Genomic DNA, 57,671 nt, shown 5'->3' on the forward strand with positions numbered 1-57,671 from the left:
GGCTTTCCGTTCATCAGTTTACCAATGCCGAAGAATGTTTTAGCGCCTTGCGGCAGAAATATGACAGGATTTTAACTACTCACCTGAGCAGTGATGCCGTTAATTTATACGATATTGATTTTACCGGACCTATTGCCCTGGTATTTGGCAATGAACATGCTGGCGTCAGCGATGAGATCAGGGCCATGGCGGATGGCAATTTTATTATTCCGCAGGTGGGCATTATTAAGTCATTGAATATTTCTGTTGCCTGTGCGGTCACCTTGTATGAGGCACAACGGCAAAAGAAGCTGGCGGGCCATTATGATAGCTGCCGGTTGCCGGAGCCTCAATTGAATGAGTTGCTTAATAAATGGGGGTTTGAGGAAGAAACCAGTTCACAGGTATAAGTGCACAGTTCAAAGTTCAAAGTTCACGGTTTTAGTTATTCTGTTCAACCTTTTGATGGATCAATTTAAGAACTTATGAACTTAATAACTCAATTACTCATGAAGTGAATAACTCATGAACTCAACAAACATTTCGCATGAAAGGCATAATTCAGATAATAGGTCTGTTATTGTTTACCGCAACAGCGGTTTCGCAAACCATTAAAAAAGTGAAGATCACCGAGGTGGAAGCGTACATTAAGAACAGTGATCATCCGCTGGTGGTGAACTGCTGGGCAACCTGGTGCGCTCCCTGTGTGGAGGAAATTCCTTATTTCATGGAGACCGTAAAAAAGTACAGCGATGAAAAAGTAGAGCTGTTGCTCGTGAGCCTCGACTTTGCTACTTCTTATCCTAACAAGATCCAGGAACTGATCAGTAAGAAACATTTCGATGCCACCTTTTTCTGGCTCAACGAAACCAATGCCGATTATTTTTGTCCGAAGATAGATCCCAAATGGGATGGTACTTTACCCTCCACATTATTCGTAAATAATAAGACCGGTTATCGGCAGTTTTATGGACGGCCCATGACCGACAGGCAGATCGAGCTGGAAGTGAGTAAACTCACCGGCGTGAAGAAATAGGCTGACATTGATGCAGGGTATAGTTGATACAGTTGAAAAACTGGATAAAGGCTCGGCTAATAAGGTTGATCATTGATAAGGGCAGGAAAAACAGTCGATCAGGTTAGGTAATAAAAAAATGCACATTGAGGATCTTGTTTACGCGTTCTGCTTTCAGCGTTCCGTGTTCTGCATCACTCAATGTGCATGATTAGTACGAAAAATAAACCCTACTGTTTCAAACTTTTCTGAATAGCTTTTGCTGAGTCAAGGTGTTTCCTGAGTGTAGGCAGTTTTTGCGATGCAAATGTTTTTACATCAGGATCGGTACCGTTCTCGGCAATTTTTTCAAATGCGTTGATATCATCCTGGTGGTCATCAACCATCATTTTCATATACTCCCTGTCAAAGTCAGCACCTTTCTTTTTGCTCAGGTCTTCATAATGGTTTTTATGATCTCCTTCCAGATCTTTACGTAACGTTACATTCTTTTGCTGGGCGATCGATTGAAGCTGGGTGTTAGCTTCTGAATGGTCGCGCACCATCATTTCTGCAAAGTTCTTTACGCGTGGATTGGTTGCTTTTTCCTGTGCCATTTTACCTAACTGTACTTCAGCCATACCACCCATGGCGGCTTCATTGATGAACTTCATAGTGCGGTCATCCACTGCACCCTGTGTACCTGCGGTTCCCCGGTTAGCAGCCGCGGAATCAGCTGTCATATCACTGCCCGTACCACGATCAACTTCTGTATTGGCTGGCGCTGATCTTATGGCGCCTGTTGAATCTGTGTTTGTTCCATCGTTCTCTGATGGACTTCCACATGCAAACATCGTGGCCATGGCGCATACTGCAAACGAATAAAAAATTGTTGTTTTCATTTGAACTATTTTTTGGTGTTTTTAAAGTAGCGGCAACGGTTTGTAGAGGTTGATGTATATGAAGCATATTTTATGCCTTGCCCTATTAAAGCAGTATAATGATCATATTGTGAACGAGTAATGTAAACACATTGCCGGGTGTGGGGAGTAAATTCAACAGGGAAAGTGGTGTATGTTGAAGAACAACATTGATTGGTGAAGGCTTGATGTGCGAACCAGTTGAAGAGTTGGGGAGCTCACGTGTTGACGAGTGACCGGTTTCACAAGTTGATGCGTTGACGGTTAACGGGCGGGTGTTGACAAGTTAACTGGTAACAAGTTATGTTTGATGATAAAGGTGAAGAGGCATGGTCCGCGAAGCGGCCGGTTCAACCTGGCCACCAACATAACAAAAACATACGCTAACTTTAAAACGTTATTGCTGTCCACCCAGAGCCTTCTGTTCAACGTGTATCGTCCTCGCGTAAAGCTTTTCACTTCGCCATTAAAGCTTAAGGGTTTTAGCATTCGTGTTGAGCGTTTCGCCTTTAGCGTTTGAGGTTCAGCGTTCAACGTTCGTGTTCTGCGTGTATCATTCTTGCGTAAAGCATTTCACTTCGCCATTAAAGCTTAAGGGTTTTAGCATTCGTGTTCAGCGTTTTGCCTTTAGCGTTTGAGGTTCAGCGTTCAACGTTCGTGTTCTGCGTGTATCATTCTTGCTTAAAGCATTTCACTTCGCCATTAAAGCTTAATGGCTTTAGCATTCGTGTTCAGCGTTTTGCCTTTTCCGTTTCAGGTTCAGCGTTCGTGTTCCGCGTGTAGCGTTCCGCGGTATAAAAAAAATCCCCCGTACCCGGCAGAGCCGGAACAGGGGATTGTACAGATTTTAAAAACGGGACTTATTGGTGTTATGAAATCCTTTTAATACTACAACCAACCGACTTAGATTGTTTAACTGATACTTCCTTTCCGGCTAGCACTTCATTCATCGCTTCTTTTAAATGGACCCGGTTCACACCGGCTGCATCGGATGGACTATCATCAATAGCGCCATGATAAACCAGTTTTCCATTTTTATCGAACAGAAAGCACTCAGGCGTACGGGTGGCTCCAAATGCATCGGCTAACTCATTGTTCTTATCCTCTGCATAATACCAGCTGTACCCTTGTCCTTTCGCATACTCCTGCATGGCAGCCAGCGATTCAGTATTTTTCCGGTTAGCTTCATTAGAATTCAATAAGACCACACCAATGTTTTGTTTTGAGGCAAACTCACAGATTTCCTTGGTACGGGTCTGATTATTGATCACGACAGGGCAGGTATTACAACTAAACATTACCAGCAAACCGTTTTCTTTTTTAGCCTCCTTTAACGTTACTTCTTTGCCGGAAATATCTTTTAGCTTATTGTCTGCTTTGGGAACGGCTGACCCCAGTGGTAATGGGTCTTTCATAGTAAATGATAAAAACACCACTGCGGGTAACAGCAATAAACTGATCGACATTTTTTTCATCTGACATTTTTTTTTATGGTTATTAACAGGGCCGGAGGGAATTGCCGAAATAAGATCTTCATTCTGTAAACGCTCATGAAAATTTTAAATGGAGCTTTCAATGTAACAGATCACTTCAATAGCAGCTTTGCAAAGTTTACTAAAAAATGATGGTTTTACCTAGGCTTTTCTGGGCAGGCGGTGGTAAAATTTTATTAAAATGGAAAATATTTATAATGTGAACCGTTGGTATTTATTAAACCCGGTCATGAAAAATAAGGTCGTCACTCGTGGTACTGGGCACGGGCTTCTCCCGCTCGACCGCCATGGCTTTGATGGAATGTATGCTTACATTGAGCTCGTACCCAATGAGCAGTACCAGGGAATTGATGTAGATAATGATCATCAATACGATGATGGTACCAATGGAACCATACAGCGCATTGTATTTGCCGAAATTGTTTACAAAGATGGAAAAGCCGAGGGTGGTCAAGATACTTAAAAAAGTGGCCAGTATGGCCCCGGGCGATACCAGCTTCCATCGCTTTTGGATAGCCGGTGCATATTTATAAATAAAGGCGATGGCATAAAAGATCAGGGCGATGATGAAGAGCCACCGGAATACGCCAATAAATGCCAGTACTGCGGCGTTCCTGATACCTATCAGCTTCAATACAGCGCTTTGCGCTATCAACAACAGTACGCAGGCCAGGATCAATCCCATTTGCAGGATGGTAAGTTTGATGGCTACCATCCGTGCATTCAAACCGGTGCGTTTTTCAAAGCCGATATAGTTCTTATTGAAAGAACGCATTAAACCCATCATACCATTGGAAGCAAAAAAAATGAGTAACAGGAAACCGAACGATAGCAAGGCTATATGATCTTCCTTAAAGAAGCTGTCTACAAAACTGATGATACCCTTGTTATACGTATCGGCCGGAATAATATCGCGGATGATCGCATGCAATTGCCGTTTTACCTGTCCCCGCCGGACGAAAGGCAACTGCGGTATCAGGGTGAACAGGAACAAACAGGAGGGCGGAATGGACATGATGAAGTTATAGGAAATGGCCGATGCCCTTTCTGTTAATCCCACCCGGCGCACCTGTTCTTTAAAGAACATCATCACATCATACAGGGGCACACCGTCGAACCCGGGCAAGATGATCTTCTTGCTTTTTTCCGTGAAAAAGCGAATAGGAGGTGAGTTTAATATAATTCGTTCAACGTTCATTTAGGGGATTCTATACCGGCTTCCTGGGCGGCTGCTCTTTTCTGTTGTTCAACATCCAATGCCTGCTGAAACTCTTTGGCAACCTTCAGGTGTTGTTCATAGGTTTCGGTATACACATGCCGGCCTGAAAAATCACTTTTGGCTACAAAATAAAGATAATTTGTTTGTGGTGATTGTAAAACTGCATCCAGGGTTTGCAGCGAGGGCGTGCAAATGGGGCCCGGCGGCAAACCGGTATTCCTGTATGTATTGTACGGCGATTCTATCGAGAGGTATTTCAGGTAAATACGGCGCAGCGTAAAATCTTTCATCGCAAATTTGATAGTAGGGTCGGCCTGCAACCGCATGCCTTTGCGTAACCTGTTCAGGTAAACACTGGCAATGGTGTCTTTTTCTTCAAGGTTATTGGTCTCCTCTTCTACAATAGAGGCCAGCGTATACGCCATAGCGGGTGTAAGACCCAGTTTGCGCGCCTGATCACGCCTGGTATCGGTCCATACCTTTTTATATTCGTTATAGAATTTGTCAAAGATGGTATGAATGGAGGCGTTCCAGAAATAGTTGTAGGAATTGGGATAGATCATGGCCATCACCGTATTGCTATCGAACCCATAAGGCCGCAGGGAGTCGGGGTTCTTCATCCAGGCTATTACATCGGCTGAGTCTACTTCCATTTTACGGCCCAGGAAACCTGCCAACTGTTCCCTGGTGCGTAGTTTGGTAATACTGAGCCTTACCGGGGCCTGGGTGCCATTGCGCAGCAGCCGGGTTATATCCATCAGGCTCATGCCATTCTTTATTTCATACCGGCCTGCTTTCAGCCTTTCGGGCACATCCATACGGGTAGCCAGAAGGTCGAGTGCGGCCGGACTTTTTACCAGGTTGCTGTCGCGGAAAGTTTTTAATACTTCGGGCCAGGTCGCATGACCGGTACGTATATAGAGGTATTTCGATTTTTGCGGGAATGCAGTATTGGCTGTAAAGAATTGCCATCCGGCAAGGGCCGCTGCCAGCACTGCTATAATCAGAACGCTTGTGACCAGTTTTCTGAACATTGGATATAGATTAATTTTTTTTCATCTGTTACAACATTTCCAGCCTCAGGAGTGCAAGAACTATGCTAAGAGTGAATGGTCAATGGTGAATAGAACCCCATTGCGAGGCTAATAACGTAATTGGGCCAGTTGAAATTTTATGAGCCCATTGCCCATTGCCCATGCACCAAAATAAAAAAACCCTGCCCAAAATAGACAGGGTCGAGCTATTTTTTACAATATATTATTTCGCCGGAGGGGGTGTATTTTGTAAAGGTGAACCACTGGCAGGAGCGGGGGCTGATGTCGCCGGCCTTGCATTTACCGGTTCGCGGCTGCTGCTTTTACCCTCGGGGATAAAAAATGCCGAAAACAGGCATAACAGGGCAATTGCAATTGCCATAACCCAGGTACCTTTTTCCAGTACATCGGTTGTTTGTTTTACGCCCATGAACTGGCTATTGAAACCGGCAATATTACCGGCCAATCCGCCGCCTTTGGGGTTTTGGATCAGGATAAACAACCCGATGGCCACACTAGCTATAATTATAAGTACCAGGAACAAATAGATCATTTCACTGTGCTTTTAATTGTTCAATTCTGCCCGCAAAATAAGGGCTTTTGGCGGGATTAAGCAAACTTAATTTCTCGTACACCCGGATGGCTTTGGCGGCATTTCCCTGCTTGGCCCAAACTTCGGCCATGGCTTCGGTGACCACCTCTTTTTCTTCAACCGAATGTTCTGCAATGCGCTGAATACTCTGATTGGTCACTTCGTCGAGCGAAGTGGTGGATTCAATGGGGCCCCCGATGCGTTTCATACTGCGCAGCCAGTCGGTAAAACTTTTCATTTTTTTACCCAGCCGGTCTTTCATGTCATCCTGCATCAGTTTAACGCCCTGGGATGCAAAATAATCGATGGTATGATAGGATTCAAAGATCGGTTCGCCAAGGTCAACGGTGGTCTGATCAGGCCTTCCGCCAGCGCTTTCGGCTGCCGGTTGTTCCGGAACAGCAGCCGGCGGCCGCACGCCTGTATTGTCGATCACAGGCTCTGCTGTGGCAGGCTGCTCTGTTTCTGCTGTAATGGCGGCGGGTTCTTCTGTAACAGTTTCGTTAAGGGCAGCAACTGGTTGCTCTTCAGGGGCAATGCCCGATGCTGCGCTTTCATCGATGGCGATCTCCGCCGGCGGCATTTCGCTGTTTTCCGGCGAAACTTCCCCCAGCTTTTGCTCCGTTGCAGTATCGCCGATGGCGGCCATCTCCCCGGGGGCCAGCTCCACAGCCGGCACCACTTCATCCTGTTCCCTCGCTTTTTCTATGTCCAGGGGTGTGGCTTCTATAGCGGGGATGATCGCATCTTCGGTGCGCGCCTGCTCGAGTTCCAGCGGGGTCACTTCCACGGCGGGAACTATTTCATCCTGTTCCCTCGTCTTTTCTATTTCCAGCGGCGTTGCCTCTACGGCGGGAACAATTTCATCAAATTCCGGCGTATCGATACCTGCAGCAGGGGGCATCGCTTCTTCTGTGATGCTTACTGCATGCAGGGCTGCTTCGTTGATGTTTTCTTCTGCCAGCTCACTGTTCTCTGCAATGGCTACGGCGGAAGCGGTTGCTATGGTCGCTTCTTCGGTTTGCTCCAGGGCGCCCGGTTCGGTAGCTGTTTCTTCAGCCTGCGCCAACTGTTCCACCAGTGAGCCTTCTTCATTCACCTGCAAACTGGTAGCTGCTGCTGGTGATCCAGGAGCGCTCGCTGCGGCTGCTTCTTCCGGCTTTTCTTCGGTGGCAGGCGGGTCTGTATATACCGGCTGACCTGTTTTAGGCATTTGTACCACGATCCGGAACCCTGGCTGCTGCATCGGCTCTTCTGCCTTTGTAAGGGCAGGGGCCTCTTCTTTCTGCTCTAATTGCCAGCGCAGCCATAAGGTATTATGAAAGTATAATGAAGCGTTCTCGCATTGTTCATGATTATTGTAGGAACCACTGTCCTTAAGCTTTTTAGCATACAGGAATTGGCCTACGGCTGCATAGGGATATTCTTCAGTGAACTGCTTCAGTTCCTGCACGGTCACCTGCTCAAAGGAGTCTTTATCGAACAGGTGTTTTACCAGTGTTTGGATGTGATATTGCATTATACCAGCTTACCAGTTTGAAAAAATACGGTTGAAAATTTCGTCCACCACGTTTTTGACGATGGTCTCATTTAACTGGGCCTCTGCCTGCGTGATCGTCAGGTTGGCCGAATAGTCGAAGTTACGGGAAACATCGGCTTCAAAGTTCTTAGAGGGGTCTAAGTTGTTTTTAAAAACAACGTGCACCGTTACGGTAAGGCGTTGCCCGGCGGCCTGCTGGTTCGAGATGGCCGATGTAGTTACATTATAGCCGGTGATGGTGCCCCCGATATCGTAATGGGCATCATCGGTTTGCACGCCGGTTAAGCGGGTTTGGCCGGTGATCTTCTGCCTTAAGCGGTCGGTTATCTGCGGACTTAAGATGGGGTTCACATACCGGGCCCTGTTCTCAATTAATTGTACCCGGTAGGTCTTTACATCCTGGGGTATGGAACCAATGTCCTTGAAACTATAACAACCGGCAAACAGCAGGACAATCGGCAATAGACAATAGACAAGAGTTGCAGGTAATCTCCGCCGCGCCGGACGGGTTTCAGGGTTTTGGTCCCTGTAACCTGTAACTTGCAACCTGTTACCTGCCATTATTGATTTCAATTTCTTACTCTTTAATATCATACTCTTTTAGTTTGCGGTACAGTGTTCTTTCACTGATACCGAGATCCAGGGCGGCGTCCTTTCGTTTGCCTTTATGTTTTTTAAGTGCTTTCTCGATCAGTTCTTTTTCCTTGTCCATAATGTTCAGCGACTCATCTACTTCTTCATGGTGATGAATATCTTCATTATCATGGTGGATCATTACCGGTTGCTGTTGAACGGGACCCACCGGTTGCACGTAAGCAGCGGGCAGTAGTTCTTTAGTCTTCAGCTCATTGATCAACGATTGATTCTGCGCCGCAGTACCGGGGTTCTGCAAGATATCGACAAACATCTTCTTCAGCTCGGTCACATCTTTTTTCATATCGAAAAAGAGCTTGTACAGGATCTCACGTTCATTGGCAAATTCGTGGCCATTGGAGACCGGATTACCGGTGGCATGGGCCAGTACCGGCAGGCGGTTGAAATCGCGGTTGGGCAGGAACCGTTTCAGCTCATTCGCCGAGATCAGTTTGTCTGAGGCCAGTACCGAGATCTGCTCTGCAATATTCTTCAATTCGCGCACATTACCGGGCCAGGGATAATTAATTAACACATCTTTCGCCTCATCATCCAACTGAACCGGTGTGGTCTTATAACGTTCAGCAAAATCAACACTGAAGCGCCTGAACAGGAGCGGTATATCTTCAGGGCGGTCGCGCAGCGCGGGCACCCTGATAGGAACGGTGCTTAAGCGGTAGTACAGGTCTTCCCTGAACTTACCATTTTGCGTGAAGGTAAGCAGGTCTTTATTGGTAGCAGCAATTACCCGTACATCTGTTTTTTGCACTTTGGAAGAACCTACCCTGATAAACTCGCCGGTCTCCAGCACGCGCAGCAGGCGGGCCTGGGTACCGAGCGGCATTTCACCGATCTCGTCGAGGAAAATGGTACCGCCATTCACCGTTTCAAAATAACCCTTGCGCGCATCCACAGCGCCGGTGAATGAACCTTTTTCGTGGCCGAAGAGTTCCGAATCGATGGTGCCTTCGGGAATAGCGCCGCAGTTAACGGCAATAAAAGGATTGTGTTTGCGTGCCGATAGTGCATGAATGATCACTGAGAATGCTTCTTTACCTACGCCACTTTCACCGGTGATCAGCACGGTAAGGTCGGTATTGCTTACCTGTGCAGCTACCTGCAGGGCAAAGTTCAATGCCGGCGAATTACCGATAATGCTGAACCTGTTTTTGATACTTTGAATATCCACTTGACTACTAATTTTTTCAGATACCCCCTGCAGTTATCATCAATGATCTTGCATGAAGGTGATCCGGATTATTTTAATCAGGGCCATGCCCTGTATGTATTAATTATAAATGCCCTTTTGTAGTATAGGGCCGGTTGATCGCAGTTGGCCGTCTGGAGCTGGCAGTTTGCCGTTTATTATTGAACATTAGCAACAAGATTACGGATTGGCGGGTTGTTGCAAACAGCTAATTGCAAATTGCCAATTGCTAATTGTTTTTTAAGCTTCAATTTTCCCAATCAACGTAGCGCCAGTGCAATCATATACCTTAACCATTACATAGTTGCCTTTGTTCAACGCGTAATGTTCTTTAGGGAAAACAACTACTTTGTTCTGGCTGTTGCGTCCCATCCAATCCTGGTCGCTGCGTTTACTGTTACCTTCTATTAATACTTTAAATGTTTTACCAATATCCTGCTGGTTACTTTCACGGCTGAGCGCATTCTGCAGTTTCACGATCTCATCGAGCCGCCTCTTCTTTACTTCTTCGGGCACATCGTCTTTATAGCGGCGGGCGGCCAGGGTGCCGGGGCGCTCGCTGTAAAAGAACATATAGCTCATATCGTACCGGCTGTGCTGCATAATGCTCAGCGTATCCTGGTGGTCTTCTTCCGTTTCTGTACAAAAACCGGCAATGATATCGGAGCTGATGCCGCAATCGGGCATTATTTCCCTGATACGGTCTACTTTGGCCATATACCATTCGCGGGTATAGGTTCTGTTCATCAGCTGCAATACGCGGCTTGAACCGCTTTGCACCGGCAGATGAATGTATTTGCAGATATTCTCATACTTCGCCATCGTGAACAACACGTCATCGGTAATGTCTTTGGGATGCGAAGTAGAGAATCGTACACGTAAAGAGGGATCTATCAGGGCCACTTTTTCGAGCAGGTGGGCGAAAGTAACAGGTTGCATGTCCTGCGCATTATTTTCCGGCACCCAATAGTAGCTATCTACGTTCTGGCCCAGCAGGGTCACTTCTTTATAACCTGCTTCGAACAGATCGGTACATTCTTTCAGGATGGAATAGGGGTCGCGGCTGCGTTCCCGGCCGCGGGTAAAAGGCACCACGCAGAAGGAACACATATTATTACAGCCCCGCATGATGCTGACAAAACCCGATACGCCATTACTGTCGAGGCGAACAGGGGAGATGTCGGCATAGGTCTCTTCGCGGCTCAGCAGCACGTTCACGGCTTTCTGGCCGGTTTCGGCTTCTGTGATAAGGCCAGGCAAACTGCGGTAGGCATCGGGGCCCACCACTATATCTACCAGCTTTTCTTCTTCCAGGAATTTTGCCTTCAGACGCTCCGCCATACAGCCCAGTACGCCAATGAGGGCGCCAGGATTGTTCTTCTTGACAATGCGCAGGTCGCTGAGGCGTTTACGCACCGTTTGTTCGGCTTTTTCGCGAATCGAACAGGTATTGATCAGGATCAAATCGGCTTCCTCAAAATTGCGGGTGGCGCCAAAGCCGTTCTCATTTAAAATGGAAGCTACGATCTCGCTGTCGGAGAAATTCATTTGACAGCCATAGCTTTCTATATAAAATTTTTTGTTATATGCCGTAGGGTCGTTAACAAAGGGAGCATAAGCTTCACCCTGCCTGTTTTCTGCGTGCATCGTATGGTTCATCCGCTCTAACATCAACAATTCAGTTTTTGGGATGGCAAAGATAGCCAAAAAAGGGTAAAAATGACAGGTTGACACGCCGTCCTGCATGGGGAGGCCAGCCGGAGTTGACAAGTTGAAATTTGACAAGTTAAACCGGGTTGTTCCGGGGCCCTGCCTGAGTAAGCGCTTAGTTTCCAGCCCCTTTTAAAGCGGGTTATTTTCCGAACAGCACATAGCCATAGGTTCTGTTGCCTATTTCGCGGGCCTTTTTAGGGAAGAGTTTGATGAAGAAACTGAGCGGGAATTTGAATGGCGGCAATTTGCGGCCGATGCGGTCGCCTTCGTCGAGCAGATAAATATTTTCATGCACTTTCCAGCCATGGCTGGTAAAAAAGCCGATAGGGTCTTCCACGTCGAATTGCAGCGGTGCATTGGACAGGATCTTTTTAAGGTCGGTGGCCCGGCGGTGGCGGCGCAGGCCTCCGTGGTAATCCATGATCCAGTAATGAAAATTTGGTACGGCAAAAAGATCTTTTGATAACTGCGCGCCTTGTTCATTGGTTAAGTAACCTACTACTCCCTCGGTGATCAGCAGCGCTCTCCTGGTTTCGCTGCCCAGTTTGGCAAAGAGGGTCTTTCGTTCCTGGTCGTTTGAGAGGTCGGCTGCCATCCGTTGCAGGTGGCAGGCCGGTATATCATGCTGCAGCAGTTTGTTCTTGTATTCGATCATATGTGGGAAATCGACTTCCAGCCAGCGCAGGTTCACGGGCAGGGGCATCCGGTAAGGGCGGGTATCTAAACCGGCGCCCAGGTTAATAACGGAATCGATACCACGTTCAATGGCGATGTTGATGAGCCGGTCGATGCCGGTAGTACGGGTGACCATGGCAAAGGCCATATGGTCTTTTATGGGGGTGGCTTCTACCATTTGAAAGCCACGATCACCCGCGAGCTTTCGCGCCAGCGGGTCTTTAAAGACGGCATCTGGGCGTTCTGTTTCCAGGGCTCTGAATGCGGCGATCCAGAGCGCTGTATCGGAAACGTTATTAATAAGCTGGTCTTGCATAATGCACACCTCCGGGATTTGATAACGGATAGTGGTAGCTGTAATTAAAGCTTACCTAAATTTAATTAATTTCCGGGAGCTATGGGTGGCGGAGGCGCTGCGGCATGCGATAATTCAATTTTATTGTTAGGGGGAAAATGCGTATATTAAGTATTGTTGCAGCTTTGTTTTCGGAACCATTCCAACAGCTTTTTCTTACTATCGCCTTTCTAATTTCTTAATGTCATCTTATCAGGCAAGGAATTTCGGCCTGTTTCTATTCATCAATATTTTCTTAATTCTTCCTCGCATAACCCTTTAAAAATCGACACTATTTATTGAAAGATCATAGCTGATTGTTGAATAATTAGTTCCGGGAATGCAATAAACTGAACCAGGTTGTTGAAAAACGGGTGCGATTAATTCAACAAACAATGTCAGCTTGTTCAATAAACAATGTCAGTTTGTTCAATAAACAATACCTCTTTATTCAATAAACTGCACCTGATCGTTCAATAAACCATATGTGATCGTTCAATAAACCATACCTGATCGTTCAATAAACTGTATCTGATCGTTGAATAAACTGTACCTGTTTGTTCAATAAAATGTGTTTGTTTGTTCAATAAAAATAAGTGCAAGTAATTCATAATCACAGCTGGTTGCATGGAAAGTGCCTTCTTTCTGCCCTGTTTACTGCTGTTATTCAGCCCCCACTCATCGAATCATCAAAATACCACGACAAAAACGTCAAAAAGGGACTTAAGTTAGTCTATGTGAGCATAAGTGAGTCTAAGTGAGTCAACCGGAAATTGGTCATCTGCAGCCTTCGTATGTTTGTTTTGTCAACCGGAACAGGGGATATAACCGATCTGATGCGTACCGGCACAATGAGTTAGCGTGTAGTGAAGACGCACAATAATAAGAGCAGGCTACAATCAGTGATTTTTGTAATGCTCACCGGCGAACCGGAAACAGATGCGCTTCTTTTATTACAGGTTGCTATTGTAAACACGGTACAAGGATCCAACAGCAGGCAGGTTTATAGAGCTGTTTCAGTTTCCTGTCTTTTATTAGTCCGGAGAAACGGGTTTTACTGACAGGTATATTTATCACGCAAAAAACTTTTTTTATGGGTCTTATTACATTCAAACGCGAACGTGACATCGTATCACTTTGTCAACGCGTAATAGAAAAAATGGAAGAAAACAAGGATGTTTTCGCCAATCCTCCAGCGGCTTTGGCTGATATCGCCAGAAAGCTGCCTGCATTCCAGGCCTCGCTGGTAAAAGCCAAAAGCCGCGACATGGAAATGGTGGCTGTTAAAAACCAACTTAAAGCCGAAATAATGGCTTTGCTGGAAGAGGTGGCTGGCTATGTTGCCGTTGTCTGCGATGGCAACCGGGCTATGCTCCTTAGCAGCGGTTTTTATGTTACTGAAGAACAAACCGGCTCAAAAGCACCTTCTATTCAATCGATAGAAGTGGAGATTGGCGAACCAGGCGTAGCCACGATCCGGGTAAAGAAACAGTCAGGCGCAGTTGCTTATGTTCATCAGTATGCCATGGAACCTCCGGGTCCCAATACCGTGTGGCAGGGTGAGGGAAGCACTTTCAACAATCACACGTTTAACGGGTTGATCTCCGATAAACGGTATTGGTTCCGCATCGTTGCTATTGGCCGCAAAGGGCAAAAAGCATACTCGCCCATCGTTTCCAGAGCTATACAATAGTAGCTCATACATATCTTAATTGTGCGCCCCGGCGGTAGATCGCCGGGGTTGTTTTTTCAGGCCAGGCGCTAAAGCGGGTATCCACTTCAGCCATAAAAAAAGCCGAAACCCTTTTACAAAGATTTCAGCCTGAGCGGAAGACGGGGTTCGAACTCGCGACCCTCACCTTGGGAAGGTGATGCTCTACCAACTGAGCTACTTCCGCTTATAACGCTAAGTTAATTAAAAAAAGATAAAAATACCCGTTTACCACAAGGGTTTTCCCTGATAATAATCAAGGATCTTGGTGCGAAGCACAAAATCATAGCGGGCGATAATGAGGTTTACATTGGCCCGGTCGTAATTGTTCTTGGCAATGAGGAAATCGACTACGGTAGAAGCGCCGGCATAATAGCGGGCTTCAGCGGCGCGGGACGATTCTGCATAGGCCGTCACCTGGTCAACCAAAGCCTGGTATTTGTTCTTTGCTGCCGTCATATTCACAAAGTCCCTTTCTATGGCCTGCCTCAATTGTATCTGCCGGGTTTTGGCTACATACTCGGCGCTTTTGAGATCAATTTTGGCCAGGGTAATCTGGTTGCGAAAGCGGAGATTGTTAAATATAGGAATGTTGATGCCCAGTCCGACATAGGTGCGGTAATTGTTGCTGAGCTGGTCATAGTATTCAATTTTGTTGGCTGCTGAATCGCGGGCCGCGCTTGAATAAGGTGTATAAAAGCCGGCGCCCATGCCCAGGGAAGGGAAGAGGTTTCCCCGGGCCGCCTGTACCGCTTTTTCTGCACTTTTGGTACGCAGGTCGGCTGCTTTAATAATGGCCAGTTGCTGCAGCGCGATCTGGAAAATACTATCGGGGGTGGTGGCATAGTTCAGTTCCAGCTGGTCGGCCCGCAGGCTTTCCACCTGCAGATCGCGGTTATAGGGTACATTCATCAGCTGTGACAGCGACAGCCGGGCTGCTTCCAGGTTGTTCTGGTTCGTGATCACGCTTAGTTTGTTGTCGGCCAATTGTCCCCGCATATCTGTAAGGTCAGAGGGTTTTATGGCGCCTTCCTGGTTCAGGGTTTCCAGTCTTTCTACCTGTTTCTGCGTGAGATCGGTTTGCGTTTGAGCCTGTTTCAGCAGATCGGCACTGGTGAGTATTTGCAAATAGGCCAGCATTACATTCAGCATCAACTGGTCTTTGAGCTGTTGCAGTTCCATTTTACTGGCTTCATATGCATATTGCGTGCTCTTTAAGGTATTCAGTAAACGCAAGCCATTGAAGAGGGTCACGTTGCCTGAGAGTGAATAGCTGCCCGAGGTTTGCTGCTGGTTCACATAGCTGTTGGTACTGAGGTCAATGCTGCGGCCCTGGTTAAGGGTATGATCGATCTGACCGCTGATATTGGGTAACATGTTGGCTTTTGACTGGCGCCAGGAAACAGCGGCCCGCTGCATATCGAGGTCACTTTGTTTCACATCGAGGTTATTGGCAAAAGCCGTTTGCACACATTCCTGCAATGATAATGGACGGCCGGTAATGCTTTGCGCCCGGACGTCCATATATATCATCATGGCTATACTCCCTAATATGAATATTTGTTTTATCATTATTGCTTTCGTTCTTTATTCTTGAATGGTCAAAGCTAAATGGTCAATGGTAAATGGTCAATGGTCAATCCGCCTGCGCCAGGGCTCACATAAGCCGGCGATCCCGGATCCTGAGATTTTTCCTACTCCTTACTTCATCCTTTTATTCCTGGATATTATTAAGTTCCGATGCTCAATTTGCTTCTATCCGGCCGTCGAGCAGATTGATAATATGCGAACCATAACCCGCATTTTTTTCCGAATGGGTCACCTGGATAATGGTTACCCCTTCTTTGTTCAGCTGCCTGAACAGCTCCATGATCTCTTCGCCCTGTTTTGAATTGAGGTTACCGGTTGGTTCATCGGCCAGCAACAGTTTCGGTTTGGCAATGAGGGCGCGGGCAATACCCACCAGTTGCTGTTGGCCGCCGGAGAGTTGGGTAGGGAAGAGATCTTTTTTACCTACGATATTGAAGCGGTCGATCATATCGGCCACCATCGCTTTGCGCTCACCGGCCTTGATGTTCTGGTAAATCAGCGGCGTTTCAATATTTTCATAGACCGTTAGTTCATCTATCAGGTGATAGGCCTGAAATACAAATCCTATATGTTGTTTATAGATCTGCGACCGTTGTTTTTCTTTGAGGTTATGTACCGGCTGATCCATAAAATGGTATTCGCCCTCGGAAGCATCGTCGAGCATCCCGAGTATATGCAGCAGGGTTGATTTTCCTGAACCGGATGGTCCCATAATGGAAACGAATTCTCCCTCATTGATCGTAAGGTTAATGTCTTTCAGAATAAATGTTGGTTTACCGCCTACCTGGTACCATTTGGAAATATGCTTCAGTTCGATCATAGTCTTAGATCTGGGTTCTTAGTTTATAGTTGCTGGTTTCAAATTACAGTTTCAGTAAAGTTGGCCAGGTTCTGCATTTCATTATCACATTAGCTAATTATCACATTATCACATTAACCACATGCCAGTTTATAGTCTGGTGATTTGCAATATACTATAAGGGATTTGCAGTTACATCCGTTTGTTTTCGATACAGGAACTGTACGGTTTCGATACAGGTGAATGGTCGTTGGTGAACTGCTCGCGAAATTTGAAACCGGTAACCAAATCGAGCCGCCACCCCGGTTCTATTTGTATTTCATTATCAAATTATCACATTACTCCGTACGTAAACTCTTCACCGGGTTCATGATAGCTGCTTTTATCGTTTGGAAGCTAACAGTAACAATAGCGATGCCGGCGGCCAGCGAACCGGCCATGATGAACACCCACCAACTGATCGGTGCGCGGTAGGCGAAGTCCTGTAGCCAGCTGTACATGATCCACCAGGCCAGGGGAAAGGCAATGACAGCTGCAATGATCACCAGTTTCAAAAAGTCTTTCGACAGCATGGCGGTTATATTACTAACAGTAGCGCCCAGCACTTTTCTGATACCGATCTCTTTCGTGCGTTGCTCTGCCGCATAGGCTGCCAGTCCGAACAAGCCCAGGCAGGCGATCAGGATGGCCAGCACCGAAAATGTAATGGCTATGGCCCCCATTCGTTGTTCGGTGCGGTACTGGTTATTGAAATCTTCATCCATGAAAGTAAGATCAAAGGGCGCGCCCGGGGCTATTGCTTTGTATAAGTGTTCTATCTTGGCGAGCAGGTTAGGGAGGTGTTTCGACTTAATACGCAAGGCAACATTTCCCTGGTTCTCACCCAGCATTAATGCGAGGGGCGTAACGTGTTGCCGCAAACTGCTGAAGTTAAAATCCTTTACAATACCAACGATATGCAGCGCAGAAACCTCCGCGGGCTTGTTAATATCCCTGATGAAATAAAGGGATTTCCCAATGGGATCTGTAAAGCCATACATTTTTGCAGCGGCTTCGTTTATAATGATTGCACTTGAATCGGTCGGGAACTGTTTTGAGAAATTCCTGCCCGCCACCATTTCCATTCCGAGGGTAGGGATGTACTGATCATCCACATCCCAGGTTTGCATGGATACGGCTCTTCTTCGATCGAGGGTTGGATCGGCAAATACGGGGTTGTCGTTCCGCCAGCTATTTGTAGGCAGATAGCCCGAGATCGTAGCATTTTCAACGCCTGCTAATTTCACTACTTCCTCAGTGAACAACCTGGCTTTACTGCCGAGTGGACCGCTGTTGTGGATGATCGCCACCTGATCCCGGTTAAACCCGGGTTTATGTGATTGAATAAAATGAAGCTGTTTATAAATTACGATGGTGGCAATGATAAGAACAATGGAGATCACAAACTGGAAAACGACCAGGCTGCTGCGTAACCAGCTTCTTTTAAAACCCCCGGCCAGTTTACCTTTAATGACCTGTATGGGTTTGAAAGAGGAGAGGTAAAAGGCAGGATAACTGCCGGCCAGCATACCGGTGATCAATACCAGCAATAATAGAATGGGGATCAGCCAGGGGGTTGCCCGGAAATTTAATGTAATATTTTTTGCTGCCAGATCATTGAAGTAGGGGAGCATGGCAAAGGTAAGCAGCAGGGCCAGCACCAGGGCCATGCAACTGATGAGCATACTTTCGGTAAGGAATTGCTTTACCAGGTTTGACTTTAATGAACCCAATACCTTGCGCACGCCTACTTCACGCGCCCGGTTGGCAGAACGGGCCGTTGACAGGTTCATGAAATTTACGCAGGCAATAAGCAAAATAAAAAAAGCGATGGCCGAAAAAATATATACATACTGAATGCTGCTGGTGGCGCCCAGTTCGGCAATTTTATCAGAATGCAGGTGAATGCTGGTAAGAGGCGTTAAAGAATGCTTTACATGGCTGCCGCTTTTTTTAAGATCGTCGAGGCTGGCCGACAAGAACTGCCGCACCTGTGGCCCTAAATACTTTATTACCAGGGCGTCGAATTGCGCTTCGATCTGTTTGGGATTGGCGCCTTCTTTCAAAACCACATACGTATTGAAGTTGTTGCTTAACCAGTTGTTTCGCCGGCTTTCTTCCAGGGTGGCAAGCGATACGAAAATGTCGAACTTAAAATGCGATTGGGAAGGAATGTCCTGAATAACACCGGTAACCTTATAGGTATGCTGATTGTCGACCAGGAAGCTTTTACCCACTGCCTGCGTGGTATTGAAATATTTACGGGCGGTGGTGGCAGTTAGTACGAGGCTGTTCGGCTCCTGTAAGGCTGTTTTGGCATCCCCATCGAGCATGGGTAAGGTGAATACATCGAATAGCGTGGAATCTGCATAGACCACTCTGTTCTCCTGCACATTTTCATAGTCTTTTTTAAGCAGCAGGCCACCGGCACTTCTGAAACGCACGAACTGCTCTATCTGCGGAAAATCTTTTTTGAGGGTTGGGCCCATCGGGTCGGGCGTTACGGCAGAAATGAAGTGATTACCGGCAAATTTTATATCGGTATCTACCCGGTAGATGCGATCTGCTTTTTTATTATGGCGGTCATAACCCAGCTCATCGAGCACAAACAGCATAATGAGCAAACAGGTTGCCAGTCCAATGGCCAGTCCGATTATGTTGATCGCCGAAAAGCCCTTGCTTTTCCAAATTTTGCGGAAGGCGATCTTTAAATAATTTTTTATCATGGATAAATCTGGTTTGATCTTTCTTTTTGTGAATGCTTCGCTTTCACCGGGCGTGTTGCCGGTTTCAGGTTCCAGCTCATTTGTATTTTTACTGCCCTGTAACCTGGAACTTGAACCCTGTAACCCTTATTCGCTTCTCAATGCTTTCACGGGGTTGGCTACCGCTGCTTTTATCGCTTTATATCCTACCGTTATCCAGGCGATCAGGATAGAACCTGTAATTGCGGTAATGAAGAACCAGGCGTTTAAAGGCACACGGTATACAAAATTGTTCAGCCAGTTATGCATCATATACCAGGCAACGGGTACGGCTATAAAGAATGCTACAATGATCAGCACGGTAAATTCTTTCGAGAACAACTGCAGGAGGCTGGTAATGGAAGCGCCCAACACTTTGCGAATGCCCACTTCCTTGGTCTTTTGCACGACCATAAAAGAAACCAGTCCGTACAAGCCCAGGCAGGAAATGAAAATGGCCAGGCCTGCGAAAATCTTATACAGCAGCGACAGTTGTTCTTCCTGCCGGTAGAACCGGGCAATTTGCTCTTCGAAGAAAGAAGGCGCAAAGGCATAGTCGGGGTAGAACTGGTTCCAGCTTTTTTCAATGGCGGCCCTGGTTGCCATCATTTGGCTGGTGCGCAATTTGATGGCTAAGCGGGTATAAAAATCTTTTTGCGTTGAAATGAACAGTGGTTTGATATCATCCCGCAGGGAATGTGTTTTAAAATCCTTTACCACGCCTACAATAGGGTACCACTTACCATTGCCGAGTTTAATGGTTTTGCCAATGACCTCATGGGGATTTTTTACACCCAGCTTTCTTACGAGGGTCTCGTTGATGATCCCTTCGCGTAGGGTATCGCTGGGTTGAATCGGGCGGCCGGCTACCAGCTGCAATCCAAATGTTTTCAGGTAATCGGCATCTGCATATTTCAGCGCGAGCTGGTATTTTTCATCTGGTTGGTGATCATATGCGAAATTCGTGGTCCACATATTTTCTGAAGAAGGCTCATCGGTGCTGAAACTTACCGATTGCACACCCGGTATTTGTAAGAGCTGCCGTTTAAAAGCATCTTCTTTCGACAGCGAAGCGCTGTCGGCGCTTACATTCATAATTAACACACTTTCTTTTTGAAAGCCCAGGTCGGCTTTGCTGATGAAATTCATCTGGCTTACCGCAACGGCGGTGGCAATGACCAGGATCTGTGAAATGGTGAACTGCATGACCACCAGTCCTCTTCGCAGGGAGACGCCGTGAACACTGGCTGATACCATTCTATTCTTCAGGGCCGTGATGGGATTGAACTTTGACATCACGAACGAAGGATACAAGCCGGCCAGTAAAATGACCACAGCGCCGATGCCGCCTACCATACCCATTGTTGTTGGCGTAAACAGGCTGAGCGGTTCCTCGATAGAAGCTATGTGTTTTATGTAGGGCAGCACTAAATAAGCGATGCAAAGAGCAACTATAACAGCGATGCATACAATGCCCGTAGTTTCGCTCATGACCTGTTTAAACAATTGCATACGGTTGCTGCCCAGTACTTTCCGGATGCCCATTTCTTTTGACCGGTTAACGGCCAGGGCTGTAGACAGGTTTATAAAGTTCACACATGCCATGAGAATAATAAATACGCCGATCAGCAATAAAGTGACGAGGGTCGACCTGCTGGTCACATGATCGGCAAAGGATTCGAAACGGCGGTCGAAATGCATCTCCGCCAGGGGTTGCAGGAAATTTGTCTTTATGGAATTGCCACGCAACGGTTCATAGTGCGTTTTACTGAATTGTAATAAGGCCCTGTTCATATCTGCCGCTTTCATACCTGGCGGCAGCAATGCAAAGATGTTGAAGTTGCTGGAGGTGTTGTTCCAGCTGTCATAATGGCCATACGCTTCGCCGTATTGTTGCAGGGTAGCAAATGATACGAGTACCCGCAAAGGCAGGTTTGAATTGGCCGGCACATTTTGCAGAATGCCGCTTACTTTCAGTGGGATGAAATTGTCGAGCGTTATGGTTTTGCCAATGGCCTGCTGCCAGCTGCCAAAATATTTGCCGGCTGTTCTTTCGTCCAGTACCACATGGTTAGGATCCTTCAATGCCGAAGGGCCGCCGGCCAGCCAGTGATAGGTAAATACTTCGAAAAGCTGTGGTTCCAGATAGAAGATACCGCTTTCTTCGATGAACTTGTTACCGGCGCCGTTATTGGCGGAAGGCACCGTGATCTGGCTGCCGTAGATAGAACGCAGGGCCCCAAATTGGATGTTCGGTAATTCCACGCGTAATGCTTTAAGGGCCGGCACCGGAATGCCACTGTTGGTGGTGATATCCTTGTCGAATTTGTCCTGTGTAACTACCCGGTAAATGCGATCGTAATTCGGTTGAAATGTATCATAACTCATTTCATATTGCACTACGATGAACAGGAGCAAACTTGCGGCAATACCGACGGATAATCCGGTTATATTGATAAAAGAGAACGCCTTGTTGCGGACAATACTGCGCCAGGCCGTCTTTAAATAATTACTGAACATATTTTTTCCTTTATTTGAATCAGCACATCAGCTAATCAGCACATCAGCTAATTAGCACATTAGCTAATTGTCTATTCCGTTCTCAATGCTTTCACCGGGTTTGACATGGCCGCTTTAAAGGCCTGGAAACTGATGGTGAACACCGCGATCAGCAGCGCCAGGATCCCGGCGGCAGCGAAGATCCACCAGCTGATGCTTGTACGGTACGCAAAATCATTTAACCATTTATGCATAAAATACCAGGCAAGCGGCGCTGCAATAAAGAATGAGATGGCAACCAGTTTCAGGAACTCTTTCGAGAGCAGGTTGATGATATTTGATACGGAAGCACCCATCACTTTCCGGATGCCGATCTCGCGGGTCCTTTGCATGGTGCTGTAGGAAGCCAGTCCCAATAAACCCAAACAGGAAATGAAGATGGCCAGGATGGCGAAGTTCAGGAAGAGCTTGCCGAAGCGTTCTTCATTCTGGTATTGGCGGTTAAAGTACTCATCGAGAAAATAATAACTGAAGGGCCGGTTAGGGATCGCTGTTTTAAATTCTTTTTCGATAGCCGAGATAGTTCTTTTCAGGTTATCCGGACTGATTTTTACAGATATTAATTTAAAACGAGGCCATTCCATACGCATTGACAGAGGCTTAATGGGTTGTTGCAGCGATTTATAATGAAAGTCCTTTATTACGCCAATGATCTTACCCTCATGGCCCCATTGTTTGAAACGTTTGCCTACAGCCTGATCAGGCGAATGGTACCCTAGCATCCGCACAGCCGCTTCATTCAATATCATAGCCTGACTGGAATCTGTTTTAAATTTAGGGTCGAATGGCCGGCCTGCTGCCATTTGGATATTGTACAGGGGAATATAATCGAAGTCAACAAAGTACAGGTCGAGGTTGGTGACTTGCAGATCACCTTTTACATTCTCTAATTCAGAGTAGGCGCCCTGGTGTTCGCTGCCGGGTACGCTGCCTGATGAAGAACTGGCTTTTACACCTGGTAAATGGGCTATTGTCTCTTGCAATGCTGACGTTTTTTTGTCGCCATCGGTATCTACAACAAGAACCTGATCTTTATTGAACCCAAGGCTACGGTTACGCATATAACTCATTTGCGTGTATACAATGATGGTACCGATGATCAATGCGGTTGAGATGGCGAATTGGCTTATAACAAGTCCTTTGCGTAAAACACTGCCTTTGCTTCCGGTTGCAAACCTACCTTTTAATACTTCGATTGGTTTAAATGCAGCAAGTACGAACGCTGGGTAAATGCCGGCGAGCAGCCCGATCACCATGCCGGCACCCAACAGCAAGAGCAACAAACTGCTATTTGTGAAAATGCCCTCACTGATGGTTTTGCCGGCAAGATGATTGAAAGAAGGCAGCAACAATGCGGAAAGCCCTAATGTAAGCAGGAAGGCGATAAAACAGATCACCACGGATTCTCCGATGAACTGCCGCGCCAGTTGCGTTTTTACCGCACCGGCTACTTTTCGAATGCCCACTTCCCTGGCCCTTTCTGTTGCCCTGGCTGTAGTAAGGTTAACGAAGTTGATACAGGCAATAATGAGAATGAATGCTGCTATGATAGAAAATATATAAACGTTCCTGATATTCCCTAACTGGCTGCCTTCTGCCAATTGTCCGCGGCTTGAATGCAGGTACACCTCTTTCAGCTGTTCCAGTTTCAGGGTTACGAACATTTGCGACTGTCTCATTTCTTTACCGGCCCATTTCTCCAGGAAGGCGGGAAATCTCTTTTCCATAGCCTTGGGATCGGCGCCTGGTTTCAACAGAATATAGGCGTAGGGCGAATAATTACTCCACTGGTCATCGATCCCCTTTGCCCACTTCAAAGTGATGCTGCTCATTGATAACAGAATATCACCGTTTACCTGGGTGTTCTGCGGCATATCCTGCATAACACCGGTAACGATTGCCGGTATAGCTTCGCCGGTTGCCAAAATAGTTTGGCCCATCGGGTCTTCTTTTCCAAAATATTTTTTGGCAGCAGATTCTGACAGTACTACGCTGAAAGGTTCTCTCAATGCGGTGTGGGGATCACCTTTTAGTAGTTTTAATGAAAAGATGTTAAAGAATGTGGAGTCGACCCAAAGCGTTTTCAACTCAGTAAACTTAACATCTCCTTTTCTGAAGAGGACATTGTCGGGTAACACGCGGGTAAATGCTTCTACTTCCGAAAAATCAAGTTGTACATGAGAAGGTACCGCCCAGGCCGGCCGGTCTGCCGGGATGGTTTCTGTAGGCGTTTTTATATCTGCCACGATCCGATAGATCCGATCGGCTTTGGTATGGAACCTGTCGTAACTCCATTCAAACCGTACATACAGGAAGATGAGTAAACAGGCCGTCATACCAACGGTTAATCCCATAATATTTATAAAGGAAAAAACGCGGTGCCGCCAAAGATTCCTGAATGCGATCTTGAGATAATTTCGTAGCATATGCATGCGTCTTTGATCGTGATTGTAAATGTTATTCGCTCCGTAATGATTTAACCGGATCGGCCAATGCTGCTTTTATTGCCTGCGTGCTTACGGTGAACAGGGCAATCAGCACGGCCAGAAAACCTGCCAAAACAAATACCCAACCCTGTATAGAAATACGGTAATTGTATTGTTGCAACCAATCCTGCATTAACCAGAATGCCAATGGGGACGCTATAAGGCCGGCGATGATCACCAGCAATACAAATTCTCCTGATAACAACAGCCAAAGATTGGCTACTGATGCGCCCAACACTTTACGAATGCCTATTTCTTTGGTGCGCCGTTCGGCCATAAATGCCGTTAAGCCGAACAAGCCCAGGCAGGAAATGAAAATGGCCAAACCTGCCAATATGCTGGCCAGTTTGCCAACCTGATTTTCTATCAGGAATTTTTTACCAAATTCTTCATCAACGAATTTGTATTCGAAGGGCAATGCCGGATTGTATTTTTCGGTTATGGGCTGAATTGCTGTCAGTGCTTTTGCAAGATCTGCTGATGTGGAAAGCCGCACCAACATCTCAGAGGTGTTTGTGTTACTGAAAAGAATGAGGGAAGGGGATACCGGCTTAAAGGGACTGCGCATAACCATATCCTGAACAACGCCTATTATAGTAAATTGCTCATCGTTCCAGTTTATGATTTTGCCTAATGGTTCTTTATACCCGATCAGCTTTTCGGCTGCTTCATTGATCAGGATGGCATTGCTGTCGGTTTTATAAGCTCTTGAAAAACCCCTGCCTTTCGATATTTTTATTCCGGCGGTTTTTTCATAGTCCCAGTCTGTCATCACTACATCAAACGAGGTAATAGCACCAGGCGTTTTGCCTTGCCAGGTAAAATCACTCCAACTGTTTCTGACCTCTGTCAATGGGCTCGATACCTGTGCCACCGATTCAACATACCCCGTGTTTAACAAGTCCTGTTTCCAGGCTTCATAATTTTTTTGAAGATCATTGCTCGATGCAATGGTTAACAGATTATTGGGATTATAGCCCAGATTACGGTCTTTCGCATGTTTGATCTGTTGAAATACGATCACAGTACATACAATTAACCCAATGGAGATGGTGAACTGTAAAACAACGAGCGCCTTACGAAATGAAATGGCCGCTACGCCTTGTTTCAATGTGCCCTTTAACACCTTTACAGGTATAAACGATGACAGGTACAAAGCTGGATAACTGCCTGCTATAAGGCCGGTGATAATACAAACAGTTAATAACGATGCCCATAACGATACATCTCCAAACCGGAAACGAATTTTATCAAAGCCGGAATCGTGCAGTAAGGGTAAAAACAGTTGTATTAAAAGGATGGACAGTAAGAAGGCTACAAACGTGGTGAAAACAGATTCAATGAGGAACTGGGCTATAAGTTGTATTCTACGTGACCCTACCGCTTTCCTTATTCCCACTTCTTTCGCACGTTTTTCAGAACGGGCCGTTGATAAATTCATAAAGTTGATACAGGCGATCAGTAATATGAAAATGCCGATGATGGAAAACAACCTGATATATTCTATTTTCCCGCCCGTATTTGCCCATTCTTTATACTCATTATATAAATGCCATTGTTGCAATGGCTGAAGGAACAATAGTTGCGTAATGCCATCTTTGCGTTTTTGCATCACCAGGGGTTCAATCTTTTTGGAAAGGGCCTGCATGGAACTGCCTTCCTTCATTTCCACGATATACATCAAAAAGTTATTTCCCCATTGCGTTTGTGCATTTTTTATTCTGTTGAACCGGAACTTAAAGGCATAAGGCGCCAGGAAATCGAAAGTAATGGAAGAATTATCCGGTACATCTTTGGCTACACCGCTAACCTGTACGGTATATTGATTATCTAATTTTATAGTTTTACCAATGGGGTCTTCTTTTCCAAATAAAGCAATCGCCAGTGATTCTGTCAATACTATACTATTGGGGTCGTTCAGGGCAGTAGCTGCGTTCCCATGTACAAGCGGGAAGGAAAACATTTGCAGAAAGTCAGCATCAACATACAACCCGGTTTTGCTGAATTTACTATTTCCTGCCATCAGGCTGTAAGTACCATCATCAATGCGGGATAGTCTTTTTATTTCGGGGTAGTTTCGCTTCAGTTCATCATATAAGGGAAGCGGCTGACTGACGGCGGTATTTTTCTGGTTATTGAATTTGGTGTGTTTGCGGATGATAGCGAGCCTGTCTTTATTTTTATGAAAAGTGTCGAAGCTGGTTTCATACTGTATCCATAAACCAATCAGCAAGGCAAAGGCCATACCAATGGCCAGTCCAAAAATATTTAAAAAGGCCAGCCCTTTGTTTTGCCTCAGGCTACGCCAGGCGGTCTTGAAATAGTTTTTAAGCATAGTCTTGCTTTTTGATTCTTAATCTTGACCTTAATCGTTTAAAAGATGCTGTTGCCAGTTACCGGTTTCCGGTTACCGCCCTGTTCGGTGAAGGAAGCGGGTGCGGTTTGTATTTCCCGGTAACGGGTAACTGGTACCCGGTACCAGTTATTCCGTTCTTAAACTTTTCACCGGATTTGTCAAAGCAGCCTTAATGGCCTGAACACTCACCGTAGTAACGGCTACGAGCAGGGCAAAAAAACCGGTCACTGCAAATACCCACCAGGTAATATTTATCCGCCAGGCATACGCCTGCAGCCAGTCATGCATCACATACCAGGCGAGGGGAGATGCCACCAGCAATGCTATGGCGATAAGCATTATAAACTCTTTCGACAACAGGGCCACTACATTGGTCACTGTGGCACCCATTACTTTCCTGATGCCTATTTCCTTTGTGCGGTTCACTGCCGCCAGCGCTGCCAGGCCAAACAAACCCAAACAGGCGAGGAAAATAGAAATGCCGCCGGCCCAGCCTGCAATGGCGCTCCAGCGTTTTTCGTTCTTATAAAAATTGTCGAATTTTTCATCGAGGAAGTGGTATTCGAAAGGTGCATCGGGCACCAGTTTTTTCCAGTTTGCATCGAGCAGGGCCAGGTGCCTGCGGGGATCACCTGCCTGCAATCTTACGAAGATGCGGGAAGGTTCCAGGATTGCCGGGCGGTAGAACATTTGCGGTCTTACAGTATGGGTAAGATCTTCAAAATTGAAGTTGCGGGAAACACCAATGATCTTTTTAGTGGCAGCATCGCCTTTGGCATTCCTGATCTCCATACCCAAGGCTTTTTCATTGGTTGTACCCAATACCTGCTGTACCAGGGCTTCATTCACTATCACGGCGCCCATGCTGTCTGAGGCGATGGAGGGATTGAAATTCCTTCCGGCAACCAGCTGTATGCCCATGGCGTTGAGAAAATTATAATCGCCGGGATAGGCAATAACCCCCTTCACCTGGCCAAGATGATCTGTAAAGCCCCAACCCATTTGTCCTTCCCCTGATCCCAGTCCCATTTCCGATGCTGTTACACTCAGAATGCCGCTTTGGGACTGGATCGCCTCTTTATACAGGGGATAGATCTTTTTTGAATGGATACCCTGCGCATTGATCATGACAACGTTCTCTTTATTGAACCCGATATTCTTCGAACGGATGTAGGATAGTTGTTGCAGGATGATGATGGTGGAAATGATCAACCCGATGGACAATACGAACTGCAGAGTTACCAGTGAGCGGGTGAACAGGTTGGCGCCCCCCACGCGGATCTTTTGCTTTAATACTAGAATGGGTTTGAATGATGATAAGACCAGCGCTGGGTAACTGCCCGCCAGCAAGGCTACCAACAGGGTAAGGCCCACGAGCAACCAGGGCAGTTCGGGAAAACGGCTGAGGGAGAAGCTCAGCTTCCGGTCGGCCAATTGATTGAACAGGGGCAGCAGGGCATGGGCCAGTATCAATCCGGTTATGGCAGAAGCCACACTGAGCAGCAGGGATTCTGCCAGGAATTGTCCTATGAGTTGTGTACGCTGGCTGCCCATTACTTTTCTTACGCCGATCTCTTTGGCGCGGCCCGCGGAACGGCCGATGGCCAGGGTGGTAAAATTGATACAGGCGATGAGTAATACGGCGCCGGCAATAGTGATCAGCAGCCAGATGTTTTTGGGGTCGGTTCCTCCCTCGATCTGCGGGTTCGTGTGTATATCGCGTATAGGTTGCAGCCGGAAGCTTGTTTGGATCTCCGGTTCTTTTTTCTTTTCGGCCTTCTTCCCTTTTTTGCGCGGTTTCTGCTCCTCGCTATAATATTTTTTTCTGAACAGGTCGAGCCGGTTTTGTTCATACGCCAGCCGGCTGCCCGGTTTCAACTGCACAAATGCTTCCAGGCCGATGGTCATATACCAATCCTTATTGCTTTTTTGCACCTCGGGATGGTTGATGATGCGCTCAAAACTGCAGAGGAGGTTAAATTTTACGGAAGAATTGGCCGGGATGTTTTCTGCCACTGCACTGATGGTATAGGGTTCAAAGGCGCTGTCTGTTTTTATTTCGAGGATCCTGCCAACTACATTGGTAGTGCCATACAATTGCAATGCCTTTTCTTTGGTGATAACAAGCTGGTCGGGTTGCTGCAAAGCTGTTTTGGCATTGCCGTAGATCAGGGGAAACGTAAAAATATTGAAGAAAGAATTGTCGGCATAGGTTATAGAGGTATTAAAGATCCTGTCACCAGCTTTCATAAAGCAATCAGCGCCCTTTAACCGTACAGCGTATTCCACGTCGGCGAAATCGCGTTTCATGGCTTCTGCCACGGGCGTGTACATACCGCCGGAGCCGCCGGGTGCCCGGCCTTCGCCCTGCCACCATTCAACAACGCGGTAAATGCGGCCGGCATTTGTATGGAAGCGATCGTAACTGAATTCATGAACCGCGTATAACAGGAATAAACTGAAGCAGGCAATGCCTACTGATAACCCGAATGCATTGATGCCGGTAAGCACTTTCTGCTGTGCCAGGTTGCGAAAAGCGATCTTGACATAATGTTTTATCATGGCTAATGTTTTGGCCTTACACCATAATGTTTTCAAGTACTGTTTGTCCATCGAGCATACGTATAATGCGATGGCTGTACCGCGCGTCGTGTTCGCTGTGTGTAACCATTATTATGGTGGTGCCCTGTTCGTTCAGGTCGGTCAGCAGGGACATTACTTCATTCCCATTGCTGGAGTCGAGGTTACCGGTAGGCTCATCCGCTAAAATAAGTTTGGGATTATTCACTACGGCACGGGCTACCGCAACGCGTTGCTGCTGACCACCGCTCAATTGTTGGGGATAGTGATTGCGGCGGTGCATGATCTGCATTTTATCCAGCACTTCTTCGACGCGTTTTTTACGTTCGCCCGATTTAACGCCCGTATAGATCAGCGGCAGTTCCACATTCTCGAAAACCGTGAGCTCATCGATCAGGTTAAAGCTTTGGAATACGAAGCCGATATTGTGCTTGCGCAGTTCGGCCCGTTTACGCTCGTTGAAATGGGCTACCTCGATGTTGTTGAACAGGAAGCTGCCGTTATCGGGGTCATCGAGCAAGCCGAGGATGTTCAACAGGGTCGACTTGCCACAACCCGACGGGCCCATGATGGCTACAAATTCGCCTTCTTTAACATCTATGGAGATTTTATTCAATGCCACCGTTTCAACCTCTTCAGTACGATAGATTTTTTCGAGATCCCTGATCTTTATCATGTGATGGATGATTTGATTGGTTGTTTAAAAATTATTGATGAAATGATGAATGGGCAACAGTTCCCTATCATCAATTACCATAATGAGTCATTCTTTCTTCAGCACCAGTTCCTGCATGTTACCATAGTTTTCATAAGAGGAGGTAACTACCTTGTCGCCGGGCTTCAGTCCTTCCAGCACTTCATAATAATCCGGGTTCTGGCGGCCCAGCTGAATATCGGCTTTATAGGCCGTTTTACCATCTTCACTAACCTTGAAGATCCAGTTGCCACCGGTGGCCTGGTAAAATCCGCCTTTGGATACCAGCACTGCCTGCGTTTCATCGCTCAGCGCCAGCAAGACCTGCAGGGTTTGTCCGCGCCGGATATTCTGCGGCACTTCGCCTACAAACTCCATATCTACCTGGAACCGGCCGTTTACCACCTGGGTATATACTTTCTTTATCTTGAGTTTATAGTCTTTGTTCGACAATGTAAACTTAGCGGTTAAGCCGGTAAATACATTGGTGATATAGTGTTCGTCAATATCGGCCCTGATCTTGAAACCGCTGGTGGCGTCTATTTGTCCGAGCCTGGTACCGGCACTGATGTTCTGGCCGATCTCAGCGTCGAAAGAGGTGAGCTGTCCGGCAATGGGCGACTTCACCACCAGGTCGCCTACTTTCTTTTTCATCAGGTCCAACGCTTTTTTCATATTCAGGTACGACTGCTCCTGTTGCTGCAGCTGGATCTTATTGGTGGCAGAATCCTGCCGCATAATATCTTCCGTTAGTTTTTTTCGGCGCAGCTGGTACTGGTAGGCGTTCTCTGCCTGTTGGTATTCCTGGGTACCGATCACTTTTTGTGCAACCAGTTTCTTATTCAGGTTATATACCCGTTCTGCCTCTTTGAGCGCATTGTCTACTTCGGCCATCTGGTTCAGGCGCGAGACGGTATTTTGCTGGGCATTGTTGCGGGCTATCTGCATTTGCGTTAATACGTTGAACACGCTGGTTTCCTGGTTGGCCAGGCTGAGCTCCAGGTCGGGATTGCTTAAACGCAGAATGGGCTGTCCTTCCTGCATCATGGTGCCATCTTCAACAAATTTCTGTTCTACGCGGCCGCCTTCCTGGGCATCGAGATAAATGGAAGTTTGTGGCAATACGATGCCGTTGATAGGTATGGTTACCTGGAAGGGACCCTGTTTCACTTCACTGATGGTGATGCGTTCGGTATCTACATTCAGCCGGCTTTTTCCCGACGTAAAATAAAAACTGCCCAGGATCAGTAATACGATCGCCGATATTCCTGCAATGCTTAAGATGCGTTTTGGGGTCCACGTTTTTTTAGCGATAACTCTATCCACTGTATAAGTTTTTTATGTAATCCGAAGGCCGGTGCCCGATGATCTTCCGGGCAGCCCGGCAACTGTTTGGCTTTCCTGCCATTCCTTACCGTAACAATATGCCAGAATATAAGTTAGGTGATTTACAGGAAATTAGAGGCCAAATGTATACATGGCTGTTCGCAACCAATACAACCGGTGTTCGCTTTTGATACAATGGTATAAACGCGTGGTTCTTTCGTAAAAAATTGTTTGCCACGCCTTTGTAATTATGGTATAATTGTAGTGACGAATGTTGCATCTACACTGAAATCTTAATTTAAAATTATGTTATTGAAGAATGCTACCATACTTGTGATCGATGATGATGTGGATGTGCTAACGGCTGTGCGGCTGCTGTTGAAAACAGAAGCAAAGGAAGTTGTGACTGAAAAGAATCCGGAGAATCTTCGCTGGTTATTATCGAAACAAAGCTTTGATGTGATCCTGCTTGATATGAACTTCAATAGTTCGATCAATACCGGTAACGAGGGTTTGTTCTGGTTGAAGAAGGTGAAAGAGTTTAAATCGGAGGCGGCCGTGATCATGATAACGGCCTATGGCGATATTGACCTGGCGGTGCGTTCGCTGAAAGAAGGGGCTGCTGATTTTGTAGTAAAGCCCTGGCACAACGAAAAGCTGATCATAACGATAAAGGATGCGCTAAAAAGAAAGGAAAGCAAATCCAGTTCACCGCCTGTACGCAGCAGCGATTCCATTATAGGCACCGAGTTGCTGGGTGAGTCAGATATAATGGCCGATATTTTTTACAAGATCGAAAAGATCGCACCTACCGATGCCAATATTCTTATTCTTGGCGAGAACGGAACCGGTAAAGACCTGATAGCAAAAGCCATTCACCAGCATTCATTACGCGCCAAAAAAGCCTATGTAAAAGTGGATGTAGGCGCGCTTACGGAAACCCTCTTCGAAAGTGAGCTGTTTGGTCATAAGAAAGGGGCTTTTACCGATGCGCGGGAAGACCGCGTAGGCCGTTTTGAAGCGGCCAATGGCGGTACCCTTTTTCTCGATGAGATCGGCAATATCTCGCTGCATCAACAGGCCAAATTATTAAGTGTATTACAAAACCGCCAGGTGATCAGGCTGGGTACGAACGATCCGGTGCCTGTTGATATCCGGCTTATTTGCGCTACCAATGTGCCGCTGGCAGAACTGGCGAATGAAAGCCGTTTTCGCAAAGACCTTATTTACCGCATCAATACGGTAGAGATCATGGTGCCGCCCTTACGAAAAAGAGGCAACGATATTATTCTGCTGGCAAAATATTTCAGCCAGTTGTACAGCAACAAGTACCTGAAGCCGGTAATGGAATTCGATGATAAGGCGATCGAGAAATTGCTGAACTATCATTTTCCCGGTAATATCCGCGAGTTGCAGTATACGATTGAACGGGCGGTGATCATGTCAGACGGGCATGAGCTGCAGGCGACTGACCTTATCTTTTCACCGATTGAATCTTCCTCTGCCCGCGAAAAAGAACCCGATGAGCTGAACCTAAGCGCCGTGGAAAAGAATACCATTCTGCATGTTATTGAAAAGCACAATGGCAATATTACGCGCGCTGCGAAGGAACTGGGATTAACTCGAACGGCGCTGTACAGACGATTGAGTAAATACGATATCTAATGTGATAATTTGATAATGTGATAATGTGATAATTTGATAATGTGATAATGGGATAATGAATACGGGGCGAGGGAACCACAAACGACAAACCACAAACCACAAACCACAAACAATAAAATATCTTGTTTTATAAACGTTTTGAATGGCGGATCATTTTCCAGGTCTTATTTCTTTTTGCAACCCTGGCCATAGCATCATTCCTGCTGGTAAAAGGCTATTATGTATACATGGTGGCCATGGCGCCACTGATCATCTATGGCATCGTTGAATTATACCGTTTCCAGCGAAAAGCGCATGCCGAGCTCGATCAGTTCGTTGAATCGGTACATTACCGGGATTTCTCGCGCTATTTCGATGTAAAACATGCCCCCCTTGAACTGCAACCTTTGCGAAAAGGGTTCAACGAGATCAATTCTACGTTTAAGGTAATGAGTAAGGAAAAGGAAACGCAGTTCCAATACCTGCAGAAAATACTCGAACTGGTAGATACGGGCATTTTGTCGTACCGCGAGCATAATGGCGAAGTGGTTTGGATGAACGAATCGCTGAAGCGCATGCTGCAATTGCCTTACCTGAAAACCATTCATTCCCTGTCCCGCCGGGATACGGAACTGTATCGCCAGGTAACTTTACTGAAACCGGGGGAGACAAAGATCGCCACTGCGCATTCTGAAAAAACATCGTTCAAATTATTGATGTCGGCTACGGCCTTTCAAACGGAGGGAAGCAAGTTCAAGCTGATCGCTTTTCAGAATGTTAGTGAGGCGCTGGATGAAACGGAATCAAAAGCCTGGCAAAAGCTGTTGAGCGTAATGACGCATGAGATCATGAATTCCATTGCGCCCATTTCCTCATTGGCCGAAACATTGAAATACCGTTTGCAGCAGCTGGCCGAACGGCCGGAGATGGAGTCGGGCTCTATGGATGACCTGGAGCTGGGCATCGATACTATTAAGAGAAGGAGTGAAGGTTTGCTGAAGTTTGCAGAAACCTATCGAAACCTCAATAAGATCACTACGCTCAATTTGAAAAAGATCTATGTGCGCGACCTGTTCGAAAATCTGCATCACCTGATGCAGCCCACACTCGATCAAAAGAATATTGAGCTGGAAATTGTATTGAAAGACCCCGACCTGGAACTGGATGCTGATACCAACCTGCTGGAGCAGGTGCTGATCAACCTGGTGGTGAATGCCATGGAGGCAGTGAAAGAGCGCCCGGCTCCGCGTATTATCTTATCTGCTTATTATGCCAATAACCATCGAACGGTGATCAAAGTAGCAGATAATGGAATTGGAATGCCGGAAGAGGTGCTGGACAAAATATTCATTCCTTTTTTCAGTACCAAGAAAAGCGGCAGCGGTATTGGCCTGAGCCTGTGCAAGCAGATCATGATGCTGCACAAAGGCAATATTCAGGTGCAATCAGTAGAAGGGCATGGGACTGCCTTTATGATGCAGTTTTAGTCAATGTGCTGATGTGCTAATGTGCTGATGTGCTAATGTGCTAATTAGCTAAATAACTGCCCCGCTTAAAACTTAGTCATTTTTTTTACGTAGTCAGGGTTACCCGCTTTGCCAGCCAGCTGTCTTTAACGGGGATCAGCCAGTTGTTTTCCAGTTCCTCTTTTGTTTGCACGAGGTTGTTGAAATAGAGCGTATCAGCGGAAATGAAGTTATTATCAACAGCGTATTGCAATTGGGCGAGCGGCAGCATTTGCACTTTATCTTTTACCTGAAAGGCCAGCATCTGCCGGTCGAACATATTCACCTTGAACAACTGTTCTATTTGTTTGATGAGGCGAACGGAGCTGTCGGTACTGCAGCCACTTACGCCGGTAGCGTGTTCGTCGGCCATGAGCACAATGAACTGGCCAAAGAACAGGTTGGCATATCCTTTTACCGGGGCGCCATGCGATTGCCAGTTGGCGGTAAAGCTACTGAGCAGTTCCTCAATATGCAATGCTTCGCTCATCATAAACAACCGGCTGCTCTGGTAAACCCAAACCCTCGAATCCGGTGCAAAGTCGGCCGGTATCAGTTCTCTGTAATCTGTCATGGTGCAAAATTAATACAAATCGGTTACTTCCTTGTATTACAATGCGAAACAATGAAAGTTTGATATTAAGGGATTTATATAATGCCGGGGGAAGTGCAGATAATGTGAGAACTTATTTTAAATGAATAGTGGCATATAAGCCCATGATCATTACTACAAGAATTATTAAAGTGCCAAGCAACCATTTTTGTAATAAATAATGAAACAAAAAACGGTCAGGGCACAGCCCCGACCGCTATAAAAAGTTCCTGTATTGAATTTATACATTAAACCTGAAATGCATCACATCGCCATCTTTCACCACATAATCCTTACCCTCAATGCGCAATTTACCGGCTTCGCGGCAAGCGGCTTCTGAACCATAAGTGATATAATCGTTATAAGCGATTACTTCGGCTTTAATAAAACCTTTTTCAAAATCGGTGTGAATAACGCTGGCGGCCTGCGGGGCTTTCCAGCCTTCGTGGATCGTCCACGCGCGTACTTCCTGTACACCGGCAGTAAAGTAAGTTTGCAGGTTCAGTAATTTATAAGCTGAATGGATCAGGCGGTCGAGGGCCGGTTCGGTCATTTTGTATTCTTCCATGAACATCTGCTTGTCGGCCGGATCTTCCATTTCACTGATCTGGGCTTCAATGCTATTGTTCATGATGATCACCTGTGCATTTTCGCCTTTAACGGCTTCCTGCAAAGCAGCTGAGAACTTATTACCGGTATGCATACTGGCTTCATCTACATTCGCCACATAAAGCACCGGTTTTTCGGTGAGCAGGAAGAGGTCGGCAATGGCCAGGCGTTCCTCTTTGGTCAATCCCATTTCGCGGATGCTTTTGCCTTTTTCCAGGTGCTCTTTGCAACGTACCAGTACGTCATATTCCACTTTCAGCTTGGGATCGAGGCGGGCCTGCTTTTCAATACGGCTCAGTTTCTTGTCAACGCTTTCCAGGTCTTTCAGCTGTAATTCAATATCGATGATCTCTTTATCGCCTACAGGATTAATGGCGCCCTCGTCCCGTAAAATGTTCTCGTCCTCAAAACAGCGGATCACGTGAATGATGGCATCCACTTCACGGATATTACCCAGGAATTTATTACCTAATCCTTCCCCCTTGCTGGCGCCACGCACCAGGCCGGCTATGTCCACAATTTCGATCTGCGTAGGAACAATACGGTCGGGATGCACCAGCTCTGCCAGCTTTTGCAACCGGGCGTCGGGCACGTCAACCAGTCCAACATTCGGATCGATGGTACAGAAACGATAGTTGCTGGCTTGTGCTTTGGCACTGTTGCTCACTGCGTTAAATAAAGTCGATTTCCCAACGTTCGGTAATCCTACGATTCCTGCTTGTAAAGCCATTTTACTAGTTTATTGTTTGTGGTTTGTGGTTTGAGGTTATTGCCGTCTTTCGATCTCACGATCAATGGCCGGCCTAATACGCAACCAGCTCGAAACACAGAACTTAGAACTTAGAACTGTTTTCGGGGCGCAAAGATAGGGTATTACGGGGTGATAAAATATGGCCGGATTCCTTTATCTTGAGCGCTTAATCTTATTTCCCTTATGGCATTAAGTCGCATCTGGAGTGCCTTTATCATTGTTTCCATTTTAGTTGCTGGTATTCAATTTCTCGCCGGTGGTCAAAAGCAGGTTTTCAGTTCCATGGTCGTAGGAAAACGGGGGGATTCTGTACAGGTTAAAGAAATGCCTGTGGTTGCGGCTGAACCTTCGCTGGCAGCAGCCCTGGATACCATGGGCCGGGTAAAACAGGGCGACCTGATCTACCGCAAGGAAGCCGATAAAGTGGTGGCCGTAAGGGTACAATCTGCCAACGGTATTGTAGACACCTGCTGGGATGCGGTAGATCTCTGTTTGAAACTGATCGGCATCCTGGCCCTCTTCATGGGTTTTATGAGTATTGCGGAAAGGGCCGGGGGTATTAACCTCTTGTCGCGCATTATCGGACCATTCTTCTCAAAACTATTTCCCGAAGTACCGAAGGGCCATCCGGCCATGGGCCATATGATCATGAATTTTTCAGCCAATCTATTGGGGCTCGATAATGCGGCCACGCCTTTCGGCCTGAAGGCCATGCAAAGCCTGCAGGAGCTGAACCCGAAAAAAGAGGTGGCCTCCAATGCCCAGATCATGTTCCTCTGTTTGCATGCCGCGGGCTTTAACCTGATCCCCGTAAGTGTTATTGCCGTAAGGGCGGCCCAGCATGCGAGTGATCCTACAGATGTATTCCTGCCTTGCATGATCGTGACCTTTGTGGGTACCATGACGGCCATGTTCATTGTTTCTTTCCGGCAAAAGATCAATTTGCTGCAGCCGGTTATCATCACGTGGATCGCAGGCATATCTGCGGCGGTGGGCCTGCTCGTCTGGTACCTAACGACCCTCGATGCCAATGGCGTGCAGTTCTTTTCGAGCGTGTTGAGCAACGGGCTGATCCTGGTGGTGTTCCTGTTGATCGTGCTGGGGGCGGTATATAAAAAAATTGACGTATTTGACGCTTTTATAGACGGGGCGAAAAATGGTTTTGAAACGGCGATCCGCATCATTCCTTACCTCGTTGGGATCCTGGTGGCGGTAAGCATGCTGCGCACCAGCGGTACTTTCGATGTGATCATGGAAGGCATCAAGAACTTTTTTGCATTCCTGGGCACCGATACCCGTTTTGTAGATGGACTGCCTACCGCGCTGATCCGTCCATTAAGCGGCGGCGCCGCCCGGGGAATGATGGTGAGCACCATGATCGCCAATGGGCCCGATTCCTTCGCAAGCCGCCTTTCTGGTATCTTCCAGGGCGCCTCGGATACTACTTTCTATGTGGTGGCGGTTTATTTCGGTTCCGTTTCCATCAAAAATACCCGCTATGCCATTGGCTCCATGTTACTGGCCGACCTGGCGGGCGTTATTACAGCGATCATCTTGGCGTATCTCTTCTTTGGGAATGCCGCTTGAGCGATGTGCTGATTAGCTGATATGCTGATGTGCTAATTAGCTGATGTGCTGATGTGCTAATTAGCTGATGTGCTAATGGAATGCGTTACAATACCTGAATGCCTGCGTCTTTATACGGCTTTAATTTAGGATCATCGGGTGGTAATTCAGTGATCAGAACGTCTATATGCTGGATGTCGCAAATATGAATGGGCTGCAAGGTGTTGATCTTTTCGGAAATGGTGAGGCAGACGATTTTTTGGGCCGACTGGATCATGGCTTTTTTCAACTGCACGACTTCCCAATCATTGTCGGTAGTGCCATGTTTGAGGTCGATGGCATTGATGCCCAACAGGCAAAGATCGGCATTGATCTGTTTTATTTTGGCAATGGCTTCGGCGCCGATGGTGATCTTGGAACTTTTTGAAATGCGGTCGCCGATCATGATCACGTCGATGGTTGGGTGCTGCATATATTCCAGGATTGCCGGTATGCTGCCCGACATGAAGGTGGCTTTTAACTGACGGGGCAGGGCACGCGCCAGCTCAATAATGGTGGTGCCGCCACTCGTGAGCACAAACATGCCGTTTTGAATGAGGGTAGCTGCTTTGCTGGCAATGATCTTTTTGTGATCCTGTGAGTAAACATTTTCAGTGGGATAATAAACTTCGTTGAAGGAGTGGCTGAGCGCGCCCCCATGTACTTTTATGATCTTGCCTTCATCCGCCAGTTCCTGCAGATCCCGCCGGATCGTGTCTTCAGACACGCGGATCTCCTGGCTTAATAAAGAAGAAAGCACCTTATTGTGCAGGTTAACCTGGTGCAAAATATAGGCCTGACGCTCTTTTTTTAGCATATGCAGTGTATGTGGTTACATGTCAAATATAACCATTTGCCGCATAAAATTGCATGAAATCGGAAAGAAAACGCGGTTTATGGGGTTCTTTTTGCCTGTTATGCCGCCGGTTTGCGGTTTTCTGCTGCTTAAAAGCTGCTTTGGCGCATCTGCGGTATGGCCGAAAACCCCATCAATTCGATTCTCCATTGATGGCCGCAAAAAGAGCTACAATGTCTTTGTCGAGCCCCACGATCTTGTTGTGTAATTGAATATGTTTATCCAGAAATGCGGCGCGTGTATCATACAATTTATCGGCCCGCCCGGTCAGATCACAAAAAGCGCCCCTGAAATCGTCAAAGTTCTCATCAAGACTGCAAATGTCGATCTCCATATTCTTATAATCGCGGATGATGGGCGAGAAATAATGCTCATCAAATTCGTCAAATTGCTGTTCCAGTTTTTCCTGCTGTTGTTCGGTAGTCGCATATTCATGCTCGGCAGTCTTCAACCCCTCGACATAAATATCAAAGCTGCGATTAAAGTTATGTAACTCGGTAAGCAGGGGCTGGGTGTCGTAACAAACGCGTTCGCTTTCATCAATAGTTTCTATTTCACTTTCCGACAAGGGGCCGCCTTCTTCCAGATAATGCAACATGGGTGTTAGCAGCAGGTACTCGTTCTGCAGGTTCTCAAAGATCAGCTGGCATTGTTGCAAGGGTTTTACCGCCGAGGTATAGTATGTTTCTAACCGTGTTATTACTTGTTTATACGCCTCTGCGCTGTTGTGCAGTTCGACGTATTTTTCAATGGCTGTTTGTTCGAGTGCACTCAGGGGCGCTTCGCTCACATAATCCAAACGTATAACGTGGAAAGGGTGGTTAATGATCGTTGGTTTCATAAACACCATTTTATATAAAGCTACCGATTATTAACGCAAGATGTAATGCGTGGCGGATTTTTAATTAACACAAGATGTGCTGCGTACACCAAATGAAAGAAGGCCCCTGTTCCGGCGCAGCCGGAACAGGGGCCTTCAGGCTTGTTACCCTGTGCGTTGGGTTTATTTCCAACCCGGGTTCTGCATAGAACTTTGCATGTCTGCCGGGTACAAAAGGATCTGGTTCGTAGGCACTGCAGATAAATAATTTTTTGGGTCAATAAATACACGCTGACTGGTAGCGGCATACGGTGTAATATAACCCTGCGCATTTCTTTTGATATCCGGATTGGCTGGTACTTTGGCGCCCAGGAAAATATCAGGGTTCAATTTGCTATCCATATAGGGGCCTTTTTTCCAGCGCATGAGGTCCTGGTAGCGGAAACCATCCATCATCAGTTCTACCCGTCTTTCGCGGCGGATCTCCCAGATAAGGGAGGACAGCTCCGGATCTTTTTTGGTATCGGTAAATCCGGGGTTTACTGTCAATGGCGCTACACCTGCTCTTGCTCTCAGCTTATTGATGGTGTTATCGAGGTCGCCCTGGGTAATCGTATATAATCCCATATTATCCAGCTCGGCAGCCGCTTCTGCATAATTGAGATAAATTTCCGATAAATAGAACAAGGGTGCATCGGTAACATTGGTGTTGATGCCGGTCTGGATCTGTTTTAAAGTGGTAGTATCTGGTAAGAACTTGGTCACGCGGTAGCCTGTTGTGGCCGTAAAGCCATTTTTAGTGTGCCCCAGGTAATACAGGTAGGTTGTATCTATTGACAAAAGCAATCTTCTGTCGCGGTTCGCCAGCACTTTATTGAGGCCGTCGTCACCGGCATATAATGGGGACACAGAAATCGGTTTTCCATCAGTGCACAAATACGATTCTACAGCTGATTTGCTTAAGCCACTGATCACGGTACTGCTGTATAAATACGCAATAAGTGAGTGCATGAGATAAGTAGGTTCATACCTTTTATACAGGATCACTTCTTTGTTGGGCGCTAAATTATCTGCGTTGTAGATAGAGAGGTAGTTGTTACCAAGTACATATGGGCGGGCCATCAATGCCTGAGAAGCAGCTTTGGATTCCGTGAGGTATTTGTCTGCATCGGGCAGGCCCAGCTGTGTATGGTATTTGCGATAGGTACCCTCGTATAAGCAAACTCTTGATTTCAGGGCGAGGGCTACATCTTTATTTACCGTGTTCGGAAGGTCGGCCTGGCGCAGATTCGCTATTGCGAAATTCAGATCGGCCAGCACACTGTCCATTACCTGCTTGCGTGGTGTGCGGGGTTTATACAATTCTTCGGTATCAGTAACTTCATAAGAACGGCTATACCACGGTACATCGCCAAAGCTTTGTACCAGTTTATAGTATTGCAGGGCCCTGAAGAAGCGGGCTATTCCGCGCCAGTGGTTCTTAGCATCATCACTCATGGCCACCACATCAATACGTTCGAGCATTACGTTTGCTTTCCTGATATAGGTGAACGTCCAGTCGCCGTTCGTAGCTGGCGTGGTTTGCTGGTATTGTGAAAAACCCGACGGGAGCTGGTCATCGGTAAAGGTGGTAAAGTAAAAATCGCCATTGGTGCTGGAACCATTCCCAAAACCAGGGAATAAATTATAGAATTCCCAGTTATAGGCCCGCACACTGTTCTCATCTTTCCAAAACTCCGGATCGGTTAATGTATCGGGATTGTCTTTATCAATGTATTTGCTACAGGATGCGCCTGCCAGCAACATCAATAGGAACAAATAAGCTTTATTAAATTTCATATCGTGAAATTGTAAGTGTTGATTGTTTAGTAGGTGATCTGGATGCCGAAAGAAAACTGCCGGTTGAAGGGGTATGTTCTACCCGTAAAATTCAATCCGCCGTCTGTGATCTCCGGATCGATCGGGGCGCCTACGTTTGAGATCTCGGCCAGGTTTTGTCCGCTCACATAGAACCGCAGCTTCTGGATCTTATAGCGGCTTAAGAGGCTGTTGGGCATGCTATAACCGATCGACACGTTCTTTAACCGGCAGTAAGCCAGGTTCAGCAGGTATTTCGATTGTGGGTAAAAGTTATTGCTGCCGTTCAACAATCCACCGATGGTACCGGTTTGGTTATTGGGGTAAGGTGAAGGATAGCGGGCATCGGTATTATCGGGTGTCCAGAAATCCATCTGGTTGGCATATAAGATATCGAGGCTTTGATACATGGGCAGAATGGTATTGCCAATGCCCCACCAGCTGCGTTTACCCACGCCCTGAATAAAGATGTCGAGATCAAAGTTTTTCCAGCTGCCGCCAATACGCATATTATAAATATAACGGGGCTGGGTATTGCCGATCACTTTGAGGTCGCCATGGTCTTCGAGGGTCATTCTGCCGGCGCTAATGGTGTCGTCATTATTCAGGTCCTTGTATTTGATGTCCCCGGGACCGAAATCAAAATTCCCGGTTTCCAGGTTCTTTTGATACGGTGATTTGGTTACATCTTCTGCAGATTCAAAGAACCGGTCGGTTTCAAAACCCCAGATCTCTCCATAGGTCTTTCCACGATAGTTCAGGCTGCTGTTGATAGACATGTTGGGGTTTTCCCATTTTGTGAATACTGTTTTATAGTCGCTGAAACCAAGGGTACCATACAGCACAATGTCTTTTCCAATGGTATAATTCGCGTCGATGCTGATCTCATAACCACGGGCGCGGAAATTACCTGCATTTACATATGGGCCCGCTACGCCGAAAGATGCGGGTACAGCTACCTGTTGGATCATACCCTTGGTATTGCGTTCGAACCAGTCGAAGGTGATACCAATGTGATTATTGAGAATGCGGGCGTCGAGACCGAAGTCAAGCGTGTTCACGCGTTCCCATTTCAATGATTTGGCTACTGCAGAAGGCTGGCTGATGCTTTGCGCATAAATGCCTGAATTGTTTAACCAGTTAGCCTGGGTGCCTGTCATAATGGTTTGGTACAGGCTTCTTCCGTTAGAAGTAATGTCCTGGTTCCCGAGCTCACCATAGGAGGCGCGTAATTTCAGATCACTTACATAAGGTGTGGCGAAGTCCATAAACTCTTCCTGGCTGATGCGGTAACCGGCCGATACTGAGGGAAAGAAAGCCCAGCGGTCTTGTGGCGGGAACAATGAAGAACCGTCGTAACGGCCATTCAGCTCTAACAGGTATTTTTCTTTATAGTCATAGTTGATGCGGCCAAAATAACCGGCAAAGGCTTTTAGACCATGTCCGTTCTGGCTCCAGCCCCTGGGAACATTGGAAGAAGAGGGGCCGCCGCTCCAGTCACCGGCAGCCGTATTGAATTCAGGCTGTGATGGATCCAGCAAGCCTTTACGTGATACGAAGTAGTTGATATTCTCATTGTCTTCGGCATTGATACCAGCGATCACTTTCAGGTTATGGTCGCCGAATTTATCCTGGTAAGTAGCAAAGGAGTTGAGTGTATTTACCTTTAACCGGCCGTTTGTATAGAATAATGCATTTTGTGAACTGGCGATATCGCTGAGGGTAAGCGCGCCGGCTGTCCAGTAATCCCAGGCGATTACAGGGCCACTGGCTTCATTACGCAGGATGTTATCGCGGCCGATGGTGTAATCGGTGCGGATATTTAATTTTTTGCTGATCTTGATGGTAGCGCCGAGGTCGATCCGTTGGTAGTTGCTTACGACTTTGCTTTTGCTGGCTGCTGCCATATAAGCGGAGTTGGTCCTGAAATATTTACCCTGGTAAGTACCATAGGGGAAATAAGAACCCCAGCGCCAGAAATAATACCAGTAGTTCTGGTATTCATACGGGTATTCATATTCGAAGTTGCGGAACAGGGTCTTTGCACTAACATCGAGCCAGTCGGTCACCGTAGCATTAACACCTGCGGTAATATTGTATTTTTTTAGGGCATCGGGGTTCATTTTCATGATACCGCCATCATAGCTGTAGCCTGCGGATAAGTAATAGTTGATCTTTTCACTGCCACCGGCGATATTCAGGTTGTGCAGTTGAGAAAAGGTGTATTTATGCAACATTTCTTTTTTCGGATCCCATACTTTATAGAAGTAAGTACGGCCATCAGGCAGAATATCCCAGTCTTCCCCTTTCACCATTTCGAGGCCATTCTTGCCGGCATAATTATTTTTCCAGTTAACAATGCCGTCTCTTAATTTAAGCAGGCTCATGCCAAACGTCTCCGGCTGCAGTTTGGCCCTGACGGCCGCATCGTGTATTGCCTGCAGTTCATATTCCGGATCGGCAAAGTCGGGCATGATGGTGGGTTTGTTCCAGGAGAAGTTATTGGTATAGGAGATAGTAGCTTTTTGATTTTTACGGCCCGATTTTGTTTTGATCAGCACCACGCCAAAAGCGGCACGCGCTCCATAAATAGAAGCCGAGGCGGCATCTTTCAGTACCGAAATGCTTTCAATATCCTGTGGATTGATGATCGAGAGATCGTCTGTTTGTACATTGTCGACCAGGATGAGCGGGCGGGCAGAGCCATTGATAGAACCGACACCACGAATGGATACACTGGCGTCGGAGGTTAATCCACCATTACCATATTGGATCGTTAAGCCGGGTACAATACCCTGCAATGCCCTGGTAGGATCGTTGAGGGGTTTGCTGCCAAAGGTTTTGTTTACATCAACGGTGGCAATGGCGCCGGTAAGATTTACTTTCTTCTGGGTGCCATAGGCTACAACCACCACCTGGTCGAGGGATGAAGTGGCTTCCAGGCTGACCTGGTAAGTAGCAGTGCCGGCAACGATGGGGATCCGTTGTGCTTTGTAACCGGTATGCGATACTTCAATAAATTGATCCGCATCGGTTATTTCCAGGGTGAATTTTCCGTCGATATCGGTAATAACGGCTTTTTTGCTTTTACCAGTGATGACATTAGCACCGGGAACAGGGGCGTTCGTTGCTTTGTCGTGAACCTCGCCGCTGATCGATTGGCCAAATGCAGCGCTGATCAAACAGCTGCATAACGCCATCAGTGCAAGGAAACGGGCTTTTCTCATAAATTGTTTTTTTTAGTTAGTAGGAAAGTGCTTTCGAACCTGTTGGTTACAGGCCGGTTTTTACGGTTATTGGAGCTCGTTGTACCTGAGGGTTGCGAGTTAGAGCACCTGGATACCGGCATCGATATAAGGCTTCAGGATCGGCGCATCGGGTGGCAGTTCGGTGATGAGCACGTCGATGTCGGAAATATTGCAAATGTGAATCGGCTGCAGGGTATTGATCTTTTCTGAAATGGTGCAGCACACCACTTTGCGGGATGAATCGATCATGATCTTTTTCAGCTGTGCTATTTCCCAATCGTTTTCAGTAGTACCGCGTTTGATGTCGATGGCATTGATGCCGAGGAAACAGAGGTCGGCATTGATGTTCTTTATTTTGGCAATGGCTTCTGCGCCGATGGTGATCTTGGCATTTTTGGAAACGCGGTCACCGATCATGATCACTTCAATATTAGGATGCTGCATGTATTCCAGGATGGCCGGAATACTGCCTGAAATAAAGGTGGCTCTTAAGGAGGGCGGTAATGCGCGGGCCATTTCTATAATGGTAGTGCCTCCGCTGGTAAGCACGAACATGCCGTTTTCGATCAAAGCGGCTGCTTTTTCAGCAATAATTCTTTTCTGATCCTGCGAATACACGCTGGGACCGGCGTAAATAACATCGTTGAATGAATGAGAAAGGGCGCCACCATGCACTTTTATCAGTTTGCCTTCTTCTGAGAGTTCCTGTAGATCGCGGCGGATGGTATCTTCCGACACACGGATCTCATGGCTAAGCAGGGAGGAAAGTACTTTGTTATGCAGGTTAACCTGGTGCAGGATATATGCCTGACGTTCTTTTTTCAGCATATGCGTTAGTTGGTTTCAATTCAAATATAAATTGAAATGCAGCATTAATACGCAGAAAATGGATTAAATCTGTATGAATAACGCATAAAATAGGGAATTTGAACCATTCCTTCGTCTATTTGTGCAGGTTTTTGCAGTTATTTATTATGTAGAATGTAAAATGGAGTACTTGATAAGAAAGAAGAAGCATAGCACAATTAGCTAATGTGACAAATGGCGATGTGCTGATGTGCTGATTTGCTGATTTGCTGATTTGCTGATGTGCTGATTTGCTGATTTGCTGATGCGGTCATCCCCCGGCTACAAGCGGGATGTGTTGTCATAATGAATGCAGTTCCGGTGAATAGCTCTGGCTTTTTGCCATTTGCTTTAAGCGTTCAGCCTGGAGTTTTCGCCTTCCGCTTTATTTTATAACGAACCGGATCGTGAACGCAAAGGCATCTGGTACAAAGTTGATATCCGGCAGAAAATCCAGTTCCGGTTTCCAGTCTAATGATAGATTCACCGGCGCATTGGTGAATTTGTAATCAAGTCCCACGATACCGGTAGGTCCCAGATAGGTGTCACCATCCTGGAAACCTACATAGGCGCCGGCTCCATAGAACCAGCTTAATCCCGGCGTATTGAATTTATTATGGATCTCGAGCAATGCACCAATGCCAAAGCGGTTGCCCCAGGCAACGATGCCTTCAATAGCCGTTTTATCGGTTGCAAAGAATTTACCCGAAATGGCGCTGCTTAAAGTAGGAGAGGAGTTACTAAGGCGTACACCAGCTGCAAACCGGTAATCCTGGGCGGCAGCCCGCTGGCATACAAACATAAAAAACAGTATAACGGGCAGGGTTATGGAGATCCGCTTCATGAAAAACATTTTTTGATTTCCAATGATAAAATACAATCTCTACAAACAGCTATGGAATTACCACGATAGCAAACTGCACAACTGAACCCTTACCAGCTGGTGTATTGATCAATGGTTTCACCCGCCGGTCGATCGGGCGGGTTGTATAATGAAAACGAAAATAGTGCCAAAGGTATTGATTAACTGTCTGTTAAAGTAGTTGACACCTTTTTTAACGTATAATTAGTCCATCGCCGAAGGCAAGCCTTTACGCTATAATGTTGCCATATACAATGCTGCGTTTTAAAAATAGCTTAACTTCACTACAGTTGCCACCTGAGTGGACGCCATTATGAACCTTCAATTCCTGTTACAATGAACACTATTTCCCGCAGACGTGTAATTAAAACGATTGCTGCTGGCAGCGGCATCCTCTTACTTTCTCCCGATACTTTGTTCGCCGGTAAACGCCGCTATAAAGATAAACTCGGCGTAGCGCTGGTTGGACTAGGTTATTACAGTACCGATCTACTGGCTCCGGCATTACAGCAAACAAAACACTGTTACCTGGCTGGTATTGTTACAGGCACGCCTTCCAAAGCCGAAGCCTGGAAACAGAAATACAATATTCCGGATAAAAATATTTACAACTACCAGAACTTTGATAGCATTGCCAATAACCCGGATATTGATGTGGTATACGTTGTATTGCCTCCTTCTATGCACAAGGAATATGTGATCAGGGCCGCCAATGCCGGCAAAGAAGTGTGGTGCGAAAAGCCTATGGCTTTAACGGAAGCAGAATGCAGCGCTATGATCAATGCCTGTAAATCAAACAAAAAATCACTGGCTATTGGTTACCGCCTGCACCACGAGCCCAATACACAAGCCTGGCGTAAGATCGTTAAGGAAAAGCAATTGGGCAAGATCACGAAAGTGAACTGCGCGGCGGGTTATCGCGATAACCGCACCGACCATTGGAAACAGAAAAAAGAAATGGGTGGCGGCGTTTTATACGATATGGGCGTATACTCCATACAGGGAGCAAGGCTGGGCACCGGTATGGAACCCATTGCCATCGTTTCGGCCCAAACTTCTACCACCCGACCCGAGATCTATAAAAACGGATTGGATGAAACAACCATTGCCACCCTGGAATTTCCGGGTGGTGTAATGGCCGATATCAAAACCAGCTTTGGAGAAAATGTTAATTTTCTCAATATTACCTGTGAAAAGGGTGAAATTAAAGTACAGCCTTATTCGGCGTACAATGGACAAAATGCTACCAGTCCACTGGGCACCATCAATCATCCTTACAGCATCCCATTTCAGCAGGCCAAACAAATGGATGATGATGCGTTGAGCATTATGCAAAAGAAACCCATGCTGGTACCGGGTGAAGAAGGCTTACGGGATATCAGGATCGTAGAAGCGATCTACAGATCGGCCAATACAAAACAGCGGGTTACATTATAAAGACAGTCATGAAGCTGAACCATGTTGTACCTTTCAACAGGCACAACATGGTTATATCTTTTATTCAGCGTCGTGGTACTTTTCCCTGCTTTTCAGAAATGCTTTAAAGTGGGTATTCACCTTAGTGGCGGAGTAGGTTTCGTCCCAGTATAAACCGTTCAAATAAATCGCGGTCTTCAGGGATGTGCTGCCGGCTGTATAACCACCGGCGATGCCCAGGTAACCAGCCGCTTCGTCATCTTTCAGCACCACCTGGTACAGGTAGAAAGTATAGGGTTTGCCTTTAAAGCTGGCTGTTCTTTTAGCCAGGAAGCTGATCTTTTTTATCTCATAGTCCTCGGCGGCGAGTGCGTAAATAGCCGATCTGCCGAAAGCCTGCTGGGTTGCGTATACCGCGGGGAACAAAGCTGTTTTTTTCAGCTCTTTCAGCTCCCTGTAGAATATGGTTCTGGTATTATCATCAGCGGCTAAGGCAAGCAAAACCTCCGCAGGAACGGTTTGTTTATTCTTTATCAGTTCTATGGCTGCCTGCTTTTTTAAGTCCAGGTCTTTTACAGTTAAATAACTTCTTAAAACAGCGTTGCCGGCGCTTGTGTTAAAGCTTCCGATCAAAGCCAGCAGGGCTTCGAGTGTATAAGCTTCCACCTTTTCTTTTTTTACGCCCGCCAGTAATTTTTTAGCCGCATTAATAAAGTCGCTTTGCAGGGATGCCAGCGCTTCCTTTTTTATAAAACCGCTGTCTGCCAGGGTCTGGGTAAGACCAGCTATTTGAGGAGCATGGGTACTGTCTTTTGCCAGCTGTTGAAGTGTATTGAATATGGAAGCGGTTAATGCCAGGCTGTCTTCCAGTGCGCTCGTAAATTGATATTCAAAGGCGTCTTTTGGTGCGCCATACTGCTTTATTAAGCTGGCCAGTGTATCGTAGCTGGCCTGGGTAAGCAGGTTAGCCAGGGTAGTGAGTGCCGTATTTCTAAATTTTTCATTCTCCTGCGAAAGCAATGGATATTTTTCCCTAATGAATGAAATAGTGGAAGCATGGTTCAGTCTGCCCAGCATCATGGCCAGCCGCAAATTCGTATACGTAGCTTCATCGTCACTATAAAAGGCAGAATAGCGTTTGAATAAGGCTTCCTGTAAAAGCGGAATATCCTCTTCGTCGAATTCAGTATTGCCAAGGGCTGCAACCGCTTCCGTTTTAGTGGCTGAATCTTTACTGGCCAGATCATACAGCAACAAGCCCGCTTTGGATCGCGTAATGAAGTCTTTGTTTACCTGCGGGGTATTAATGCGAAAACTGTTAAAGAAGGTGTCGGCATCGGCATTATATACAAAATTACTATCGCCTACAACGATGAGTGAGATCACTTTATCATCATGCAACAGCAGGCGTCCTCTTTTATAGGCGCCGCCCTCGTCTTTGATCAACAGCTCTGCCGCCGGCCGGCCATCATATACAATAGAGGTCTTTTTTATAAGGATATCGTTGCTGGTATAGCGCATAACCGTGTTTTCCCAGAAGAGGCTGTCATTTTTAAACCAGGTATATTTCGGCAGGGTCTCGGGTGTTAGAAAGTAAGAGCTGGCGGTTGTTGTATCGTAAGAATATATAAACCCGTTACTACTTGAATCTTCGTTCCTGAATGCTCCGGGCACACGGGCCGAAAACATTGAATCCCGGGTTGTATGTATTTCCCAGGTTTTAGCCGGCGCCGGAATGAAGCGCAGGGAATGGAAGATCTTTTGGGTTTCGGGCGTATGCATATTGGCTGAATCGCTGATGGCCAGCAACACGATGTTCCGGTTGTTCCTGATCAACGATACGGTTTGCATATAAATGCCTTTCTGTTCAATATGTTCACCTTTCAGTACAATTCCCTTGTAACCCTGCAGCTGAATAGTGTCTACCTGTAAACGGGTGTATTGTGGTTTCATGCTTTCGATCAACCAGTTTTGGACAATGGAATCGCTGCGCAGGAAATGGCCTGGAAGAATATCTTTCGAAAACAGCATGACATAAGTGCCACCTGAGACATCGGCGCCGGAAAAAGCGCTGATATGCCAGCCGTCGCGGTCGTTGCTGAGCTTTTTATTGAACGTGAGTTCGGCAGGTGAAATAAAACTAATGCCCATTACCGAATCGACAAATGCAAAAGCGCCGGTTTTGGCCGGTTGTTTTTTGGTAATGAGGAACGATTTAAAAAAGCGTTCGGCATCTTCAGAGTTGAGCATGTCTTTTTTAACCGCGTTCATAAAGGCAACATACACCAGGTTTTCATGCACAAATGCCTGGATCCGCATTTTTTCACCTTTCAGATTATGGATGAATTCCTTGCCTTCAATTCCATTGTTGCTTACATTTTTACCGGCGATCTTTTCTTTGGTCTGAAACATCCTCTGCGCCAGTTCCTGTAGTGCGCTGTCTTTATTGGTTGGGGTAAACGGTGTAACAAACGACATCGTGCAGTAATTCGACATGGTGAATATATCGAACAGGTATTTCATATCGATAAAACCAAACACCTTTACATCGATGACATTACCGGGCATAGATACTTTATAAAAGCCCTGTTTGTCTTCGCTTTCGCTCCAGGGTAGTTTCACTTCTTTAAATGTGTAATTGGCGGCATCGATCTTTTGGGAAGAGAAGACGGGTTCTACCGTAAAACCCCTTGATTGCAGCAGGTGTATTACCCCGCTGTCACCTGGTAAATGGGCTGCGCCAACGGCAATGAACATGGTGCGCAGGGTAGTAAGGCTATCGATCCGCCTTGCCATTTTCACATTTCGTTTGATCAACAACAGGTCATTTACCCGGGCAGATCCGCCGGCGCCGATGGATTCAATACCTGAAAGGTCCTGGCTGATATACATTTCAACCATCCGCTCCATCATGTTGTTGGCGGCTTTTTTCAGGTTCGAAGAATCGCCGGCCAGCAGCATGTCGATATCCGTTTTGTCAACCAGGTCGTCAAGCAGTCCTGCCTGATCGGCGATGTCTTCCACGCCGCCCACCCATTTGCCCTGGCGGCGGGCAATATTATACAGGTAGGCATCGAGGAAAGTAGGCATTTCGCCTTTTTCCAGGTAATCAGACATCCATTTGTTCTTTGCCGCAACAATATCGCCGGTGGTTATTTCAGAAGCCGGTTTTTTAAATTTTTTGGCCAGGGCATTGCTGTATTTTTTAAAATCCTTTTCAGACAAAAGCTCCTGCAGTTTGGCGCCTTCCGCTTCATTGATGGCTTTGTTGATATAATAAGCGCCCATTTCATCGGGATTTACCTCAATGGCCAGTCCTTCCGTTTTTTCTATGGCGCGGTAAACTGAATCGCCCAGCTTGAATAATCGTTTATCGGTGAGGTGAATGGTGCCGAAGAGGTAGGAGGGCTGTTTAAGTCCTTTACCGGAGATCCGCCAGAGCAGGCTTTTAGGATAGGGATGCTGTCCGTAGGTACAGGTGGTTACCAGGCATAAAGCCAACAGGCAGTATGCGAATCGAATGGGGTACATAAAGAAGGATTACAAATTTGTTTTGGTTAATTTTTTGATCACCGGTCCCTACTGCCTTCCTTTAACGTCCCGCGGCTGTTGTTTATTTCTGTCTGTTGAAGTATTTCTAAACAGGGGTTTCTCCTTTTGCGGTTCCTTTTTGGGTTCTTGCTGCGATTCACCAGGTACCTGGCGGGTAGTTGCCCTGGGCGTTACTACAGGAGCTGGCAGCTGCTCATTTTTCAACGTATCTGCGAGCTCCAATGAATCCACCATATCCAGCGAGTCTTTTATAACCACTGGTTTGATATCTTCATACAATTCAAATTTTGTTTTTGGCCGCCGGTCTTCGAGCCATTTGAAATTGCGGAGTTTTTTGTTCTCTTCGGTTGCCTGCCTGACCGGGTACATGGTACCGGTCACTTCACTGATGAACACCACCTTGTTCAGTTCTTTATTCTTGAACCGCATATCGATGATGTCGCTGGTGGCATTGTTGATGCCTACCAGGTAGTTCTTCTCATCTTTTACATAATAAATGCTTTCGCCATTGCCCTGTGCGCGCATATACTCAATTTCCCCGTCCTTGAAATAACCGTTCAGGCGGTTGCCCTTGATCTGGTTATACATTTCCTTATCGCTCAGGTTCACGGCAAAGCCGTTCTCGAACACAAATAAGCGGTCGGGTTTCTTGTTTTTCGTGTACAGGAATATGGTATCACCGGTTATCTGGCTATTGCTGGCCCACATTACCGGATCGCGGAACAATTTGAATATAGAATCCTTGCCTGAATAAAAGAGACTGTCAGATACCGCCTGCATGGAATCGGAGAAAATACGTACATGATACCATGCCTGGAAGTAGCGGTCGGTACTATCGTTCTTATTCTCTTTAGCCGGCCTGGCGGGTTTGGCCGGTGTTTTTGCGGCGGCAGCCGGGACTGTTGTTTTAGCCGGCTTTTTCACGACCGGTTTTTGTGCAATAACTGTATCGGCCCTGCTTTTAACTACATTACCCGCCAGCGCAGCAGTATCTGTTCGCCGGCTGGCCGAATCTGCAGCCAGGAGTGTGGTATCCCTTACCCTTGTAATTGAATCTTTAACCAGGCTGGCTTTAGGTGTAATGCGTCTGGCGGTATCGGTTTGCAGGTTGCTGCTGTCTTTATAACCCGGCAATTTGCTCAGCCGGCCCGAGTAGAGGGTGTCGGCCGTGATATAGATAGAGTCCTTGTCCTGCTTAATGATCATCAACGGATGCTGTGTGGCACGGAAGGTGCCATCGTCGCGGTTGGCTTCAATAAAATTGGCCAGCACCGATACGCCCTGGGCAGTATCAACATATACCGCATTACCGCGCAGCAAGCTGAGGCCAAGGCTGTCGTTGCTATCGATCGTATTGGCAATAATGGTTACGGCGCCGTCTTTCAGTATGGGCCGTTTGCCGAAAAAAGCCTTCCGGTTGCGGGTATCATAAAATCCATCGCTGGTATTGATGGTTCGTTTCGAACTGTCGATGATCGTGGTAGGGGCGATAAAAGTGGCTATTTGTGATTCGGTATTGTATAACAAGGAATCGGTCTTCAGGCTGTATTGCGGATCTTTGAGGTCTACATTTTTTTTGAAATATACATCCTTCAGCTCCTCGTAATAAATGCCCTCTTTACTGGTCAATACCGATTGTTTATTGATAAGTTTCCCCCCATTGTGGTATTCGCCGATCTTGGTATTCAGATCGTATTGAAGATCATTGGTGAGCAGGGTGCTTTTGCTGTCAGTTAATGATACGTTGTTCTTGAGGTAGGCCATTTTTGTGTCAACATAATATTGCAGGTACTGCGATCTGATGTTGACCGTGTCGTTGTCGACGATATGCACATTACCAAACGCTTCCACGAAGCGCGTCTTTTTATTTAACACGGCGCTATCGCAGTTGATGAGGGTGTTTTCCTGCCGTAACTGAACATTGCCCGCCAGCATTTGCAGGTCGATCAATGAGTCGTGTTTATAGCTGAGCCGGTCGGCGTTTATCAGCGTCACTACTTTCATAGTATCCGCCCCGGGCCGGGTGGTAATTACCTGGGAATGCACTTTGCCAAAAGATAACAACGCTATCAGCGGCCAAAACACATATCGTATCATTTATAAAGCTTTCCTTGTTATTTCAGTGTATCCAGCGGTGCTTTTAATGGCCCCTTTTTATCTTTTGGTCCGAAAAGGGATATATTAATATATCGTTTGGGATTCATCCGCAGATCGTCGAGCAAGATAGTCAAACTGCGATTGGTGCGCCGGACCTCCTCATACAATTGGCGATCATTTAACAGCATACCAACCGTGCCTTCCTTACTATCGATCTTGGCGATGCCTGCTTCCAGTCTGGCCATTGTTCTCTGCATACTTTCAATCGCTTCCGAGATCTTTGCTTTCGACAGTTGACTGGTAGCGGTTTGCAGATTATTGAATGTACTGTCAATTTTCGGACCATTACGCGCAAAACTGCTGGTGATGGTATTCAGGTTGCCGATCGTTTTGGCCAGCATACCGGATTCTGTATCCAGTAATTGCTGTAATGAATGACTGCTGGATGCCAGGTTGGCTATAATACCCTGCAGGTTGTTACGGGTATTGGGATCGAGGATGGTATTGAGATTTTGCAATACCAGGTCGAGCGAAGCCAGGGTTTTATTGATATTGCTGATAGCCGGATCAAGGGATTTTTGCAATTTATCGGTCAATGCCAGGGAACGCTCGGTGCGTATGGTATCGCCTTCTTTTATAAAGTCGCCGCCATTGCCTAAAAAGATATTTACACCGGTGCTTCCCAATAATTCACTGTTCAGGGTAGCAACCGAGTTGCGGGGGATATTTATATCTTTAGTTAAGGTAATGGTAACCACGATACCACTTAAGTTTTTATCAATTTCCTGCAGGTTGGTGACCTTACCTACCTGCAAACCTTTAATAAAAACGGGGTTGGATACCACCAGCTTCTCAATATTCGGAAACACAGCATACACTTCTTTGCCACGGGCGCCTTTTCCTTTCAAAAAATTAAAGCCAAGTATAAGCACAGTGATCGCAATTGCGGTTAGTGCGCCTACTTTAGTTTCATTTGAGATTTTCATCTGAATTTGCTATGATGTTTTCAATGGCCAGACAAATCCCTGCCTACAATTGTTCACACCGGGTGAAAATCTTGTATTGTCCGGGGTTCATCTGAACGGGTTAAGTTTTAAAGGTTGCCCTGTTAAAACGGTCAATTGGTAGCAAAAGTATAAAAAATTGAAATACAAGGGAGTTGATAAGTTAACTGGTTGAAAAGTTAACAGGTTGCCGGTTGCCGGTTACCGGTCGCCGGTTGCCGGTTACCGGTTACCAGTCGCCGGTTGCCAGTTGCCGGTTGCCGGTTACCGGTTACCGGTTACGAGTCGCCGGTTGCCAGTTGCCGGTTGCCGGTCTCCAGTCGCCGGTTGCCGCTCAACTGCGAACCAAGAACTGAGAACTGAGAAATGTGAACTGATAACTGTTTATGATGTCTTAGATGTGCTGCTATTATTGGTAGTCTTTGAAATAGGCTGAGGCGCACTGGTGCCCTGGTAGCGTTTGACGGCATTTACGATGGCGGCAGCCATATCTTCCTGACCTTTTTTGCTGTTCAGGTAGGCTTCGTCGGCGCTGTGGGTGATATAGCCGGTCTCTACCAGGATGCTGGGCATGGCCGTCGCCTGTAAAACCCAGATGCCTTTTTCATTGCGTTGTTTCACCCCCCGGTTGAGCCGGCCTTTTTTGGCCATTTCTTCCTGTACCAGGGTGGCCAGCAAGAGGCTTTTGTTGAAAAAGCGTTTTGTCCATAACAGCGACTTTGCCTTGAACTCAGGATCATTGATATCTGGAACATATTCCCCATCTTCCACATCTTCTGCCATCCGTTCCCCTACATAATCGCCTTTTATGGTGGAACGGTCGGCCGCCCAGATATATGTTTCGGTGCCGCGGCTTGGGTTATCGGTGTACCAGGTCTTGTAGTTCTTAACCCGGCGCGTATGTTTAATGCGTTTTTTACCCTTGCGCGTATAGTAAACCTGCGTTTTATAACCGAGAAATTTGGTGTGTTTTACCTTGGGCGCGGCATTAGCGTGAATGGAAATGAACAGGTCGCCCTTGTTGCGATTGGCATAATCGGCCCGGGCTTTTATCTCCGGGTATGTATCACCCATGCGGGTATAATAGATCTTAAGCTCAGGAAATGTTGATTTCAGTTTCGCGCCCAGCTTCAGGGCAATGGCCAGACAAACTTTTTTTTCAGTGGAATAATCGCCATGGGCGCCCGGATCGCGGCCTCCATGCCCGGCATCGATGATGATGGTTTTTATGCCCGGCCTTGCGGCAGCCGGCACGGCGGGGGCTTTGCTGGCAGGGGCTGTGCTATAGGAACACACAACCAGGCAAAGTCCGGTGCCTAACAGGCAATAAAATAATTTTTGCAGCATCCTTCCGGGATTGGGGATTATAAAAAATTCAAAACGCTTTCCTCCGGTATAACGCAAAGATAGTGCTGCTATTGGCTTATCAAATCGTTAATATTCAAAAAGTACTAAAAACCAATTGAATAATTAGATAATGTGTAAAAAGGCAGGCCGGTTAATGAGTACCGGTACTATCGGCCCTGACCGGCTGCACAGGCTCCGGTGTTGAGTTTACGGAACTTGCCTGTTGCACCGGCGTAATGCCGCCTTCCAGGCTGGCTTTATATCGTTTGATCGCATTCACAATGGCGGTCACAATTTCTTCCTGTCCCTTTTCGCTGTTGATATATTCTTCTTCTTCTGTTTGGGTAATAAAACCGGTTTCCACCAGGATACTCGGCATGCCGGTAGCCTGCAGCACCCAGATCCCTTTTTCATTCCGTTGCTTTACGCCACGACTGACCCTGCCGCCTTTCACAAATTCTTCCTCCACCAGGGTGGCCAGCAGCAGGCTCTTGCCAAAATATTTCTTTTCATAGAGCTGGGCCCGGATCATGGCTTCCGGCGAATTCAGGTCGAGCACATTGGAGCTGTCCTCTACATTTTCACCCGTTTCACCGGTTGATTGAATCGCTTCACCTTTATAACCGGTACGATCGGCTGCCCAGATATAGGTCTCGGTGCCGTGCATATTGTTTTTAACCCAATAATTTTCATAGATCGGCACCCGCACGGTCTTTTTACGTTTTTTCGACCCTTTGCCCACCCATACAGTGCGGTTTTTATATCCTACTACGCGTTTGGCATACCAGCCACCGGCTCTTGATCCGGAAGCATTACAGTGAATGGCAATGAAGAGGTCGCCCTTTGCCTGGTTAGCCAGATCGGCCCGGTACCGCAAAGCGTCATGAATATTGTTCAGCCCACCAGGCAGTTCGTCGGTGGTGCGGGTAAAGATAAGTTTGCTTTCGGGCAACTCGGCGGCCAGCGCCTTACCCAGCTTCAGGGAAACGGACAAAGCAACGGCGGCTTCCGTAGAGAATTGCCCATGCGCGCCGGGGTCGATGCCCCCGTGGCCGGGATCAATGATGATCGTACCAAGTACAGGTTTCTGTTGCGCCCAAACGCCGATACCTGTAAAAATGAAAATTCCTGCAATAAAAAAACTTAGAATGCCGCGATATAAATTTTTTTTATTCATTTATTGTTCAAGAATTTAGGAGACATTAATCTTCACATATTCTTAATGCATTAATACCTATTTTTGCCACCACCTGCATATGATGAACGGACGCAAAAATAATTTAAAAGATGGTTCGGCCCTTGTTTTATCTGTATGGCTTTTGCTATTAACGTCTGATATCTGGGCGAATTATTTTTTCAAACCTGATTTTACCAAATCCTTAACCACCATTGTTCAGGATACAACAAAACCTGTACGCGCAGTGGATACGGTTCCCGGAAAAAGGGATTCTTTACTCAGGATAACAGATACCATTCCTTCAGATACCATTCCCTCGAAAGATACATTAATAAACAAAACAGACACCTTTAATGTTGCCGTTTCCCAGGATTCACTGGATGCACCGGTTGCATATAAAGCGTCTGACAGTATGGTGCTGATGGTGCCCGATAAGAGGCTCATCCTGTACAGCAAAGCAAATGTTAAATATAAGGATATGGATCTGTCGGCCGACAGTATTGAAATGGATCAGGGGTCGCAGATGGTAACGGCCACATTCCGGAGAGATACTGCAGGTAATATGGTGGGCAAACCGGTGATGGTGCAGGCCGATAGTAAAATGTCGTCGGATATTATCAAGTATAATTTTAAGAACCAGAAGGGCATCACCGAAAATACCATTAC

The 57,671-nt window shown here is 46.6% G+C and carries 40 protein-coding genes and 1 tRNA gene (2 of these 41 cut by a window edge); 8 read left to right on the plus strand and 33 right to left on the minus strand.

The features are described from left to right. Both JT717_RS13030 and JT717_RS13035 read left to right on the plus strand, forming a co-directional pair. Nucleotides 1–389, plus strand: partial view of a TrmH family RNA methyltransferase gene (locus JT717_RS13030; RefSeq protein WP_205510920.1) — the 3' portion only. Its footprint begins 214 nt before the window's first position; only the last 389 of its 603 coding nucleotides appear in the window; its start codon lies off the left edge, out of view; it ends in the stop codon at nucleotides 387–389. Nucleotides 390–526: 137 nt separating this feature from the next. Beyond that, nucleotides 527–1,015, plus strand: a complete 489-nt coding sequence (locus JT717_RS13035; protein WP_205510921.1) for a TlpA disulfide reductase family protein — start codon at nucleotides 527–529, stop codon at nucleotides 1,013–1,015. A 209-nt stretch (nucleotides 1,016–1,224) separates the two neighbouring features. Here JT717_RS13035 and JT717_RS13040 read toward each other — a convergent pair whose 3' ends face one another. From JT717_RS13040 to JT717_RS13085, 10 genes are all read right to left on the minus strand, one after another. After that, the gene (locus JT717_RS13040) at nucleotides 1,225–1,875 is read right to left on the minus strand and encodes a DUF4142 domain-containing protein (RefSeq protein WP_205510922.1); all 651 of its coding nucleotides are present in this window, start codon (nucleotides 1,873–1,875) and stop codon (nucleotides 1,225–1,227) included. Nucleotides 1,876–2,762: 887 nt separating this feature from the next. Next, complete coding sequence (locus tag JT717_RS13045; RefSeq protein WP_205510923.1) at nucleotides 2,763–3,368, minus strand: thioredoxin family protein; 606 nt, start codon at nucleotides 3,366–3,368, stop codon at nucleotides 2,763–2,765. A gap of 235 nt (nucleotides 3,369–3,603) precedes the next feature. Beyond that, nucleotides 3,604–4,584, minus strand: coding sequence for a YihY/virulence factor BrkB family protein (locus tag JT717_RS13050; RefSeq protein ID WP_205510924.1), 981 nt, complete (start codon nucleotides 4,582–4,584; stop codon nucleotides 3,604–3,606). Next, the gene (gene mltG / locus JT717_RS13055; protein ID WP_205510925.1) at nucleotides 4,581–5,639 is read right to left on the minus strand and encodes an endolytic transglycosylase MltG; all 1,059 of its coding nucleotides are present in this window, start codon (nucleotides 5,637–5,639) and stop codon (nucleotides 4,581–4,583) included. The genes JT717_RS13050 and mltG overlap by 4 nt, the downstream gene beginning before the upstream one ends. A 223-nt stretch (nucleotides 5,640–5,862) precedes the next feature. Beyond that, nucleotides 5,863–6,192, minus strand: a complete 330-nt coding sequence (gene secG, locus JT717_RS13060; protein ID WP_205510926.1) for a preprotein translocase subunit SecG — start codon at nucleotides 6,190–6,192, stop codon at nucleotides 5,863–5,865. Nucleotide 6,193: 1 nt separating this feature from the next. Next, nucleotides 6,194–7,750, minus strand: coding sequence for a DUF8458 domain-containing protein (locus JT717_RS13065; RefSeq protein WP_205510927.1), 1,557 nt, complete (start codon nucleotides 7,748–7,750; stop codon nucleotides 6,194–6,196). Nucleotides 7,751–7,759: 9 nt separating this feature from the next. Continuing rightward, complete coding sequence (lptE, locus tag JT717_RS13070) at nucleotides 7,760–8,233, minus strand: LPS assembly lipoprotein LptE (RefSeq protein WP_240348064.1); 474 nt, start codon at nucleotides 8,231–8,233, stop codon at nucleotides 7,760–7,762. Between the two features lie 115 nt (nucleotides 8,234–8,348). Next, nucleotides 8,349–9,593, minus strand: coding sequence for a sigma-54 interaction domain-containing protein (locus tag JT717_RS13075; RefSeq protein ID WP_205510928.1), 1,245 nt, complete (start codon nucleotides 9,591–9,593; stop codon nucleotides 8,349–8,351). A gap of 258 nt (nucleotides 9,594–9,851) precedes the next feature. After that, on the minus strand, nucleotides 9,852–11,282 hold the full coding sequence (gene miaB, locus JT717_RS13080; RefSeq protein WP_205510929.1) for a tRNA (N6-isopentenyl adenosine(37)-C2)-methylthiotransferase MiaB: 1,431 nt from the start codon (nucleotides 11,280–11,282) through the stop codon (nucleotides 9,852–9,854). Between the two features lie 181 nt (nucleotides 11,283–11,463). After that, complete coding sequence (locus tag JT717_RS13085; RefSeq protein ID WP_205510930.1) at nucleotides 11,464–12,315, minus strand: class I SAM-dependent methyltransferase; 852 nt, start codon at nucleotides 12,313–12,315, stop codon at nucleotides 11,464–11,466. A 1,111-nt stretch (nucleotides 12,316–13,426) separates the two neighbouring features. On the opposite strand from JT717_RS13085, the gene JT717_RS13090 reads away from it, so the two are divergent. Beyond that, nucleotides 13,427–14,026 (plus strand): fibronectin type III domain-containing protein, encoded by a 600-nt coding sequence (locus tag JT717_RS13090; protein WP_205510931.1) that lies wholly within the window; start codon nucleotides 13,427–13,429, stop codon nucleotides 14,024–14,026. A gap of 132 nt (nucleotides 14,027–14,158) precedes the next feature. On the opposite strand, the gene JT717_RS13095 is transcribed toward JT717_RS13090, so the two are convergent. The 10 genes from JT717_RS13095 to JT717_RS28800 all read right to left on the minus strand — a co-directional run bounded on the left by JT717_RS13095 (nucleotide 14,159) and on the right by JT717_RS28800 (nucleotide 31,217). Beyond that, nucleotides 14,159–14,231, minus strand: a tRNA-Gly gene (locus tag JT717_RS13095). Between the two features lie 41 nt (nucleotides 14,232–14,272). Beyond that, complete coding sequence (locus JT717_RS13100) at nucleotides 14,273–15,616, minus strand: TolC family protein (RefSeq protein WP_240348065.1); 1,344 nt, start codon at nucleotides 15,614–15,616, stop codon at nucleotides 14,273–14,275. A 172-nt stretch (nucleotides 15,617–15,788) separates the two neighbouring features. After that, complete coding sequence (locus JT717_RS13105; RefSeq protein WP_205510932.1) at nucleotides 15,789–16,454, minus strand: ABC transporter ATP-binding protein; 666 nt, start codon at nucleotides 16,452–16,454, stop codon at nucleotides 15,789–15,791. Nucleotides 16,455–16,771: 317 nt separating this feature from the next. Next, nucleotides 16,772–19,198 (minus strand): ABC transporter permease, encoded by a 2,427-nt coding sequence (locus JT717_RS13110; RefSeq protein WP_205510933.1) that lies wholly within the window; start codon nucleotides 19,196–19,198, stop codon nucleotides 16,772–16,774. A 126-nt stretch (nucleotides 19,199–19,324) separates the two neighbouring features. Further along, entirely contained in the window at nucleotides 19,325–21,736 is a 2,412-nt protein-coding gene (locus JT717_RS13115; protein ID WP_205510934.1) for an ABC transporter permease, read from the minus strand. Between the two features lie 71 nt (nucleotides 21,737–21,807). Continuing rightward, nucleotides 21,808–24,201, minus strand: coding sequence for an ABC transporter permease (locus JT717_RS13120; protein WP_205510935.1), 2,394 nt, complete (start codon nucleotides 24,199–24,201; stop codon nucleotides 21,808–21,810). Between the two features lie 31 nt (nucleotides 24,202–24,232). Beyond that, entirely contained in the window at nucleotides 24,233–26,596 is a 2,364-nt protein-coding gene (locus JT717_RS13125; protein WP_205510936.1) for an ABC transporter permease, read from the minus strand. Nucleotides 26,597–26,743: 147 nt separating this feature from the next. Next, a complete protein-coding gene (locus tag JT717_RS13130; protein WP_205510937.1) occupies nucleotides 26,744–29,179 on the minus strand; it encodes an ABC transporter permease in 2,436 nt (811 codons plus the stop codon). A 16-nt stretch (nucleotides 29,180–29,195) separates the two neighbouring features. After that, nucleotides 29,196–29,873: an ABC transporter ATP-binding protein gene (locus tag JT717_RS13135; protein WP_205510938.1), complete on the minus strand. Its 678-nt coding sequence runs from the start codon at nucleotides 29,871–29,873 to the stop codon at nucleotides 29,196–29,198. 87 nt (nucleotides 29,874–29,960) lie between these two features. Then, complete coding sequence (locus tag JT717_RS28800; RefSeq protein ID WP_205510939.1) at nucleotides 29,961–31,217, minus strand: efflux RND transporter periplasmic adaptor subunit; 1,257 nt, start codon at nucleotides 31,215–31,217, stop codon at nucleotides 29,961–29,963. A gap of 306 nt (nucleotides 31,218–31,523) precedes the next feature. Here JT717_RS28800 and JT717_RS13145 point away from each other — a divergent pair, with 306 nt between their 5' ends. Together JT717_RS13145 and JT717_RS13150 are read left to right on the plus strand one after the other, a co-directional pair. Then, a complete protein-coding gene (locus JT717_RS13145; protein ID WP_205510940.1) occupies nucleotides 31,524–32,882 on the plus strand; it encodes a sigma-54-dependent transcriptional regulator in 1,359 nt (452 codons plus the stop codon). Nucleotides 32,883–33,004: 122 nt separating this feature from the next. Continuing rightward, entirely contained in the window at nucleotides 33,005–34,348 is a 1,344-nt protein-coding gene (locus JT717_RS13150; RefSeq protein ID WP_205510941.1) for a sensor histidine kinase, read from the plus strand. Nucleotides 34,349–34,433: 85 nt separating this feature from the next. Here the strand turns inward: JT717_RS13150 and JT717_RS13155 are convergent, their stop codons facing one another. Next, nucleotides 34,434–34,940, minus strand: coding sequence for a hypothetical protein (locus JT717_RS13155; RefSeq protein WP_205510942.1), 507 nt, complete (start codon nucleotides 34,938–34,940; stop codon nucleotides 34,434–34,436). Between the two features lie 259 nt (nucleotides 34,941–35,199). Then, nucleotides 35,200–36,297: a redox-regulated ATPase YchF gene (gene ychF / locus JT717_RS13160; RefSeq protein WP_205510943.1), complete on the minus strand. Its 1,098-nt coding sequence runs from the start codon at nucleotides 36,295–36,297 to the stop codon at nucleotides 35,200–35,202. A gap of 204 nt (nucleotides 36,298–36,501) precedes the next feature. On the opposite strand from ychF, the gene JT717_RS13165 reads away from it, so the two are divergent. Further along, a complete protein-coding gene (locus tag JT717_RS13165) occupies nucleotides 36,502–37,905 on the plus strand; it encodes a nucleoside recognition domain-containing protein (protein WP_205510944.1) in 1,404 nt (467 codons plus the stop codon). Nucleotides 37,906–37,990: 85 nt separating this feature from the next. Here JT717_RS13165 and JT717_RS13170 read toward each other — a convergent pair whose 3' ends face one another. The 6 genes from JT717_RS13170 to JT717_RS13195 all read right to left on the minus strand — a co-directional run bounded on the left by JT717_RS13170 (nucleotide 37,991) and on the right by JT717_RS13195 (nucleotide 46,394). Continuing rightward, nucleotides 37,991–38,740, minus strand: a complete 750-nt coding sequence (locus tag JT717_RS13170; RefSeq protein ID WP_205510945.1) for a DeoR/GlpR family DNA-binding transcription regulator — start codon at nucleotides 38,738–38,740, stop codon at nucleotides 37,991–37,993. A gap of 172 nt (nucleotides 38,741–38,912) precedes the next feature. Further along, nucleotides 38,913–39,620, minus strand: a complete 708-nt coding sequence (locus JT717_RS13175; RefSeq protein ID WP_205510946.1) for a hypothetical protein — start codon at nucleotides 39,618–39,620, stop codon at nucleotides 38,913–38,915. A gap of 162 nt (nucleotides 39,621–39,782) precedes the next feature. After that, a complete protein-coding gene (locus JT717_RS13180; RefSeq protein WP_205510947.1) occupies nucleotides 39,783–41,438 on the minus strand; it encodes a RagB/SusD family nutrient uptake outer membrane protein in 1,656 nt (551 codons plus the stop codon). Between the two features lie 26 nt (nucleotides 41,439–41,464). Next, a complete protein-coding gene (locus tag JT717_RS13185) occupies nucleotides 41,465–44,683 on the minus strand; it encodes a SusC/RagA family TonB-linked outer membrane protein (protein ID WP_205510948.1) in 3,219 nt (1,072 codons plus the stop codon). A 99-nt stretch (nucleotides 44,684–44,782) separates the two neighbouring features. After that, entirely contained in the window at nucleotides 44,783–45,532 is a 750-nt protein-coding gene (locus JT717_RS13190) for a DeoR/GlpR family DNA-binding transcription regulator (RefSeq protein ID WP_205510949.1), read from the minus strand. Between the two features lie 403 nt (nucleotides 45,533–45,935). Next, nucleotides 45,936–46,394 (minus strand): hypothetical protein, encoded by a 459-nt coding sequence (locus JT717_RS13195; protein WP_205510950.1) that lies wholly within the window; start codon nucleotides 46,392–46,394, stop codon nucleotides 45,936–45,938. Between the two features lie 354 nt (nucleotides 46,395–46,748). Between JT717_RS13195 and JT717_RS13200 the strand changes: the two genes are divergently transcribed. Then, nucleotides 46,749–47,849: a Gfo/Idh/MocA family protein gene (locus tag JT717_RS13200; protein ID WP_205510951.1), complete on the plus strand. Its 1,101-nt coding sequence runs from the start codon at nucleotides 46,749–46,751 to the stop codon at nucleotides 47,847–47,849. Nucleotides 47,850–47,909: 60 nt separating this feature from the next. Here the strand turns inward: JT717_RS13200 and JT717_RS13205 are convergent, their stop codons facing one another. The 5 genes from JT717_RS13205 to JT717_RS13225 all read right to left on the minus strand — a co-directional run bounded on the left by JT717_RS13205 (nucleotide 47,910) and on the right by JT717_RS13225 (nucleotide 57,005). After that, complete coding sequence (locus JT717_RS13205; protein ID WP_205510952.1) at nucleotides 47,910–51,359, minus strand: TraB/GumN family protein; 3,450 nt, start codon at nucleotides 51,357–51,359, stop codon at nucleotides 47,910–47,912. Between the two features lie 48 nt (nucleotides 51,360–51,407). Beyond that, nucleotides 51,408–53,477, minus strand: a complete 2,070-nt coding sequence (locus tag JT717_RS13210) for an OstA-like protein (RefSeq protein ID WP_205510953.1) — start codon at nucleotides 53,475–53,477, stop codon at nucleotides 51,408–51,410. A gap of 17 nt (nucleotides 53,478–53,494) precedes the next feature. Further along, nucleotides 53,495–54,463, minus strand: coding sequence for an MlaD family protein (locus JT717_RS13215; protein WP_205510954.1), 969 nt, complete (start codon nucleotides 54,461–54,463; stop codon nucleotides 53,495–53,497). A 402-nt stretch (nucleotides 54,464–54,865) separates the two neighbouring features. Beyond that, nucleotides 54,866–55,828, minus strand: a complete 963-nt coding sequence (locus tag JT717_RS13220) for an N-acetylmuramoyl-L-alanine amidase family protein (RefSeq protein WP_205510955.1) — start codon at nucleotides 55,826–55,828, stop codon at nucleotides 54,866–54,868. Nucleotides 55,829–55,979: 151 nt separating this feature from the next. Continuing rightward, the gene (locus JT717_RS13225) at nucleotides 55,980–57,005 is read right to left on the minus strand and encodes an N-acetylmuramoyl-L-alanine amidase family protein (RefSeq protein WP_205510956.1); all 1,026 of its coding nucleotides are present in this window, start codon (nucleotides 57,003–57,005) and stop codon (nucleotides 55,980–55,982) included. 79 nt (nucleotides 57,006–57,084) lie between these two features. Here JT717_RS13225 and JT717_RS13230 point away from each other — a divergent pair, with 79 nt between their 5' ends. Next, nucleotides 57,085–57,671 carry the start of a putative LPS assembly protein LptD gene (locus JT717_RS13230; RefSeq protein ID WP_205510957.1) on the plus strand. Its footprint extends 2,176 nt past the window's final position, so the window shows 587 of its 2,763 coding nt (coding positions 1–587); the start codon lies at nucleotides 57,085–57,087; its stop codon lies off the right edge, out of view.

It is taken from the genome of Longitalea arenae, from assembly GCF_016924755.1.
In the GTDB taxonomy this organism is placed as follows: Bacteria; Bacteroidota; Bacteroidia; order Chitinophagales; family Chitinophagaceae; genus Niastella; species Niastella arenae.

Bases quoted from the DNA above. Each gene is read 5' to 3' on its own strand.
- JT717_RS13195 (WP_205510950.1), bottom strand. From the start codon at position 46,394: ATGAAGCGGATCTCCATAACCCTGCCCGTTATACTGTTTTTTATGTTT.
- JT717_RS13045 (WP_205510923.1), bottom strand. From the start codon at position 3,368: ATGAAAAAAATGTCGATCAGTTTATTGCTGTTACCCGCAGTGGTGTTT.
- JT717_RS13130 (WP_205510937.1), bottom strand. From the start codon at position 29,179: ATGATAAAACATTATGTCAAGATCGCTTTTCGCAACCTGGCACAGCAG.
- JT717_RS13050 (WP_205510924.1), bottom strand. From the start codon at position 4,584: ATGAACGTTGAACGAATTATATTAAACTCACCTCCTATTCGCTTTTTC.
- JT717_RS13215 (WP_205510954.1), bottom strand. From the start codon at position 54,463: ATGAAAATCTCAAATGAAACTAAAGTAGGCGCACTAACCGCAATTGCG.
- JT717_RS13180 (WP_205510947.1), bottom strand. From the start codon at position 41,438: ATGAAATTTAATAAAGCTTATTTGTTCCTATTGATGTTGCTGGCAGGC.
- ychF (WP_205510943.1), bottom strand. From the start codon at position 36,297: ATGGCTTTACAAGCAGGAATCGTAGGATTACCGAACGTTGGGAAATCG.
- JT717_RS13175 (WP_205510946.1), bottom strand. From the start codon at position 39,620: ATGAAACCAACGATCATTAACCACCCTTTCCACGTTATACGTTTGGAT.
- JT717_RS13065 (WP_205510927.1), bottom strand. From the start codon at position 7,750: ATGCAATATCACATCCAAACACTGGTAAAACACCTGTTCGATAAAGAC.
- mltG (WP_205510925.1), bottom strand. From the start codon at position 5,639: ATGTTCAGAAAACTGGTCACAAGCGTTCTGATTATAGCAGTGCTGGCA.
- secG (WP_205510926.1), bottom strand. From the start codon at position 6,192: ATGATCTATTTGTTCCTGGTACTTATAATTATAGCTAGTGTGGCCATC.
- miaB (WP_205510929.1), bottom strand. From the start codon at position 11,282: ATGTTAGAGCGGATGAACCATACGATGCACGCAGAAAACAGGCAGGGT.
- JT717_RS13145 (WP_205510940.1), top strand. From the start codon at position 31,524: ATGTTATTGAAGAATGCTACCATACTTGTGATCGATGATGATGTGGAT.
- JT717_RS13110 (WP_205510933.1), bottom strand. From the start codon at position 19,198: ATGATAAAAAATTATTTAAAGATCGCCTTCCGCAAAATTTGGAAAAGC.
- JT717_RS13205 (WP_205510952.1), bottom strand. From the start codon at position 51,359: ATGTACCCCATTCGATTCGCATACTGCCTGTTGGCTTTATGCCTGGTA.
- JT717_RS13085 (WP_205510930.1), bottom strand. From the start codon at position 12,315: ATGCAAGACCAGCTTATTAATAACGTTTCCGATACAGCGCTCTGGATC.
- JT717_RS13125 (WP_205510936.1), bottom strand. From the start codon at position 26,596: ATGCTTAAAAACTATTTCAAGACCGCCTGGCGTAGCCTGAGGCAAAAC.
- JT717_RS13040 (WP_205510922.1), bottom strand. From the start codon at position 1,875: ATGAAAACAACAATTTTTTATTCGTTTGCAGTATGCGCCATGGCCACG.
- JT717_RS13035 (WP_205510921.1), top strand. From the start codon at position 527: ATGAAAGGCATAATTCAGATAATAGGTCTGTTATTGTTTACCGCAACA.
- JT717_RS13105 (WP_205510932.1), bottom strand. From the start codon at position 16,454: ATGATCGAACTGAAGCATATTTCCAAATGGTACCAGGTAGGCGGTAAA.
- JT717_RS13165 (WP_205510944.1), top strand. From the start codon at position 36,502: ATGGCATTAAGTCGCATCTGGAGTGCCTTTATCATTGTTTCCATTTTA.
- JT717_RS13120 (WP_205510935.1), bottom strand. From the start codon at position 24,201: ATGCTACGAAATTATCTCAAGATCGCATTCAGGAATCTTTGGCGGCAC.
- JT717_RS13220 (WP_205510955.1), bottom strand. From the start codon at position 55,828: ATGCTGCAAAAATTATTTTATTGCCTGTTAGGCACCGGACTTTGCCTG.
- JT717_RS13210 (WP_205510953.1), bottom strand. From the start codon at position 53,477: ATGATACGATATGTGTTTTGGCCGCTGATAGCGTTGTTATCTTTTGGC.
- JT717_RS13100 (WP_240348065.1), bottom strand. From the start codon at position 15,616: ATGATAAAACAAATATTCATATTAGGGAGTATAGCCATGATGATATAT.
- JT717_RS13135 (WP_205510938.1), bottom strand. From the start codon at position 29,873: ATGATAAAGATCAGGGATCTCGAAAAAATCTATCGTACTGAAGAGGTT.
- JT717_RS13115 (WP_205510934.1), bottom strand. From the start codon at position 21,736: ATGTTCAGTAATTATTTAAAGACGGCCTGGCGCAGTATTGTCCGCAAC.
- JT717_RS13225 (WP_205510956.1), bottom strand. From the start codon at position 57,005: ATGAATAAAAAAAATTTATATCGCGGCATTCTAAGTTTTTTTATTGCA.
- JT717_RS13170 (WP_205510945.1), bottom strand. From the start codon at position 38,740: ATGCTAAAAAAAGAGCGTCAGGCCTATATTTTGCACCAGGTTAACCTG.
- JT717_RS13090 (WP_205510931.1), top strand. From the start codon at position 13,427: ATGGGTCTTATTACATTCAAACGCGAACGTGACATCGTATCACTTTGT.
- JT717_RS13200 (WP_205510951.1), top strand. From the start codon at position 46,749: ATGAACACTATTTCCCGCAGACGTGTAATTAAAACGATTGCTGCTGGC.
- JT717_RS13185 (WP_205510948.1), bottom strand. From the start codon at position 44,683: ATGAGAAAAGCCCGTTTCCTTGCACTGATGGCGTTATGCAGCTGTTTG.
- JT717_RS13190 (WP_205510949.1), bottom strand. From the start codon at position 45,532: ATGCTGAAAAAAGAACGTCAGGCATATATCCTGCACCAGGTTAACCTG.
- JT717_RS13155 (WP_205510942.1), bottom strand. From the start codon at position 34,940: ATGACAGATTACAGAGAACTGATACCGGCCGACTTTGCACCGGATTCG.